The sequence below is a fragment of the Cohnella baijiui genome (assembly GCF_020731285.1).
In the GTDB taxonomy this organism is placed as follows: Bacteria; Bacillota; Bacilli; order Paenibacillales; family Paenibacillaceae; genus Cohnella.
The window spans coordinates 55465-102665 of record NZ_JAJFOW010000026.1 but is presented as its reverse complement, the minus strand read 5'-3'; the positions used below and the strand labels follow the sequence as shown (position 1 = coordinate 102665).

The window sequence follows — 47201 nt, the reverse complement described above, 5'->3', positions numbered from 1 at the left end:
TATTACCAGCAGCGGGTTGCGTAAAAGTTGTGTCCACTTTCTTGACTTAGGTACAACACTCGGTGGGGGGCTCGAATAAGGAACAATTTGTTACCTATTTGGCGGGACCCTCGGCGGGGGGCGCATATAAGGAACAATTTGTTACCTATCGGCGGGACACTCGGTGCGATGGGCGAATAAGAAACCATTTGTTACCTATTCGGCGGGATGCCAGTCTGCGGATCGCAGTAGGAGCATTTTGCTCCAACTGGCGGCCCAACGCCGAGGCGCGCTGAGCCCCTCCGATGAGCCCGCGCCCACGAAAAAACGCCGCGGACCGCTCCAGCGAGTGGAGAGGCGCGGCGCTTATGGACGCAACGCGGATTAGGCGTTGATTTTTTCCTTGGCGGTGCCGGCCAGCGTGTTGAACGCGTTGATGTCGTTCACGGCCAGATCGGCGAGGATTTTGCGGTTCACTTCGATGCCGGCCAGCTTCAGGCCATGCATCAGCTTGCTGTAGGACAAGCCGTTTTGACGAGCGGCCGCGTTGATGCGCACGATCCACAGCTTGCGGAAATTGCGCTTCGTTTGGCGACGGTCGCGGTATGCGTACGTCAGGGACTTCAGGACTTGCTCGTTCGCTTTTTTGAAGAGGCGGTGTTTGGCGCCCCAGTAACCTTTAGCCAGCTTCAGGACTCTATTGCGACGGCGGCGCGTTACGAACCCGCCTTTGACTCTTGCCATTTGCGATTACCTCCCGGAATATGTGTACGCTCGCTGCTGCGAGATCGATCGATTACTTCAGGTTAGCCAGTTGCTGTTGCAGACGACGAACGTCGCCTTGCGCCATCAGCGGCTGGGTAGCGAGCACGCGCTTTTGGCGGCCCGATTTGTGGGACAGCAAGTGGTTGCGGTATGCTTTATGACGCTTCACTTTGCCGGTGCCGGTAATCTTGAAGCGGTCCTTCAGGCTGCTATGGGTTTTCATCTTAGGCATCTGTTGTTCCTCCTGTCATCAATGGGTGGCTTTGGGGGCCAGAATCATAATCATGCTGCGGCCCTCCAACTTCGGAATGCGCTCGATGACGCACAGCTCGGCTGCGGTCGCTTCGTTCGCGACGCGCTCCAGGATCTTCTGGCCGATGTTGGAATGGGCGATTTCACGACCGCGGAAACGCACGGAGCATTTCACCTTGTCGCCTTCCTTCAAGAACTTCAGCACGTTGCGCATCTTCGTCTGATAGTCGTGCTCGTCGATGTTCGCGCGGAACCAAACTTCCTTCAGGTCGACGATCTTCTGATTCTTCCGGGCTTCTTTTTCTTTCTTCTGCTGCTCGTAACGGAATTTGCCGTAGTCCATGATGCGACATACCGGCGGCTTCGCCTGCGGCGCTACGTTGACCAGGTCAAGGTTAGCGTCGATGGCCATCTGCATCGCTTCCCGAAACGGCTTGATGCCGATTTGTTCGCCTTCCGGTCCGACAAGCCGAACTTCTTTCGCCCGGATTTCCTCGTTGATTTGATGATCCTTGCTAATAGCGTTCCACCTCCAAAATGGAATAAAGGTCGTTTTTGAAGCCACTTTCCGACAAACAAAAAAATACGGGTCGCAAGAACCCGCATTCCGCTCGCAAACGTTGTATCGGCTACTGGCAAGCGATGCTCACCGACAACCAGTTGACGTAGGCTACGCATGACCAGCCAGCAAGATGCCGAACAGGTGAGAAGCGGGTGCTTCTGCTTACGCGTGCTGATTAAACAGTCACTCAAGCACTATACCACGTCCGCCCAGCGCTGTCAACCGAGCCTTCGCCGAAGTCTTGAAGGCTTCAAGCGCTGTCCGCTCGCAGCATCCAGCCCGCGCCAAGCTTTCGGCTTCGCGCCCCGCCGCCCCCAAGCCCTCAACTTTTCAGCTTCCGCCCCTCCGACAGCCGCACGACCGACGCGTCGATGCGCGAGCGCCGGGTCTCTGCGCGCTTGGCCGACTCGATCCAGGCGACATACTCCTTGCGGCCGGAGTAGGCCAGCCCCTCGTAGAACGCCAGCGCCTCCGGCCGCTCCGCCAGTGCGGCGAGCAGGTCCGCCGGCGTCTCTACCGTACGTTCCTCTGTATCCTTCTCGAGCGCCACCTGCACGGCGTCCCCCGCCCCGGTTACTCCGGCCATTTCGCGAAGCTCGCCGCCCACGACCAGATAATGCGTGCCGTCTCCGTGCGGCCGGAGCGAGCTGCGGAATTCGGCGCCGTTCACGGTTCCCCGCACGCGCACCTGCCCCTTCGCGCCGAACGCCTCCTCGACGTCAAAGGGCACGTTCACGTACGTCCACGTACCGACGCCCGTCGGCCGCACCAGCTTTCCTTCGAATTCGCGCACGCCCGCTCCCCCTTCCCGTTCGCCATCTGTTCTTCGATCATTGTACCCCTCTCGTTCAACAAGTACAAGCCGAATCCCCAAACCGGCCCGGCACGTCAAAACGGCGGCCCCTAAGGACCGCCGCAGCGCGTTTACATTTGCTTGCCTTGCACCTCTTCGAGCCGCAGCACGCGGGTGTGCTCCGTATGGCTCCAGGTTTTGTTGTTCTGCGTGAAGAACGCCCAGAACGTGACCGGCCACCAGGAGAAGAAGAAGATCGGGAACGTGATCAAGCGGAAGTACAGCTTCCAGTTGACCTTCTCGAGCAGCATGGATAGCGGCAGCTGCGCGTAGATGTACAGCGAGATCGGAACGGCGATCCAGGCCGGCGCGACCGAGTAGATCGAGTCGAAGTGCGGCGAGCCCGGCAGCAGCAAGTCGAACCACAGCGTCGCCGTCAGCAGGAAGCCGATCAGGAAGTTATACGCGTTGAAAATATAAATGGCGGCGTCGATCTTCACCCAGCTGCGTTCCTTGATGCCCTGCCACAGCGTGGAGAGCATGTAGCGGCGGGTGATGTCGAAGTGTCCTTGCATCCACCGGAGACGCTGGCGAGCGGAAGCGCGGAACGAGACCGGCTTTTCGTCGTAGACGCGGGCTTCGAAGTTGAACTTCGGCTTGATCCCGCGCTGAATGCAGCGAATCGTGAACTCGAGGTCTTCGACCAGGCTGGTTGCGCCCCAGCCCATTTCCTTCAGCAGCTTCGTCTCGAAGCACATGCCGGTGCCGCCCAGGAAGTTGGACAGACCGAGGTTGTAGCGCGGCAGCTGCCAGAGGCGGTTGCAAAACCAATAGTTGATGCCGTTCGCGGCGCTGACCCACGAATCGTGCGGGTTTTTCGTATCCAGGTAGCCCTGGATGACGCGATGGCCGTTGCACAGATCTTCGTTCATGTACTGCAGGAAGTTCGTCGCGACGAGGTTGTCGGCGTCGAACATGACGATGGCGTCGTACTGCTTCGGACGTTTCCACAGCTCCTTGAGCATCCACTCGATCGCAAAGCCCTTGCCGCGCTGGTGCGGGTTGTTGCGCTCGCAGGCGTATACGCCGGGATAGCGGCGCACGATGTCGGCGGTGCCGTCGGTGCAGTTGTCGCAAATGACGAAGATGTCGAACAATTCGCGCGGATAATCCATCTTGAGCAAGTTTTCCATCAGCGCGCCGACGACGGTCTCTTCGTTGTGAGCGGCCACGAGAAGAGCGAACGATTTGGTCGGCTTGTGCTCAATGCGTTCTTTTTTGCGGTACCACCCGAAAAAGGACAAAATGACCTGGTAGGCACCGATCAGGAAAAAGAACACCTGAACGGCGAGCAAAAAGTTGTTCAACATATGCGGTTTTACCCCCTAGACCCCTATTTTTCATCCAAGCTTTTTTTCTCTCTGTTTGCGGTCATGCGTCCGTCTTCCAGGCGCAGCCATTTTTTCTTAAAAAGTCATATCGCTCATTTTCTTTCGTTTCCAGCGCTTTGTCAAAACGCGATAAAGCGCATTTCCGGCCTTTTCCGCGCAAGAAGCGGATGTCTCGGGAGCAGGGTCTCCCCTCCGGAACGGATATCGCCCGTTGAAAGCGGTATCCCGCCCGTTTGCTCCTTTTCTAAGGCCATGGTCCCGGCAATCGGATTCGTCCGACATTTCTCGCCGATGAAATGTTTTTCATTTCCTTCCACAGGATTCTCATGATACGGCGGAAACGTCCTCGCTCGCTTCGGCGATATCGTCCAAGAGGCGGCCGAACACGCCGTCCCAAGAGCGGGCTTGCGCCTCCTGAAGCGCCCGTTCCGCGATCGCGGCGCGCAGCTCCGGCTTGCGGTATAGCCGGGTCAGCGCATCAGCGAAGGCGGCGGCGTCCGCAGGCGGACAGAGGAGGCCGTTCGCGCCGTCCTGCACGACGTCCGGCAGCGCCCCCGCGTCCGCCGCGATCACAGGCAAGCCGCAAGCCATCGCCTCCAGCGCCACGTTGCCGAACGTCTCCGTCGGCGACGGGAACAGGAGCGCGTCGGACGCGGCCATCCAGCGCTGCAGCTCCCTCTGCGGCACGGAGCCGAGAAAGACGGCGCTCACGCCGAGCTTGGCCGCGAGCGCGCGGATGCCCGCCGTCTGCGGACCGTCCCCCGCGAAGACCAAACGCACGTCCGCGCCGGTTTCCCGGGCGAAGCGGGCGGCGGCTTGGACGGCGACCTCCGTCTGCTTCTCCGGCGCTAGCCGGCCTGCGTAGAGCGCCAAATAGGCGCCCTGCGGAAGGCCGTTCGCGGCGAGCAAGCCCGGTCGGTCCGCCCGCGGGTGGAAGACGGACGTGTCGATGCCGCGGCTCCAGACTTCAAGCCCGCGCCAGCCGTCCCGCCGGCATTCTTCCAGCACCGATCGGGACGGAACGTAGATCCTCCGGCATGGGCGATGAAACCAATGCAAATATCTCCATAAGAGTTTACCCATCCACTGTAGATTGTAAAACGGCAAGTACCGCACGAAATGCGTGTGGTGCGACGCGACGAGCGGTATGCCGTGCTTCAGCGCGAGCCGTCTGCCCGTCATCCCCGTCCCGAACGGCGTCGCCACGTGGATGGCGGTCGGGCGAAAAGCAAGCAGTTTGCGCTCCGCGCCGGGGGATACCGGCATGGCGATCCGGCATTCCGGGTACAGGAAGAACGGCACGCTCGCGAGCCGCTCGGCCACCCCGGGCGCGTCGGCTTCGCCGCGAGGGCGGGCCGGTGCGAACACTTGGCAGGCGATCCCCCGCTGCCGCAGGTAGCCTACCCACCTTTCGAGCGTCTTGGCCACGCCGTTGATCTCGGGCGCATACGTATCGGTGAACAAAGCCAATCGGACTTCTCCCATTTGCGCTTCGCCTCCTCTTACGATCCTCTAAAAGCATCGTAAGGGCCGGAGATTATCGCGGTATCAATGGGGTGTCAAATCCGCCGCTTTACAGAGGGCGGGTACTCCCTTCATACGGCGCTGACAATTGGATCGTACAATGGAAGCAACGATCCGCTGCGGCGGCGAATAAAGGAGAGCGAATGACATGAGCCGATTCTATCGCCTTCTTCATCAAGTAGAGGGCCCTTTGTTCCTGCACGTCAACATCCGTTGGAATCGCGAAGCTTTGAATTGGCTTTTCTATATGCTGTCCCTCTTGGGCGGAGCGACGTTCAGCCTCGCCTTCTCGCTTGCGGCCGGCCTGATCGCGCCGGCGCCGTGGAGCACGGCCGGCTGGCAGGCGCTTGCGGCCGTGGCCGTCAGCCACTTGCCGGTCGCCATGGCCAAGCGCGGCGCGCCGCGCCTGCGCCCGTACCAAGTCTTCGAGCGGGTGAACACGGGACGGCGTCCGCTGAAGGACCCCTCCTTCCCCAGCGGCCATACGACGGCCGCCTTCGCCATGCTGACGCCGTGGATGGCGGCGGAGCCGCTCCTGATTCCGCTGCTCCTGCCGATCGGGATCGGCGTCGCGCTCTCTCGCGTTTATTTCGGCCTCCACTATCCGAGCGACACGGTCGCCGGGGCCATGCTGGGCAGCGGCGCCGCCCTGCTCGTGGCCGTGTGGATTCACTAAAATAACGAGGCGAAGGACGAGTTGGTTGCCGAATGAAGGCAATCTTAAGATATTTTTAAACAACTCCCCCGCACGCAAGTAAACACGGCTTAGCCGTCTTCCGAACGGCGACACGTTTTTATCGGAGGTCATACAGAAATGAATAGAGTAAAACTTTTACATGCTGTATGACCCAAAAAGCCGCGCTCCAAGGGATCGTCCCTGGAAGCGCGGCTTTTGGCGTCTGCCGTCGGTTTAAGCGTCGTCGTCCTCGTCCTGCTCGTCCGAGGAGCCGGGCGGCCGTTCCTTGGCCCCGCCCTTGCGCTCGCTTGCGGCGAACGCCTCGGCGATTTGCCGGCGATGCTCCTGCAGCGCCTTCTCGCCGAGGACCGCCTCGAGACGGTAGATCGGCTGGCCCATGCCGACGAACTTGGTTTCGTACTCGGTCATGACCAGGTCCTCCCGCAGCTCGTCCCGATGCAGATCGAGCGAGATGTTGCGCATCTGCAGCCCGGTGTCCGAGAAGCTGTTCAAGGAAAACTCGAACAAACTGCGCGAATCGGTCTTGAAATGGATCTCGCCGATGTCGCTGAGCAGCTGCTTGTACTTCAGGAGGAAGCGGGGATGGGTGAGCCGGCGCTTGCCGTGCTTGCTCTTCGGCCACGGATCGCTGAAATTCAAATAAATGCGCTCCAGCTCCCCGGGCTCGAACATCTGCTCCAAATACTCGACGTTGCCGCGGACGAGGGCCAGGTTCGGCACGCGATCGTGTCCCTTTTCCGCCCAAGCGGCCCGCGCCTTTTCGCTGCCCCGGCGAAGGAGCTCGTCGAAGATATCCATGCCGATATAATTGATATGCGGCCGGAGCACGCTGTTCTGGCTGATGAACCGGCCCTTGCCCATCCCGAGCTCGATGTGGATCGGATGGTCGTTGCCGAAGAACTCGTGCCACCGCCCCTTCCACTTCTGAGGCTCCAGGATGACCAGCTCCGGCTGCGCCTCCAAACTTTCCCTTATATTTTTTCTCCCGCGCAATCGCATGAGGGGCCTCCCATAATCGATAAAATAGACCTGTGCCGCCATTTATTGTGCCCAATCTCCTTGGGAATGTAAAGAGCGCCGCGCGAAACGTCCGCAAAAAAACCTAATCTGCCGTCAAATAGCTCCGACATAAGAAAAGACCGCGCTCCCGGCGTCGGCCGGCAAAGGCGGTCTGTGAGGGCTGCAAGCGAAATCCGTCAGTTGACGGGCTTCTCTTCGAGCTGATAATGCGAATCGAGCGCTTCGTGCAGCTTTTTCTTCGCCGACACTTCGACGCCGTGGTTGTTGTTGAACTTGATGCCCGCGAGCGCCATCATTTCCTTGACGGTTAGCTCGACCTTCATCGTATCGTCACCTTGCGGAATGCGTACGATCGAACTCATCCTTCTCAACTCGCTTTCTCCCGAAAACGGGCGGTCTTAGGTATATCGATTCCCCAGAGACGGAGCGACTATGAATGCTGCAACAAAATTGGATCCATGTCAGCTATGTTTGCTGTTATGACGCACTTTTAATATAACATATCATGTGAGGTCGCGCAATATGAAACCGCTTTATTTAAAGCCCGTTTTCAACAAAACTTCTTTATCGGTACGGGCCCGGGCGCAAAAACAAATGGATGAATACGCGAATCCGGCGAGCGGCGTTTCTCGCCATGCCGGACATTTTCCGGTACAATGGAAGCATGAATCTGCAAGCAAGGAGCGGCTGATCCCATGCCGATAACCGATACCACCTCGGACCTGCAGCCCCGCCTGTGGAACGACAAGCGGTTCCACACCTGGAACTACGAGATGCGGGAGCAGTTCGGGACCAAAGTGTTCAAAGTCATGCTCGATGCGGGCTTCACCTGCCCGAACCGGGACAATACGATCGCGGCGGGCGGCTGCACGTTCTGCAGCGCGCGGGGCTCCGGCGATTTCGCCGGCAGCCGGCGGAACGATCTCGTCACGCAGTTCAATCAGATCCGCGACCGCCAACATTTGAAATGGCCGGAAGCCAAGTACATCGGCTACTTCCAAGCCTACACCAACACCTACGCCCCGCTGGCGACGCTTCGCGAGTATTATGAAGTGATTCTCCAGCAGCCGGGCGTCGTCGGCTTGTCGATCGCGACGCGGCCCGACTGTTTGCCGGACGACGTCGTCGACTATTTGGCGGAGCTGAATGAGCGCACCTATCTGTGGCTTGAAATGGGCCTGCAGACCGTGCACGAATCCACCTCGAACCTCATCAACCGCGCCCACGATACCGCCTGCTACCTCGATGCGGTCGAACGATTGCGCAAGCGCGGCATCCGCGTTTGCACGCACATCATCCACGGCCTCCCCGGCGAGACGCACGAGATGATGATGGAGACGGTCCGCCAAGTTTCGCGGATGGACGTCCAGGGCATCAAGATCCACCTGCTCCATCTGATGCGCAAGACGCCGATGGTCCGTCAATGGAAGGAAGGGCTCTTGCGCTTCCTCGAGCAGGACGAATATGTCCAGCTCATCGCCGACTCGCTGGAGATGCTGCCGCCGGACATGATCGTGCACCGGCTGACCGGCGACGCGCCGCGCGACCTGCTGATCGGCCCGATGTGGAGTCTGAAGAAGTGGGAAGTGCTGAACGCCATCGACGCCGAACTGGTGCGGCGAAATACGTGGCAGGGCAAACGGTGGGAGGGACGCTGAACCGATGGGCTTCCCTTCCGTTCTGACTATGGCCCAGCGGTGGGTGGCCGAACGGGCCGAGCCCGGCTCGGCCGCGATCGACGCGACCGCCGGGGGCGGGGTGGACACGCTGTTTCTGGCCCGGACCGTCGGGCCGCGCGGCAGCGTGTTCGCCTTCGACGTGCAGCCGGCCGCGCTGGCCCGCACCCGGGAGCGGCTGGACGCCGCCGAAGCGGCCGGACGGGAAGCTGCGTCTAGCGAGCGTGTCCCGCGGCGGACGCTGGCGACCGTCACGCTCCTCCGCGCGGGGCACGAGCGGATGGCCGCGGAACTGCCAGAGGAGCTGCGCGGGCGCGTACGCGCCGTCATGTTCAACCTGGGCTACCTCCCCGGCGGCGAAGAGGCGGACGACTCGAATGGCCGACCCCCGGTCATCACCCGGCCGGATACGACGCTGCCGGCGCTGGATGCCGCTCTCTCGCTGCTCGCGCCGGGCGGGGCATTGACGATTGTCGTCTATCCCGGGCACGCGGGCGGCTCCGACGAAGCGTCCGCAGTGGACCGCTGGGCGGCCGGCTTACCCGCGGACGCGGCCCAAGCAGTGCTGTACCGCATGCCGCAAAAGCCGGCCGCCCCGTATTTGTATGCCATCGAAAAAAAGAGATAGGAGTGGATCGCGTTGACCGTACGCAAGATTGAACATGTTGGCGTTATGGTAAGCAGCATCGAAGCCTCCGTCGCGTTTTACGAGCGCGTCGCCGGGCTGAAGCATCTGGAGACGGCGCCGCACACGAACGGCGTCATCCGGCTCGCCTTTCTGACGTTTCCGGGCTCGTCCGAGACGGAGCTGGAGCTGATCGAAGGATATACCGGCGCGCTGGCGCCTGAAGGCCGGGTGCACCACGTCGCCTTCAACGTCGACGACATCGAGGCGGAATACGCCCGCGTCGGCTCGCTCGGCGTTGCGGGCCTGGACGCCGAGATCACAACGCTGCCGAACGGCAGCCGCTATTTCTTTTTCCATGGCCCCGACGGAGAGTCGCTTGAATTTTTTCAATCCACCCGAGGAGGAACTGCCCAATGAGCCAAGCTGTCAAACCTTATCCCCTTCACTTCAAACCGGAATTCAAAGAACGCGTATGGGGCGGCCGCGCCCTCGAGCAGTTCGGCTACGACGTGCCGCCCGGCCATATCGGCGAAGGCTGGATGATCGCCGACCATCCGAACGGCGTCTCCCACGTCCTGAACGGCGAGCTGGCCGGCCAAGGACTGGACGCGATCCGCGAACGGTTCGGCGCCTCCTGGCTTGGCGAGAAGGCCCAATCCGGCAACGGCCGCTTCCCGCTGCTCATCAAGCTGCTGGACTGCAACGATGACCTCTCCGTGCAGGTGCACCCGAACGACCACTACGCCGGCCTGCCGAAAGGCGAGCTGGGCAAGACCGAAATGTGGTACGTCATGGACGCGAAGCCGGACGCCAAAATCATCTACGGCCTTCAGCCGGGCGTTGACCGGGCGTCCATGGCCCAGGCGATCGAGGAAGGCCGTATCATGGATACGCTCCAGGTGGTGTCCGTCAAAGCGGGCGATACGTTCTACATACCGGCCGGCACCGTGCACGCGCTCTGCGCGGGCGTCCTGGTCGCCGAGATCCAGCAGAACTCGGACACGACCTACCGGCTTTACGACTACGACCGGCCGGGCCTGGACGGCAAGCCGCGCGAGCTGCACATCGAAGACTCGCTCAACGTGACCGACTACACGGGCGCGGGCGCGAGCCGCATGTCCACCGCGGGCACGCCTGCCGGGACTTGGCTAACGCTCGCGGAGTCTCCGTACTTCGTGACGGACAAAGGCGTCGTCCGAGGCGCATGGCCGCAGGAGACGCCGGCCGACAGCTTCGTCGTGCTCATCGTCGCCGAAGGCGCCGGCTCGATCGGCTGGGCAGACGGACGGCTTGACGCCAAGGCGGGCGATTGCTTCCTGCTGCCGGCGCCGCTCGGCGCCTACACGCTCGACGGCGAAATGACCGTCCTGCGCAGCCGTCTGCCCTGAGACGGCCTCGCTTTCGAGCCTATGCGGCTCTGCAAGGCCCATCATTCGCACCTGCGCGAAAGGGAGTTTGCCGGCTATGCTTAGACAAATGCTGATCCTGTCCGGTCTTGGAATCGCCATGTGGGCGATCGCAATGTTATTCTTCATGCTGTTCGGCGACTGGGTGCTCGTGTCGGTCGGCGAGCCGCAATTCGGGGCTTCCCTCTTCCTGCTCGAGGCGCTCACCGTCCTCGTGCTGATCGGGGCCGCGCTCGTCGTGCGCCTGAAGCTCTTCCCCGCCGCCGGTTCCGCGACGCGCTTCGGCTATGTGGGCACGCTGCTCGGCCTCGCGCTCGATACGTTCGTCGTCTGGTACCGGGAACGGGTGTTCCCCGACTTCGACGAAGGCCAGCACCATGCCTTCACGATCTGGATGACGCTCGCCTACGTTTTCGTCTTGCTCGTCCCTTTGATCGTGGACCGCCTGGTACGGACCAAACGCGAGCCCGCGCCGCCCGAACACGAAGCGGAGGAAGCCGAATCCGTCGACCCCCTCGTCTGATCGGGACGACGGCGGCCGACTCCCGCCCCCACCGACGAATCCAAGCGAGGAGCGCGATCCCATGCCGATGAGCCCGTCCACCGAACAACACCGCCGCGAGGCGCCGTCCTCGGTCGCCTGTCTTGTCGTCACCGTCTCCGATACGCGCACGGCCGAGACGGACAAGAGCGGGCAGCTGGCCCGCGAGCTGCTCGAGGGCGGCGGACATACCGTCGTCGGGAACGTCATCGTGCCCGACGAATACGAACGCATCCGCGCCCTGCTGCGGGAAGCGGCGGCCGACCCGGCCGTCGAGGCCGTGCTGCTGAACGGCGGAACGGGCATCGCGGGTCGCGATACGACCTGCGAAGCGGTCCAAAGCCTGCTGACGAAGGAAATGCCGGGTTTCGGCGAGATTTTTCGCATGCTGAGCTATACGGAGGACATCGGCTCCGCCGCCATACTCTCCCGCGCGGTCGCGGGTGCAATCGGGGGGACCGCAGTGTTTTCCATGCCCGGCTCGACGGGCGCCGTGCGGCTCGCGATGACGCGGCTCGTCGTGCCCGAGCTGGGACACGTCATGAGAGAACTCCGCAAGGATGCGCCGCGAAACGGAGCTGGAAGCTAGACTAGACTGACGGCCGGCTCATCCGGCCCCGATCCGAAGACGGAAGGGAGACGAAGAAGGTGAATGAACGCCGGCTGGACATCTGCCCCCGCTTCGAGCAGGCGCTGGAGCTGCTGGGCAAGCGCTGGATTGCGCTGATCCTCTTTTGCCTGCTGAACGGGCCGCGGCGCTTCGGCGAGATCGAAGCGCTCGTGACCAATCTAAGCGGCAAAGTGCTGGCGGATCGGCTGAAGGAGCTCGAAGCCGAAGGCCTCGTCGCCCGCGACGTCTATCCCGAGACACCGGTCCGTATCGAATATTCGCTAACGGACAAGGGCAAAGCCCTGGCGCCGATCTTCGAAGAGATCGCCAAATGGTCGTCGGCCTGGATCGAGCCGAAGACCGACACGGAGTGCTGACCGCCTTCCTGTCTTCCCGATCCCAAAGCCCCCTGCCGCGCGTTTCCGTAGGGGGCTTTGTTGGCGATTAGCCTGACCTAGGCGCGAAAAAAAACACCGTCCCGGGTCAAGATGACCGAAGGGGACGGTGCTTTTCGGTTTGTACAAGCGGGGACTCGCGCCCAGCTGCCTTAAGCGGCTTGCTTGGCTTGGTCTTCCGGCGCCTTGGTGCGGCGGATGAACAGCCCGATGACAAGCGCTACGATCGCGATCACAAGACCGATCCAGAACGAGTTATGCAGGCCGGCAACCATGCCTTGCACCGACTCCGCCGGCGATGGTGCTGCCGGATTGGCGGCATTGTTCTTCAGGTAGTCCTTTGTACCGGACGACATGATGCTGATGAACAGCGCCGCGCCGATCGCGCCGGACACCTGGGTCAGCGTATTCAGGATCGCCGTGCCATGCGGGTACAGCTGGGGCGGCAGCTGGTTCAAGCCCGTCGTCTGCGCCGGCATCATCACCATGGAGATACCGACGAGCATCACGATATGGACGAAGATCACGTAGCCGCCCGAGCTGTCCGACTGGAGCTGCGTGAACAGCCAGAGGGCGGCAACGACGATGACCAGACCCGGGATGACGAGAACGCGCGGCCCGAACTTGTCGAACAGCTTGCCGGAGATTGGCGCCATGATGCCGTTCACGATGCCGCCGGGCAGCATGGTGAGGCCCGATTTGAAGGCCGTCATGAGCAGCGCGCCCTGCAGGAACAGCGGAAGCAGCGTCAGCGTGGAGAACAGCGTCATCATGAGCACGAACAGCAGCACGACGACGAGCGAGAACATCGGGTACTTGAAGGCGCGCAGGTCCATGATCGGATCCTTCAGCACCAGTTGGCGCCAGATGAACAGCAGCAGCGCGACGGCGCCGACGGCGATCATGCCGTATACTTCCGGCTCGCCCCAGCCGAGCTCGCCGGCTTTACTGAAGCCGTAAACGACGCCGCCGAAGCCGATCGTCGACAGCAGGATGGACAGGATGTCCACCTTTGGCTTGGTCGGGACGGTGACGTTGCGCAGGTAGATGGCGCAAATTACAATGGCGATCGCCGCGAACGGAATGACGAGCAGGAACAGCCAGCGCCAGGACAGCGAGTCCATGATGAGGCCCGACACCGTCGGCCCGATCGCGGGCGCGAACATGATGACGAGGCCGATCAGACCCATCGCGCCGCCCCGCTTCTCCGGCGGGAAGATGACGAGGATCGTGTTCATCATGACGGGCAGCATGAGGCCCGTGCCCATTGCTTGAACGATCCGGCCGGTCAGCAGCACGCCGAACTCGGGCGCGGCGGCCGAAATGACGGTCCCCGCGAAGAACAGCCCCATGGCCGCCAGGAACATCTGCCGCGTGGTGAACCATTGCTGCAGCATGGCGGTGACCGGGACGAGCACCCCGATGACGAGCATATAGGCCGTCGTGAGCCATTGGATCGTGGAATACGGAACCTCGAACGCCTTGACGAGATCCGGCAGCGCGTTGCCGAGCAGCGTCTCGTTCAGGATCGCGACGAAAGCCCCGATTATGAGCGCGAAGACGATCGGTCCGCGCTTGATCTTGCTCAGATCGATCGACGGCGCGCCTGCATTCGAACTTGCAGCATTCATGTTTTTCTCTCCTACCCTTCTCTCTCTTTGTCTACACTTGTATGGTTATTTCAACAAATGTATAGTTTACACTATACACGATTCCCCCGCGTGAGCGTCAAGAATCAAATTGAATCGGACTGTAAGTTAATCTACATCGGAGGTTCAAATGTATACGAAAGAAACGGCGTCAAAAGCGGACCTGCGCGTGAAGCGCACGCGCAAGCTGCTGTCGGAATCGCTGATGGACTTGCTGGCGGAACGGCCGTTCAACTCGATCACCGTGAACGAGATCTGCGCGCGCGCGATGGTCCATCGCACGACGTTCTACAAGCATTTCGAAGACAAAATCCAATTGCTGGCATACGGCTGCCTGGAAATGAGCAAACAGTACGCCGAACTAAGCGTCGAGGATCGCATCCGCCGCCCGCACCAGATGATCCAGAAGCTCGGGCATCTCCAGCAATATCGCGGTCTGATCCAAGCCGTTAACGACAATGCCGCCCTCAAGTCCGTCCTCCAGCACCAGGGGGCCGAGATGCTCAAAACCGACCTGCTGGAACTGCAGAAAGAGGGACGCCCGTTCGCCGTTCCGATCGAAATCATCGCGGAGTTTTACTCCGCCTCGGTCACCGGACTCGGCGGCTGGTGGATTTTGAACGATATGCCCGTTTCCGCCGAGCAGATGGATGAATACTTGGCCCGATTGATCCATCCGGAAATCTTCTTTCCCGGAAAGGCGGCCGACTGCCGGTCCGGGGAATAACCGCCAACCGTCCTCATCCGCCATGCGACTCCCCGTCTACGACAAGAAGCTTCCCGGCCGCGGCGATGGCGGACCGGGAAGCTTCTTCGTTTGACGGGCTGGCAAGAAGGCCACTCCCGTCCATCAGCTCCGCAGAATATCCTCGATGCGCTGCAGCTCCGATTCCGAAAAGTCGAGACGGTTCACGGTCGCCACGTTGTCGTCGATCTGGCTGACCTTGCTCGCCCCGATCAGAACGGACGTCACGCGGCCGCCGCGAAGCACCCAGGCCAGCGCCATTTGCGCAAGCGATTGGCCGCGCTCCTGCGCGAGCTCGTTCAGTTGGCGGACCTTGGCGATCCGCTCGGGCGTGATGCTGCTCTCGCTCAGGAAGACCGAAGCGCCCGCCGCGCGGGAGTCCTGCGGGATGCCGCCGAGATACTTGTTCGTCAGCAGGCCTTGCTCCAGCGGGGAGAAGGCGATGGAGCCGACGCCGTGCTCCTCGAGCACGTCCAGCAGGCCGTCTTCGACCCAGCGATCGAACATGCTGTAGCGCGGCTGATGGATGAGGAGCGGCGTGCCCAACTCCTTCAAAATCCGGATCGCCTGCTCGGCCTGCTCAGCCCGGTAGTTCGAAATGCCGACGTACAGCGCCTTGCCGGAGCGGACGATATGGTCGAGCGCCATCATCGTCTCTTCAAGCGGCGTGTCCGGGTCGGGACGGTGATGGTAGAAAATATCCACGTAGTCGAGCCCCATGCGCTTCAGACTCTGGTCGAGGCTGGAGACGAGGTATTTGCGGGAGCCCCATTCGCCGTACGGTCCTTCCCACATGTAGTAGCCGGCCTTGGTGGAGACGACGAGCTCGTCGCGGTACGCCTTGAAGTCGTCCGCGAGTAGGCGCCCGAAGTTCAGCTCCGCCGAACCCGGCGTCGGTCCGTAGTTGTTCGCGAGGTCGAAGTGCGTGATGCCGAGGTCGAAGGCGCGGCGCGCGATGGCGCGGCCGTTTTCGTACGGGTCGACGCTGCCGAAGTTGTGCCAGAGGCCGAGCGAGATGGCCGGCAGCTTCAAGCCGCTGCGGCCGGTACGGTTGTACTTCATCGTCTGATAGCGTTGATCGTTCGCCAGATAGGTCAAAGCATTCAGTCTCCTTTGTCCGGTATTCTCCATCCCTGGTTCGATAAAGCGAAGTCCTCGTTGTTCTGCTCTGCGTGTTAGCGGATCATCAGGCTTTTCCCGCCGCCAGCCCGTCCGGCTGCGGCAGGGCGATGAGCCGCGGCGCGCTTTCCTCGCCCGCGTACGCCACGACGATCGTCGTCCCGCGCGAGCGGTCCACGCGACCCTCGGCGGCCCAGACGGCATAGTCGAAAGGCAGGCGCTCCAGCACCGCCCTTTTGGCGAGCTCGCGCTCGTCCATGCCGAGACGCGCGGCCGCTCCCTTCCTTTCCGCGACCCAGGTGTCCTTATCCAGCCGCTCCTCCCACCAGACCTTGCGGGGCTTGTACTTGTGCTGAAGGAAATAGTCGATCTTCAGCAGCCCGAGTGTCACGTCCGGATCGAGCTTCGGGTGTCCGTCGTCCCGGAGAAACGCCCACAGCCGCGCGAACAAGTCCTCGAGCTGATGGCCGATGCGCTGCCAACCCCGCTCCTCCCAGTAGTCGCCGAACTGCTGGAAAAAATCGAAGGGAGACGGATAAGCGTGCTCCACCAGGTATTCGATCGTCCGGTCCATGCGATGCGCGTTCCAGTACTTTTCGAGCACGTCCTCGACCCGCTTGATCCGCACGATGTCGGAGAACGGCATCAGGTCGTTGCCCAGCATTTCGTAAGGCGCGCGGTCCATGTAGACGTAGCCGAACTTGTCCGCGTCCAAGCGCAGGCCGGTGCCCCGCAGCATCTTCAGGAAGCCGAGCTGCAGCTCCTCCGGGCGCAGCGCGAACACATCGTTGAACGTTTTGCGGAACGTGTCATAATCCTCGTGGGGCAGCCCGGCGATCAGGTCGAGGTGCTGATCGATCTTGCCGCTCTCCTTGACCTTCGTCACCGTGCGCACGAGCTTGGTCCAGTTTTGCCGCCGCTGAACGGCCAGATTCGTCGCGTCGTTGGTCGACTGCACCCCGATCTCGAAGCGGAAGATGCCGGGCGGCGCATGCTCCGCCAAATCATCGAGCACCTCGGGGCGCATGATGTCCGCGGTGATCTCGAACTGGAAGACGCAGCCCCGGTGGTTTTCGATCAGAAAGCGAAACATCTCGAGCGCGTAGTCCCGCTTGATGTTGAAGGTGCGGTCGACGAACTTGATCAGCTTGGCGCCGCTGTCGATCAGGTAGAGGATATCGGCCTTCACCCGGTCCATGTCGAAATAGCGGACGCCGACCTCGATGCTCGACAGGCAGAACTGGCAGCTGAACGGGCAGCCTCGGCTCGTCTCGAAGTAGACGACGCGATTCGCGAGCGACGGGACGTCTTCGGCGAAGCGGTACGGCGACGGCAGCGTGGCCAGATCCAGCTTCGGGCGGCCCGGGTTCGCGACGATCCGTCCGTCCTTGCGGTAAGCGAGCCCGAAGACAAAATGATACTTGCGGGCGCCTGTCAGCTCGCGGAGCAGGTCGCGGAACGTCTCTTCCCCCTCGCCGATCACGATGAAGTCGACGGCGGAGAGCCGCTCCATCCACATTTCGGTGTCGTAGGACACTTCGGGACCGCCCAGCACGATCTTGACGTCCGGCAGCACCTTGCGCAGCATGTCGATCACGACGATCGTCTCTTCGATATTCCAGATGTAGCAGGAAAAGCCGACGACGTCCGGCCGGCGCCGGAACAGATCCGACGCGATCGTCATCGGCGGGTCCTTGATCGTATATTCGGCAATGTCTGGGTCGAACTCGTCCGCGCAGTAAGCCTTCAGGCAGCGCAGGGCGAGCGACGTATGGATGTATTTGGCGTTCAGCGTCGCGAGCACGACGTTCATTTCGGTTCCCTCACTTGGCGTTCAGTCGTCCCTTCTATTGTAGCGTATCGGGACCGCGCCTGACAAAGCGCAAAGCCGCTAAAGAGACGCGAAGGCGCGCCGGGAACAACCCGTTCCTCAAGTAAAAACGGCCCCCACCGTCTTCACGGAAGATGGCGGCACGTTTTTATCGGAGGTCATACGGAAATGGATATAGGCAAATCTTATACATTCTGTATGACTTAAAAAGGCCTTGAGCCTCGCGCCGTCTTCCCGGATATCGGAGACCCTTTTAAAAGAGAGAGTCTCAAATGCAAGTCTGTTCACGCGACAGACAGCTCTCCTCCATCCCAAAACGTGTGAAAATGAAGGAATGGCGGTGTTTGGGGAGATGATCCCTGCACCGCCATTTCTCGATTTCGATCCACTGCTTCTTTCTTCAACAAATGATGGGCAAGCGAAAGCCATCCGACCTCCGAGCTTACCCTCGGCAAGACGCAAAGCAGAAAACGCCGGAATCCGATTTCCGTGTTACCTCTCCCGCATCCGACGATTTAGATGCAAATGTACATCTAATTTTGCTATATTCCTGCTTAACGGTCATTTAGTTGCAATCGTACAACTAATTAATCCATTTTCTGCTAATAGGACGGATTTCCGCTAAATTAGATGTACTTTTACAAGTAAACCGCTCCACCCTCCCGAAATAGCCCCAAATAGATGTACGAATGCAACTCATTTACGGAGCGACCCCGAACCGAGCGCAAACAAAGCCAATTGGCATACACCAGTGGCGAACCATCGGCCGGAGTCCGACGAATTTGCACCAAGACCCAACTGATTCATTCGAAACCAGCTTCGCGGATAGCCATGCGTCCGAGGCAGCCGTCATGCGTGGAAAGATCGTCAATTGATGTCAATGAAGCCGCATTTAAAACCGCGTTGCCGACTCTCGGGTCCCCATACAACCTGATGAGATAGCCTCTCGAAACGGCAAAGGCGCCGGACTCGCGGACCGACGGAGCTGTTTACGCCTCGAACCCGTTGTCCTTGATCACTTGTTGAATGAAGAAGTAGCTGTCCTTCGGATGGCGCTCCAAAGTTTCGTAGTTTGTGTACACGATGCCGAAGCGCTTGCGGTAGCCTTCCGCCCATTCGAAGTTGTCCAGCAGCGACCAGGCGAAATAGCCTTTGAGCGGCACGCCGGATTCGATCAGCCGGTGGCACTGGATGAAATGTTTCTTGTAGTAGTCGGTCCGATGCGCGTCATGCACCCGGTTGTCGGCCGTCAGCTCGTCGTCGTAGCAGGCGCCGTTCTCCGTGATGTAGATCGGAATGTCGCCGTATTCCTCTTTGACCCAGGAGAGCACCTTGTAGAGGCCGTCGGGATAGACGTTCCAGTCCATGAACGTCTTGTCGAAGCCGACCTGCACTTCCTCGCAGTCGAACAGGCCCTCGTCCTTCTTGTAGCGGCCGAAGCCGCCGCTGTAGAAGTTGACGCCGATGAAGTCGATCGGCTGGGAAATCGTCTCCATGTCGCCCGGCTGGATCGGCACTTCGGCGCCTTTGGCGCGGAACCAGTCGACCATGAATGGCGGATACGTCCCCTTGAAGGTCGGATCCATGAACCATTCGTTGTTGAACGCGCGGTTGCGATGCGCGGCCGCGACGTCTTCCGGCTTCGTGCTGTACGGCTCGAACCAGTAGAGATTGTGCGTCGTGCCGATCTCGCCCGCAATGCCGAGCTGGCGGAACTTCTTCACGGCTTCGCCATGGGCGACCATGCAATTGTGCGCGACGGTCACGGCGAGCTGCAGATCGCGGTTCCCCGGCGCATGGGCGCCGATGTAGTTCGAGAGGAACGAAACGCACCACGTCTCGTTAAACGTGATCCACTGCTTGATCTTGCCGTCGAACGCCTTGAACACCGTCTCCGCATAGTTCGTAAACGCCGCGATCGTCTCGCGGTTCGCCCAGCCGCCCTTGTCCTGCAGCGCTTGCGGGAGATCCCAGTGATACAGCGTCACGCAAGGCTCGATGCCGGCTGCGAGGAGCGCGTCTACGACGCGGCGGTAGTAGTCGAGCCCCTTCTCATTCAGCTCGCCCGTCCCTTGCGGGAAAAGGCGCGGCCAAGCGATCGAAAAGCGGTAGGCTTTGACCCCGAGCCGACGGAGCAGCGCGATGTCCTCCTCATAGCGGTGATAGCTGTCGCAAGCGACATCCCCGTTGTCGTCGTTGAACACTTTTCCAGATGTATGGGAGAATGTGTCCCAAATGGACAAGCCCCGCCCGTCTTCCTGAAAGGCGCCTTCGATCTGATAAGAGGCGGTCGCCGTGCCCCATACGAAGTCTTGCGGAAATTGAATATTGTCCAAATCGAATCCCTCCGCGCCCGAATGATCTCGTGTCGGTCATGTAAAACGTTTTCTACGACCTATTTTAAACGAAAAATCATGACCGCGGAGCGGATAATTGTGTGCGATGTTGGCCTTTACTTATCCGGATTAGCTTGATCCAGAGCATCCAGCGCTTTTTTCTCCAAGCCGTCGCGGAACGCCTTAACCTCCGGAATATCCGTTTGGGCCCCGTTCTTGCCCTTCTTGAAGACCGCTCCGTCCGTTTTGGCGAGGATGTCGAGCAGCCCCTGGGTCATCTTGGCCGTAACCGTGTCCGGATGCTCGGCTACCGTCTTCGCGTAGACTTCCTTCACCTTGGGATCGAGCTTCAGCGTGTCGAAGTCGAAGATCGGCGTGTTGTTCAGCCCCACGAGCAAATCGGTCAAATACATCATATAGCGCTGCTCCGCCTTTTCCCGCTCGGCCGAGGTCGGATACTTCTGAATGTAGCGTTCGACTTCGATCGCGCGGTTAGCCAACTCCGTCCACTCGATTACGAGGCCCGCATCCGCGGCCGTCTTGCGATCCGACTCCATCGCGTAGAGCGCCACGAAGTCCTTCATCGCGGGCGTGACCTTGGCGTCGGTCCGCTTCAGCTTGGCATAGTCCACGACGGGGAAAATAAAGCCTTCCGCCTGGTCGAGCTTGTAGCCGCCGGCGAGCGTCTGCCCGACCAGCGATTTGACCTTCTCGTCCTTGATCCCGGCCGCCGCTTCCGCGGTAATCGGCCACTGGAGCTGCTGCAGCGCCTTCTGTATCGTTTCGTCTTCGAACTTTTTCTCCGCGTTCGGCAGATCCCGCTCGTAAAAGGCGAACATCGCCCGCAGCAGGGCGTCCCCCGTCTCCGGCTGCCGGGCTTGGTCCAGAGCCGCGTCCAGCTTTTGGTTCAAGGCGTCCGCGCCTTCGCTTGCTTTGGCCTGCTCCTGGAACGCCATGATCAGAGCGGCGTCCTGCTCCGCGTCGGGCGTCGGGCTGGCCGTTTCCGATGGGCTGGCCGACGACGTCGCGGCCGGAGGCGAAGCCGACGGGGGCGCCCCCGCCTGTCCATCCGAACCGGATTTGCCGCAGCCGGCCAAGACGGCGGACAGCGCCAGCATGGCGGCCATGCCTGCGACGATTTTGCGTTTTTTGGCAAGCGCGTGCATCGTCATCGATGATTCCTCCCTCGCGGGGCACTCGTCCGAACGGTCTGCCGCCAATGACTCGGCGCGCTCGACGCTTCCCCTCTTTATATATACGGAGACGAATCCGGCGACTGGAAGGTTGCGGAAAGGAAGCGCGAAGCCGCCCAAATCGCAAAAGAGCGGCCCCGCTCCGGCATGCCGCCGGGGGAACCGCTCCTTTTCGAAAGGGCGAGGCTTAGTTGAACACTTTGACGCGATCCGACAGCGGTTGGAACTCCTTGTCGCCGGCAGGCGCCGCAGGCGTGCCGAACACGAGTTGGGACTGCAGCTTCCAGGTGGTCGGAACGTTCCACTCCCGTTGGACGAAGCCGTCCACCAGCGGGTTGTAGTGCTGTAGAGAAGCGCCGAGGCCTTCCGTTTCGAGCGCCGTCCAGACGACATATTGCAGCATGCCGGAGGAATGGCCGGACCAAACCGGGAAGTTATCCTTGTAGGACGGGAAGGCGTTTTGCAATCCTTCGACGACCGCCGTGTCTTCGAAGAAGAGCACCGTGCCGTAGCCGGCTTGGAAGCCGCCGAGCCGCTGCTCGGTGGATACCCATTGATCTTCGGAGACAAGCGCCTTCAGCGTGCTTTTCGTCAGCTCCCAGAACTTGTCGTGCTGCTCGCCCAGCAGGACAACGGCACGGCCGCTTTGGGAATTGAACGAAGACGGGGAATGCTTGACCGCAAACTCCACGATTTCCTGGATGCGGGCATCGGAGATCGGGGACGATTTGCTAAGGGCGTAGACGGTGCGGCGGTCTTCAACGGCTGTCAGAAAGGATTTGGACATTCGGTTTCCCTCCGGTAGGAATCTATTTTTTATTACCTGATGTATTGTAACATACTATAAATAATAAAGTAAACTATTGTGATGTATTTTCTCACAGTTCTCATCCGGCCGTTGGTTTCGGGCTGCGCGGGTCGGCTTGTTGCCTTTGCCGGTTGTCCCTCGGGCGGGCCATACGGTAAAATCGAAGGACAAGACCTCGCATATCTAGAGAAACGAAATGGGGAGAGAAACCGATGACCAAATACCGTTTGATCGCCATCGACATGGACGATACGCTGCTGAACGACGATCTCGTCGTGACCGAAGGGACACGTCGTGCGCTCGAAGCCGCGATTGCGCAGGGCGTCCACATCACGATCGCCACGGGACGCATGTTCGCGTCCGCCCGGCAAACCGCCAGTCAGATCGGCTTGAACGTCCCGATCATCACCTACCAAGGCTCGCTCATCCGCAACCTGCTCGACGGCGAGGTGCTCTACGAGCGCTCCGTGCCGCTCGACGCCGTGCGCAAGCTGCACGCGTACACCCGGGAGCGCGGTATGCATCTGCAGACGTACGTCGACGACAAGCTGTACAGCTTCGACGACGGCGACAAGCTGGCCGCGTACGCCAAGCAATCGAACATTCCTTATATTGTCGAGCCGGACCTGGACCGGCTGCCGGAGGGCAACCATACGAAGCTCGTCATCATTGATGAGCCCGCCAAGCTGGACGAGATCGCGCCGGAGCTGCACGCGCTGCTCGGGGAAGGCGTCCACATCACCAAGTCCAAGCCGCACTATCTGGAATTCATGCACCGTGAAGGCACGAAGGGCCACGCGCTGCGCTTCCTCGCCGGCTACTTCGGCTTCCCGCTCGAGGATACGATCGCCATCGGCGACGCCTGGAACGACCGCGAGATGATCGAAGCCGCCGGCCTCGGCGTCGCGATGGCCAACGCGGTGCCCGCCCTGCGCGAGATCGCCGACTACGTGACGCTCGGCAACAACGAAGAAGGCGTCAAGCATGTCATCGAGAAGTTCGTCTTGAAAGCCTAAGGGTGGAAGGGCATGCCAGGTGCGTGACAAAAAAATAGGGCGCCTATGGCTCCCTATTTCGCTGACCTGGCCCGTCGCTATCCGGTGGCCCGCCGCCTGCGCAAGCAAATAAAGAACATTTTGCTCCTTATTCCGCCGACCCGCCGCCTGCGCATGCAAATAAGGAACATTTTGTTCCCTATTCCAGTGACCCGCCGCCTGCGCACGCAAATAAGGAACATTTTGCACCTTATTCCGCCGACCTGCCGCCTGCGCAAGCAAATAAGGAACATTTCGTTCCTTATTCCGCCGACCCGCCGCCAGCGCACGCAAATAAGGAACAATTCGTTCCTTATTCCGGCTCGAAAAAAGGACCTCGCACCTGCCGCGCGTCGCGGCGGCTATGCGAGGTCCTTTCGTTTGTTGCGCATTCGCTCCCTATCCCCTTCTCGGAGGAAAACGCCGCGCTGCGGCGGTGTCCGGCGCCAGAGCCCAGCTCGCTTAATCCTCTTTCCCGGGCCGCGACTCTCTCGCGCGCTTCTCCTTCAGCAGCCGGAACATCTCCAGGTTGTCCTGCAGATACTTCGCTTCCTCCTCCGTCAGCGCCTCTTCCTCGCCGTTTATGCGAAGTCCGTTCGGCGCTTCGTCCGGCTGTTCCTTGAGCTCTCCGGTCAGCAGCCAGTCGATCGACACTTCGTACATGCCGGCCAGCTCGCGCAAGATCTCGTTGTCCGGCTGCGATTTATTGTTTTCATACTTGGATATCGTCGTAAAATCGAGACCCAAGGCGCCGGCGACTTCATTTTGCGTCAGATGCTTTTCGTGGCGCGCTTGCTTCAGGCGTTTGCCGAACGTCACCGGTCTCACCTCTTTTTTGGCTCCAGTATAAGAGATTTGACGGCCGCCCAACATCGACTTGACGATAATTCAAATATGAGGTTGATTCCTGCATTTTATTCAAGTTATAATGAGGAAAATTGAACTTTCTTCAAGGGAGTTGGCCGTCATGCTGGTGCCCGATTGGATCCCGGCCGGCTATTGGGTCGTCTCGCTCCTCGTCATGACGTGCATCCTCATCTGGGCCCAAAAGCGCGGCGCCGAAGATCGCGCCCGAGAGACAAAGAAGGACGAAGAGCTGCGCGAATGACGCGGGCACGCGAAAAAAGCGGGCGAGTCGGGGATTCCCCCGACCGCCCGCTTCCCGTTTCAGGGTGCCGCAGCCCCTTCGACGATCCGCGCTTTATTTTCCCGCCAGCACTTGATACCAAATGCCCCGCTTCGAATAAAGCGTATTTTTGACTTCCTTCCATCCGCCGAGATAATCGATGCCGAACAACCCCGCCGGCTCCGGAAATCGATCCTTCCACCGCGCGGCGACCGTCATCTCCACCGGGCGGAAGCCGTGCTTCGCGAAAACCTCCTGCGCCGCCGCGCTGTGCAAATACGCGACGAACGCTTGCGCGACTTCGGTCACTCCGTGCTCCTTCGCGTTTCGTTCCACGACGGCCGCCGGATTCTCGATCAGGATCGTCCGCTCCGGCCGGACGATCTCGTAGTCGACGCCTTGCGCCTGTCTCGCCAAAATCTCGTTCTCGTAAGTCACGATCACGTCGCCGACGCCGTATTCGAAGGCCGCCATGGAGGCGCGCCCGCTTTTGTCCATCGACTCGATGTTGCGGTGGACGGCGGCCAGGAAGCGCTTGGCCGCTTCGGGATCCTTGGTCCCGGTCTCCGCTTCCGATTTCTTGAGACCGGCTCCGTAGATGGCGTTGATGTCCCACTGCGCGCCGCCCGACACCTGCGGGTTCGGATACAGCACCTTCACCCCGCGCCGCGTCAAATCCTCGAAGTCCCGGATCCCCAGCGGATTGCCCTTGCGCGTCCCCATGACGACGATCGAGCGGGTGACCATCCCGCCGTCCGTTCCCTTTTTCCAGCTCGCGTCCATCAGTCCGGCCTTGGCGATCTTGTCCATGTCGCCTTCGAGCGACAGAACCGCCACGTCCGCCTTAAAGCCGCCGACGATCGAACGCGCCTGCGTGCCGGATGCCTCGTACGACTCCTGGAAGCGGACGTCCTGTCCGGTCTTGGCCAGCCATTCCTGCCGGAACAGCGGCATCAGCTCCTGCAGCGCGTCCTTGGCAACCGAATAGGCGCCTACGACGAGGGTCGCGCTTTTGCCGTCCGCCGACGCGGCCGCAGGCACCGTTCCGGACGGGCTCTCCGCGCCTCCTCCGCAGCCGGCGCAACCGGCCAGCAGCGCCGCCAGCGACGCGAGGAGGGCCAACGCGCGCCAATGCGCGCGAAAGCCCGCTCCCGCTCCTGAACTGCTGTACGTCATGATTCGGTCCTCCTATCGGTGCCTTCGTAGGCTCCCGTCCGCCGGAAAAGCGGCAGTCCGGCCCGGACCGCCGCCCTCCGTTAAATATGAACCGGCATCGGATCTTCCTTCAGCTTGTTCTCCATGACCCAGCTGTCGTTGTCGTTAAACAGATAGGCCCGGTGCACCAGGACGTGCACGGCGTCGCCCGGATGGAGCACTTCCTTCTCGAGCGAACGGTACGTGACGAGCTTGATCGCCCCGATCTCCACTTCGACGAGCCACTCGCTGCCGCGGAAATGAATATGCTTGACCCGGCCCGTCTCGGTCGCGGACAGCAGCGGGAACTCGTGCTCCTTGCCGACCTCGATATATTCGGGGCGGATGAGCCCTTTGGTCCCCGGCCACGTCAACGTATCGGCGAAGCCGCGCAGCGACGCGATGTCCTCCACGATCGTCGACTCCCCGATGAAGCCGGCGACGAACGGCGTCTGCGGATCCTTGTAGATCTCCCACGGGGAGCCTTTTTGCTCCAGTCGTCCTTGATTGATGATCATGATTTCGTCGGCCACTTCGATCGCTTCGTCCTGGTCATGCGTGACGAAGATCGACGTGATGCCCAGCCGGTCGATCATCTCGCGCAGCCAGGAGCGGAGCTCGTGACGGATCTTGGCGTCGATGGCCGCGAACGGCTCGTCAAGCAGCAGCAGCTGCGGCTCCGGCGCCAGCGCGCGGGCGAAGGCGACCCGTTGACGCTGGCCCCCCGACAGCTGGTGGGGATAGCGGCTCTCGAATCCCTTCAGCCCGGTCAGCTCCACCAGCTCGGCGACGCGCGCTTTGATCTTGGCCTTCGGCCATTTTTTCACTTCAAGCCCGAAGGCGATATTTTCCGCGACCGTCATGTGCTTGAATAGCGCGTAGTTCTGGAAGACGAAGCCGATTCCGCGCTCCTGCGGCGGCAGATCGTTCACCCGCTGGCCGTGGAATACGATATCTCCTTCATCCGGCGTTTCCAGCCCCGCCAGCATGCGCAGGATCGACGTCTTGCCGCCGCCGCTCGGCCCGAGAAGGCCGATGAGCTGTCCCTTGGCGATGTGGAAGGATACGTCCTTTACCGCTTGAAAGGTCCCGAACTTCTTGTTTAAGCCCCGTACTTCTACATGCATATCAATGCACTTCCTTTCGGGATTTGGCCCATTCCATAAAAAGCAGCAGCAGGACGGAACCGGCCGCCAGCGCGAGCGCGACCGCGTTCGCCGCCGTCAGGTTGAAGTTCTCCACGTCTTGATACACCAAGGTGGTGGCCGTCTGGGTCTTGAACAGAATGTTGCCTGAGACGACGAGCACCGCACCGAATTCGCCGAGACAGCGCGCGACCGTCAGGACGACGCCGTAGACGACGCTCCACCGGATCGACGGCCAGGTGACCCGCCAAAAGGTCGTCCAGGCATAGGCGCCCATCATATGGGCCGCCTCTTCTTGCTGGCTGCCGATCTCTTGCAGGACCGGCATCACTTCGCGCACGACGAGCGGGAACGTGACGAAGAGCGTCGCGATGACCATGCCCGGAAGCGCGTAGACGATATCGATGCCCGCGCGTCCGAGCAGTCCGCCCAGCGCCGTATCGGGTCCCAGCAGGAGGACGATCATGAGCCCACCGATGACAGGCGACACTGCGAACGGCAAATCCACCAGGCTGTTCATCAGGCGCTTCAGCCTGCGGCCTAGCCAGGTGGCGCGGACGAGATACAGCGAAAGCATGACGCCGAAAAAGGCGTTCACGACCGTCGCGACGACGGCAATAATGCCGGTCATGAGCAGCGCATGCAGCGCTTCCGGCCGCGTCAATCCCCGCCAGAAGCCCGACCAGCCGGCGTCGAATGCGCCCTGGGCGATCCGGATCACGGGGATGACGAGCAGCAGTCCGAATACGAGTACCGTTAGTCCGATCCATAATCTCCTCATCATCGTCCGGTCCTCCTCGTCTGAACGAAATGGACGATCCAGAGGATGGCGAAGGAGAGCGTGAGCAGGAGGACGGAGACGGCGGCGGCGCCGGCCGGATTGTCGGACTCGATCTCGCCGAAAATGTAGACCGAGGCGATCAGCGTCTTGCCGGGAATGTTGCCGGCGACGAGGACGACCGCGCCAAACTCGGCTAGCGCGCGGGAAAAGGCCAGCATCGCGCCGCTCGCGATGCCCGGCGTCATGCAGGGGAGGATCACGCGGAAGAACGTCCGCGCGGGGGAAGCGCCCATCGTGTAGGCGGCCTCCTCCTCCGAGGCGTCGAGCTCCTCCAGCAGCGGCTGCACGGCGCGGATGACGAACGGAAAGGTCACGAACACCATCGCGATCACGATCGCCGGTTCATGGAACAGGATCGTGAAGCCGAGCGCCTCCGCGCCCTGGCCGACCGGGCTCCGCGGACCGAGCAGGAGCAGGATCATCAGCCCGACGACGGCGGTCGGGAGGGCGAAGGGCAGGTCGACAAGGCTGTTCAGCAACCGCCTGCCGGGAAACCGGTAGCGAATGAGCACCCAGGCCGCCATCGTGCCGATCGCAGCGTTGATCGCGGTCGAGATGAGCGCCAGCTTGACGGTGAGCAGCACCGCTTTCCACGCCAGCGCTTCCGTGACGTTGTCCGTGAAGGCGTGCCATCCGCCGGACAACGATTGACCGTAAATGCCTAGAATCGGGAATACGATAAGCAAGACGAAATAGATCAAGACGGCGCTGCGAAATCCCCAGCTCCACCATCGGCTCTGCAGCATGTTGGTCACGTATGCGAACCTCCAGGATGGATAATACCCAATTCCTATTAATTTAGTTGGTATTGCCTACTTTATCAGATGGAATTGGAATTCGTCAATGTGTAATCGCCAATTTCGGGTAAAATATCAAGAAAAGTAATGGGCCATATATATTACGCTTATGGGCGCAGAACGTTATAATAATCCCAATTGGATTCCAGGGAGGTTTGCCATGCTCTTCCATGAAAAGCTCCGAACGTCGAAACGCGACGAGATGATCGACATTACGCGGCAGGCTGCCGCCCTGATCGCCCGGTCCGGCATTCGGGACGGGATCGCGATCGTCTACTGCCCGCATACGACCGCCGGCATCGCCATCAACGAAAATGCCGACCCCGACGTCAAGCACGACGTCCTCCTGCGGCTCGACGAGGTCTATCCATGGACACACCCCGAGTACCGCCACGCCGAAGGCAACACCGCCTCCCACCTGAAGGCGATCACGACCGGGACTTCGCAAACGGTCGTCGTTGCGGATGGCAGACCGCTGCTCGGACGCTGGCAGGGCATCTACTTCTGCGAGTTTGACGGGCCGCGGGAGCGCGAATATTACGTGAAAGTAATGGCCGACTAGGCAGAAAGACCGAATGCCTGCCGGGATGCGGCCCGGTTCGCGCTCCATGCCAAAGAACCTCCATTCCCGTTTGCGGGATGGAGGTTCTTTTTCCTTGCGCTACGCCTCGTTTTCGATGAAATACCGCTCTTCGCCCGCTTCCAGGACGGCTTGTCCCTGCGTGAGATCCGTGATCCACGCCTGAAAACGTTCGGCCTCTCCCGCCTCGGGCAGGCACAGCGCTCGCACGCGGTCGGTGAACGCCACGTCTCCGACGCGGACGCTCCGCCCCCGCAGCTCGTTCTCCAGCTTGCCGTACCACGTATAGTCCACGTCGACGAAGATTTCGCGGTGCAGCACCTTCACGATGGGATCGGCGGCATCGATGCCGGCGACCGCGCCGTCCGTATAGGCGCGGACCAATCCGCCCGCGCCGAGCATGATCCCGCCGAAGTAGCGGGTTACCACGACGGCGACGTTTTTCAGGCCGCGATGCTTGATGACCTCGAGGATCGGCTTGCCCGCGGTCCCGCTCGGCTCTCCGTCGTCCAGCGCCTTCTGGTGCTCGTCCCGCTCTCCGACGACGTATGCCGAGCAGTTGTGGGTGGCGTCCCAGTGGCGCTTTTTGATCTCTTCGACGAAAGCGACCGCTTCCTCCTCCGAGACGACCGGACGCGCGTGACCGATGAACCGCGACTTCTTAATGACGATCTCCGATTGTCCGTATTCCCTGACCGTTGCATACTTCGCTAGCAATGACGCCTGTCCTCCCCGTGCGCCGACGGCGGCGCGCCTTCAGTTGATCTTATCTTATCACCGCGCGTCCGTCGGAGGCCAGCTTCCTTCCATAATAGTAGAAACGAACAAGGCCGTGCGAACGGCTTGCCGCCCGCCCGCAAGAGGAGATACGATCTGGCGAAGCGAAAAATCGAATCACCTTCACCCTTACGCCACCTTTTCCCCTCGTTCTATTCGAAATATCATATAGAACCGTCGAACCGGCAGACCTTTTGCACGCAGAAAAAAGAAGGGGACGCCAGGCGCCCCCTTCTCGCTTCATTTAAGAATGGTGTGCAGCAACTGCCGTCCGAATTCGAGCTCCTCTTGGTAACGCTTATTAAAGTCGTCCAAGATGTCCGTGTTGAAGCCCTTCGCCCTGAGCTTGTCTGACGTATCGTTAACGATAATATCGAATTCCGCTTGCTTTATCGCTAGCGTAGCCAGACCTTGCCGTTTGAGCTCCACTTTCTCCTTATTGGACTTGGCGTTCTTGTACTGCGTCGCGAGGCTCATCAGTTCTTGCTTGCTGCTGTTCTCCAGATCGCGCAGCTGCTTCGTGGCAGCCTGTATAATCTCCTGATACGCTTTGTTGTTGCCATTGCCATTGCCGTTGTTGCCGTTGCCGTTGCCGTTGCCATTGCCATTGCCGTTGTTGCCATTGCCGTTGCCATTGCCATTGCCGTTGTTGCCATTGCCGTTGCCGTTACCATTGCCGTTGTTGCCATTGCCGTTACCGTTGTTGCCGTTGCCGTTGCCATTGCCGTTGTTGCCGTTACCATTGCCGTTGTTGCCATTGTTGCCGTTGCCATTTCCATTACCGTTGTTGCCTTTGCCGTTGCCGTTGTTGCCTTTGCCGTTGTTGTCGTTGTCCTTGCCCGACTTGCTTCCGAGGCCGAGAGCCGGGAGCAAGTTTACGAGCCAATCCATGACGCCGCCCAGCGATGCCTTGGTGCTGGCCACCGTCGGTGCAACAGACTTCGCGGAGGCCGCCGCCGGCTGCACGGCAGCTACCAGAAACGCTGCGACGACGAGCGCGGACAGCCAACCGATCCATTTTTTCTTCAAGCTTGATCATCCTTCCTCTTTCTTGAGGTATCCCTTCGCTTACGACCGAATCCCCAACTGATCCAAAGTCCGATGACTGCGCCGATCAAATCGACGCCTACGTCGAGCAGCGTCGGCGTGCGCAGGGCAGCCCTGGACTGCAGGCCCTCGTCGGTCAGCGCCACGATTAACGTCAAGACGAGCACGACGGCGGTCGCGATAGCCCGCTTGGCACGCATACCCGGCAAGCTTCGCAGAGCGAACGTCGCGATGGCCGCCAGTATGGCGTAGATCGTCAGGTGCCCGCCTTTGCGGACGAAGAATTCGATGAAGCGGTAAGGATCCTGACGGGCGACAATAACCGCACCGTCGTAGTAGACCGTTACTTCCGGTAAGCGCTCGGATATCACCTCCTTTGGTGCGAGCTTGCGCAACCAAGGACGAATGCTCTGCTGAGCGTATGACTGCCGGGAGAGACGGAAGATCAAGCCGCACCAGGCCAATGCGGCCAGACCGAGAAAGAACTTAGAAGTTCGCCGTATGCTGCCCACTGCCCACCACGTCCACCGGCCGGCGGCCGATCGAATGATAGGCGATGCCGTGCTGCTGCATCGTCTCTTGGGCGAAGCAGTTCCGTCCGTCGACAACGAGGGCCGCGCGCATCAGCTTCGGCACCTTGGCCAGATCCATGCCGGTGATCTCCGACCATTCCGTCAGGATGACGCATGCGTCGCAATCCTCGATCGTCTCCTCGACCGAGCCGCAGTAGACGACCTCCCCGGGGAGAAGCGGCTTCGCCGTCTCCGCCGCGATCGGATCGTAAGCCCGGATCTCGGCGCCCATCCGCACCAGCTCGGGCACGATCGTGAGCGACGGCGCGTAGCGCATATCGTCCGTGTTCGGCTTGAATGCAAGGCCGAGAACGCCGATCCGCTTGCCCGCGAGGCTCCCGAGGGCATGCCCGAGCTTGTCCAGCACAAGCAGCCGCTGGCGATCGTTCGTCCGGATGACGGCCTTCAGCAGCTCGAAGTCGTATCCCGACTGATCGGCGATATGCGCGAGCGCATAGGTATCCTTCGGGAAGCAGGAGCCGCCGTAGCCGATGCCCGCCTGGAGGAACTTGCCGCCGATCCGGCTGTCGAGCCCCATCCCCTCCGAGACATGGGTGACGTCCGCTCCGACCCGCTCGCAGATGTTGGCGATCGCATTGATGAACGAGATCTTCGTGGCGAGAAACGCGTTCGCCGCGTACTTGATCATCTCCGCGCTCTCGAGGTCGGTGATGAAGATGCGCGTCCCGAATGGGGCGTGGAGATCGGCGATGACTTTGGCCGCTTTGTCGCTCGTTGAGCCGATGATCGCGCGGTCCATGTTCATGCAGTCGGAGATCGCGGACCCTTCGCGGAGAAATTCCGGGTTGGACACGACGTCGAAGTGGACGCTGGGGTACTTGCGGTGGTTGAAGATGATTTGCCGTACCAGCTCGCCCGTCCCGACCGGAACGGTGCTCTTGTTGACGACGATCTTGTAGCTGTTCAGGTGCTCGCCGATTTGCTTGGCGACCGCCTTGACGTACTTCATGTCGGCTTCGCCCGACTCCGACATCGGCGTGCCGACGGCGATGTAGACGATGTCGGCGGCTTCGATCGCTTCGCCCACGTTCGAGGTGAAGAGCAGCCGCTGCGCGGCCACGTTTTTGTCGATCAGCTCCTTGAGCCCCGGCTCATAGATGGGCACGACGCCCCGTTTCAGCATCTCGATCTTGCGCTCGTCGATGTCGCAGCAGACGATCCGGTTGCCGACCTCCGCGAAGCAAGTGCCCGAGACTAGACCTACGTATCCCGTACCGATCACCGCGATTTTCTGCATGCTACTTCGCCACCTTGTTCAAGAATGCGAGCTGCTGCTCGTAAGTCGATTGAATGTAGCCGAGGACGTCGCCGCGCAGATCGTCGCGCTGAAGCGCGAAGTCCAGCGTCGCCTTGATAAAGCCGAACTTGTCGCCCACGTCGTAGCGCACGCCTTCGAAGTTGTACGCGACGACGGTCTTCAGCTCGTTGAGCTGCTTGATCGCGTCGGTCAGCTGGATCTCGCCGCCGGCGCCGGGCTCCTGATGTTCAAGAATGTCGAAGATTTCCGGCATCAGGACGTAGCGGCCCATGATCGCGTAGTTGGAAGGCGCCGCCTTGCGGGAGGGTTTTTCCACGAGAGAGTCGAGGAAAAAGACCGACGGTTCGATCGACGAGCCGCGAGGCGCGATGATTCCGTATTTGGACACGTCCTCGTCGGCGACTCGCTGCACTCCGACGACCGAGGAGGAGTAGCGCGAGAAGACGCGGATGAGCTGCTTCAGGCAAGGCTCCTCCGACTGCACGATATCGTCGCCGAGCAGCACCGCGAACGGCTCATCCCCGACGAAGCTGCGTGCGCACCAGATGGCGTGGCCGAGCCCCTTGGGCTCCTTTTGCCGGATATAGTGAATGTTCGCCATGTCGGAGATGGAGCGGATTTGCGCAAGCTCGTTTTTCTTGCCCTTCTTGTCCAGCGTCTCCTCAAGCTCGAACGACTTGTCGAAATGGTCCTCGATCGCACGCTTGCCGCGTCCGCTTACGATCAGGATGTCCTCGATGCCCGAAGCGATCGCTTCCTCAACGATGTACTGAATGGTCGGCTTGTCCACGATCGGCAGCATTTCCTTCGGCTGCGCCTTGGTGGCGGGCAGGAACCGGGTGCCGAGACCGGCCGCGGGGATAATCGCTTTACGCACTTTCATGTCGGTACCTCCATCCTTGGATTGTCGCCAGCAAGCAGGCGATGACGCGGTCTTGATCGTGCTCGGACAGGCTGGAGCCGGACGGCAGGCACATCCCCTGCTCGAACAGCCGGTCGGAGACGCTGTCCCCCTTGTCGTGCGGGTAATAACGGTACACTTCGAGCAGCGGCTGGCGGTGCATGGGCTTCCACACCGGACGGGACTCGATATTGGCTTCGGCGAGCGCCGCGATCAGCTGGGCGGACGTAACGCCGGCTTCCGCCGGGTTGACCGTCAGCGCCGTCAGCCAGCGAGTCGACCGCCCGTAGGACGCTTCCGGCATGAATCGAATACCCGGAATCCCTCCGAGCGCCTGCTCGTATCTGGCGAATACGGCGCGCCGTGCGGCGACCCGCTCCTCCAGCACCTGCAGTTGGCCCCGGCCGACGCCGGCCAGCACGTTGCTGAGCCGGTAGTTGTAGCCGATCTGCGTATGCTCGTAGTGCGCGGCCGGCTCTCTCGCCTGCGTCGCCCAATGGCGGGCGCGCTCCAGCGCGACGGCGTCGTTGGATACCAGCATGCCGCCGCCGGACGTCGTGATGATTTTGTTGCCGTTGAACGAATAGATGCCGTATGCGCCGAGCGTTCCGCTTTGTCTTCCTTTATAAGTAGCGCCGAGCGACTCGGCCGCGTCCTCGATGACGGGCACCCCATAGGCGTCGCACAGCTCGAGAATCGGGTCCATATCCGCGCTCTGGCCGTAAAGGTTGACGACGACGACCGCCTTGGGCAACCGTCCGGCCTGTTCGGCGTCTGCGAAGGCGCGCTTCAGAGCGGGAACGGACAGATTCCAGCTCTCCTCGTCCGAATCGATCAGGACGGGATTGGCGCCCTGGTACAGAATCGGATTAACGCTCGCGACGAAGGTGAGCGAGGAGACGAACACGTCGTCTCCGGGGCCGACCCCGGCGAGCCGCAGCGCCAAATGGATGGCAGCCGTGCCGGAGCTGAGGGCGGCCGCGCCGGCGCAACCCGCGTAGGCGGCAAGCTCCTGCTCGAACGCTTCGACGTGCGGCCCGAGCGGGGCGATCCAGTTCGTGTCGAACGCCTCGCGCACGTAAATCTGCTCCCGCTCCCCGATGTGGGGTGGGGACAGGAAAATGCGGGGCGGACGATCTTGCGGGTCCATGGGGGACGGGGCTGGCGTTATGCTTTGCGGCGCCGTTTTCGGCATGGTCGTTCCTCTCCTCTCTGTCTTTTCACTCCGCATGGAGCAGCTGCTCCGCTTGGGCGTTGCGGTATCGGATATGCGATGCCGGGACGCCTACCGCCGTGCAGCGGGCGGGGACGTCGCGGATCGCCGCCGCGCCCGCGCCGAGCGTGCTCCAGGCGCCGATCGTAAGTCCCGGCAGCACGTTGGCGCCGATGCCGACGTGCGCCCCCGTCTCCACGGTGACGCCGCCGGCGAGCGCAGCTGCCGGCGACACGTGGACGTAGTCGCCGACGTCGCAGTCGTGCTCGACGACCGCCCGGCTGTTGACGATGGCATGCCTGCCGACTTTGGCGTCGGCATTCAGGACGGCGCCGGCCAGCAGAACGGTGCCCCGGCCAAGCCGCGCGCTCGGGCTGACCACAGCCGCCGGATGGACAATCGTCGCGTACCATTCTGCGGACAGGCCCAGCCGGGCCTCCAGCCGCTCGCGTACGGCGTTCGCGCCGACGGCGAGGAACAGCTGCACGTCGTCCAACCGCCCGATGAGCCGGGGCACTTCGGAAACCGGGACGCGCAGGACGCCGCCTTCCACTCGCTCCGAGTCGTACTTGTCGTCCGCGATCGCGGCGATCCGGTATTTGCCGGAGGCGGCGGCCGCCTCGGCGACGACTTTGCCATGACCGCCGGCTCCAATGAGGATGAGCGCTTGTCTCGTCATGAGGTCATCTCCATCTCCCGGTTGCCCGTGAATTTGCTGACGGTGGCCTGCCCTTCCTGTGCGATGCCTTCCCTTCGGACGACCTTCAGCACCGTCAGGGAGAGAATCTTGAAGTCCAGCCGCCAGGACTGCTTGTCGACGTAATCGACGTCGAGCCGGAACTTCTCTTCCCACGAAACGGCGTTGCGCCCGTTCACCTGCGCCCAGCCGGTAATGCCGGGACGCAGATGGTGTCGCCGCGCCTGCTCGGACGTATAAAGCGACAAGTATTCCATGAGCAGCGGCCGCGGACCGACGAGGCTCATTTCGCCTTTGACCACGTTCAGCAGCTGCGGCAGCTCGTCGAGGCTGAGCTTGCGCAGCAGCTTGCCGAACGAAGTGAGCCGCTCCGCGTCGGGCAGCAGCGCTCCGTTTTCGTCCCGGCGGTCCGTCATCGTGCGGAACTTGAGCACCTTGAACGGCCTGCCGTACAACCCCGGCCGCTCCTGCCGGAACAGAACCGGTCCGCCCAGCTTCCATCGCACGAGGGCGGCGACAAGCAGCATCGTCGGCGACAGGAGCAGCAGCGCAGGCGCGGCGATCGCGAGGTCCGTCAGGCGCTTGGCGATCGCGCGGCGTCGGGATCCCGGCCGCCGAAGCGAGGCCGGATCGCGCGGATCGAGCTCGGCGTAAAGTCGGCTCAGCCGTTCCACGACGATTCGCTCGGTGAACTGCGTTTCGACGACGCGTCGGGCTTCCGCGCCCATCCGCACCCTAAGATCCTCGTCGCCCATAAGCCGCTCGAGCGCTTCGGCCAGCAGATCGGGCCTGCCCAGCGGCGCGAGCAGTCCCGTGCGGCCGTGCGAGACCAGCTCCCGGGTGCCGAGCGCGTCCGTCGCGACGACGGGCTTGCCGAACGCCATCGCTTCCATGACGATGCGCGGGATGCCCTCCTTGTCCGACGTGAGCGCCACGGCGTCCGCCAGGACGAGATGATCGTGCAGCGGAGACTGATGTCCGATGAGCAGCACCCAGTCCGTTAGGCCGAGCGAAGTGATGCGCGACTGGATCTCCTGTTCGAGCGGCCCCGTGCCCGCTAGCAGCGTCGTAAAGTCGAGCTTGCCGAGCCGGTTCAGCCGATCGAGCGCGTCCAGCAGCAGGGCGTGGTTTTTGACCGGCTCGAATCGCGCGCCCACGAGCAGCACGCGGCGATCTGCGGGCAGCCCGTACGCGGTCCGCAGCAGCGACAGCGTCTGTGCGCTGACGCGATCCCTTTCCTCGGTCAGCTTGTCCAGATCGACTCCGTTGCCCTCCCAGTAGACCGGCTTGCCCGGCGCGAGCTCCTGCAGCTTGGCGACGTCTTCCCGGTTCTGCGAGGAGAGCGCGTGGCAGAAGCGGGCTCCGATCCGCTCCAGCGTCCGGTACAGCCGGTACGCCCGCGGGGACTGGCCTTCGTAAAACGGCAGGCCGTGGCTCGTATGCACGATCGTCGGCACGCGCGCCGTCCAAGCCGCGATCCGACCGATCACGCCGGCTTTGGCCGTGTGTGTATGGACGACGTCATACCGCTGTTCGCGAAACAGTCGCCTCAGCCGCAGCACCGATTTCAGATCCGCCAGGGGGCGAATCTGCCGCTCCATCGGCACGAAGTGCAGCGCGAGTCCCGTCGCCTCCGTCATTCGCGGATCGTAGCCGTCCTTGGAGGACACCAGATGCACGTCGTATCCGGCGCGCCGCAGCAGCTCCAGCTTGTCGGCCAATATTTTGTGGCTGATCGCGGACGTACAGACGTGAGCGATCTTCGTCATCATTTCCCTCCTCCACTCTCGTAGCTCTCTCGCGGGACGGCCTCAGGTAGCCGGGACGACCATCTCCCTCTCCTCGTAATAAGCATTGTGCCAGGCGACGAACCGGCGCAGCCCTTCTTCGATCGGCGTCGACGGGGCGAAGCCCGTCGCCCGCTGCAGGTCGGCGATATCCGCGTACGTCGCCGTGACGTCCCCGGGCTGCATCGGCTTGTAGTCGATGACGGCTTCGCGGCCCACGGCTTCCTCGATCGTGCGGATCATCGTCATCAGCTCGACCGGCTGATGGTTGCCGATGTTGTACACCCGGTAAGGCGCGCTGCTCGTGCCCGGATCGGCCGCGCGGCGGTCCCAGTCCGGATTCGGAGCGGGCACGACCGGGATCAGCCTGAAGATGCCCTCGACGATGTCGTCGACATAGGTGAAATCCCGCTGCATGCGTCCCTCGTTGAACACTTCGATCGGACGGCCTTCCCGAATCTTTTGCGTAAACGAGAAGTACGCCATGTCCGGTCGTCCCCAGGGACCGTAGACGGTGAAAAAGCGCAAGCCGCTCGTCGGGATGCCGTAGAGATGGCTGTAGGAATGCGCCATCAGCTCGTTCGCTTTTTTGGTCGCCGCGTACAGGCTGACCGGATGATCGACGTTGTCGTGCACGGAGAACGGCATCGTCTCGTTCATGCCGTAGACCGAGCTCGACGAAGCGTAGATGAGGTGCGCCGGCCGATGGTGACGGCACCATTCGAGCACGTTGCCGAAGCCGACCAGGTTGGCGTCGATGTAGGCCCGCGGATTTTGCAAGCTGTAGCGGACGCCCGCCTGGGCGGCCAGATGGATGAAAGCCTCCGCTTCCACGCCGGCGAGAGCGTCTTCCAGCGCCGCGGCGTCCGCCACGTCGAGCCGGTGAAAGGTGAAGTTCGGATGATCGGCGATCCGCGCGAGGCGGTCCTCCTTCAGCCGGACGTCGTAATAGTCGTTCATGTTGTCGATGCCGACGACTTGCTTGCCTTCGAGCAGCAGCCGCGCGGCCAGATGGTAGCCGATGAAGCCGGCGGCACCCGTCACGACGATCGTCATGCCATCTCTCTCCTCTCTCTGTCGATTGCTTCCAGCGGCGCGAGGTTTTCGCCGGTCTGCTCCGCATACGTCCGGAACGATTGCCAGAACCGTTGGCGCCGGTCGTCGAGCTTCGTCTTGACGTAATCGGCGGAGCGGGCGAAGTTGCGCTTGGCCTGCTCGGCCAGCGCGTCCGTCCGACCCGCAAATGCGAGGATCCGCTCCGCGAGTTGACGGTCGTGCCCCGGCTTGTGCAGGCATTCCTCCCCGATCAGCTCGGGGATGCCGCCGGCCGTCGAGCCGATGACGGGACAACCCCGGCTCATCGCCTCGATCGCCGCCCGCGGCAGCCCTTCCTGAAAGCTCGGCTGCAGGTACAGATCGATTTCGTCCAGCCATTCCCATACCGCCTGGCCGCTTGGGAGCACGCCGCAAAATTTCACGGCGTCGCCGAGCGACAGCCGGTCCGCAAGCGCCTTCCAGCGATCCTGCGACCCGTCGCCGAGGATGCGGAATTCGAACGGCGGGAGCTGATCCCGGATGCGGGACAGGGCCCGGAGCGCGACATCGATCCCTTTGGTACGGCCGTTCAACGAGCCGATCAGCCCGAAGACGATCGGCTTCTCCTCTTGCCGGCCTCGGATTCCCGCGAGACGGCGCTCGAGCACTTCGGCGGGCGACTCGGCAATCTCGACGTTCGAGCAAACGCCGACGCGTCCGGCCTTGTTCGGATAACGGCGCTGCAGGAAGGAATCCGTCACGTACATGGCGTACGGAGCTTGGCTGACGAGAGACCGCGTCTTCTGATAGGAAAACGGAGCGTACAGCTTGCCCTGGACGCTGCCGTAATTCCATAGTCCGTCCCAGGCGCACGCGACGACTTCGACGGCGAACGGCTTGCCGAACTTGCGGGCGAGGCGGACGGCCTCGGCGCCAAGTTCGCTCGGCAGCCGCGCGATGACCGCGTCAGCCTGCAGGATGGCTTCGCTGAGCATACGCTCGACGTATCCCTTCTTGATCAGCTTGTTGACCGGGTTGCTGAGCGAGGGCAGGACGAGAAACTCGACGTTCGGCCCGCTCGACAGCGTCTTGCCGGCCGAGTCGGCGTCGGCGGGGAGCTTGCGGCCCCGGCCGACGACCGTCAGCCGATCGAAGACGTTCAGGTATCGCTGCCAAACTTTGTAAGGCAGCTTGCCGCCGGAGTAGAATCGGCCCGATTCGTTATAGTAGAACATGTGGTCATGAGCCCAAAGAACGTTCATAAGCGCCCTCCTCTCGTATTTTTTTGATCGGCTTCGCCGGCACGCCGCCGACGACCGTGCCCGCCGGCACCGTCCGGGTGACCACCGAGCCCGCCGCGACGACGGACCGTCCCTGCACTTCGACGCCGGACAGGATGCGGCAGCCGCAGCCGATCCAGACGTCGGCATGGATGCGGATCGTGCCGGTGACGAGCGGATTGTCCCGGATCGGCAGCGATTCGTCGTTCCACGTATGCTCGAACGAGATGAGCGACGACTGGTGCGCGATCGATACGTCGTCTGCGATCTCGATGCCGCCGTATGCGTCGATATAGCACTGGCGGTGAATGCTGACGTTGTCCCCGACGACCAGCCGTTCGGGATACCGGATCTCGACGCCGGGACCGATCATGATATTGTCCCCGCAGCGCCGGGCGAGCCGCTTCAGCAAACAATAGCGCAGCGTCGCGCCGGCCAGGCCGGGCAGCGCGTCGCTCCAGCTCCAGAACCAACGGAGCACGGGGCGCGGCAGCAGCCGCAGGGCCGCTGTCGCCGCCCGGATTAGCGGCTTGAAACGGCTGAATTTGTCCCTTCCCCGCATCCTCTCACCTCCTTGACCGCCCGGAACGGACGCGTGAGCTTTCCGAGCCAGATCATCGTATAGGCGCTGAACACGTAAAGCACCGGAAGCACCGGAAGTTTTTTGCGCACCATGTTGTCGCCGATCGTGCCGACGCCGTAATCGAGATCGCGCGACACGACCGTGACGTAGCCGACCAGGATCAACGTGCAGGCGTACGTCAATAGAACGATCATCGCGAGCCGGTAGAATCGCCTGGTCTCCGGCGCTTTCACGTAGACGGCCGCAGCCGCGACAAGCGTGAACGACATCCAGATCGCCTCGAGCGTCCGGTACAGCACGGCCGCATCCCAGTTGGCGACGTTCGTCGGGTTCGGGCTGAAAAACAGGAAGACGGCAAGCAGCCCGGCGTTCAGTACCCCGGAAGGACCCGCGAACAGGAAGACGGCCCCCAGCGAGCCCACGAGCATGGCGAGCGCGGTCTTTGTCCGGCCTCGAAACAGCAAGTAGAACCCGAGCGTATAGACGATGGCATAGTCCCGCAGGCCGGTCGCGTAAAGCATCACCACCACGAACAGCACATACCGCCGGCGAAGCAGGAGCAGCGCGCCAAGCAGGCCGAGCAGCACGCTCGTCACGTCCTTCGCGAAGATCGAGCTCATGAACATGAAGGAAGGGCTGACGAACAGGGCGAACGCCGTCCAGCCGTGAAACTTCGTCTCCGTCAGCGCCGGCAGCGGGAAACGGAAGTGGTCCCGGCACAGGATGTACGTCTGGTGCACGACCAGCAGCAGCAGGAGCGAGTTGAACACGATGATGGCGAGCGGGTCTTCGAGCTGGACGCCTTTGTAGAACGGCATGTACAGCAGACCGAAGATCGGGTACGCCGAAACGTTGAAGCCGTTCTGCGTGATCTGCTCCCAAGCGTAGTTGAAAAAGGAGCCGAGATCCTGGAACGCGGCGACCTGCGCGAAGTAGTTGCGCTCGTCCGGTCCCTTGAGCGGGTCCTGCGTCAGCGCGTAGACGAATTTGCCGCCGACCATGACGGCAAAGCCCAGGAACAGCAGGCGCGGCGAGTTCGGCCAGCGCAGGAGGCCGAGCAGCGGCAGCAGCAGAGCGAAAAAGAGCGCGATCCCGGCATCGGTATCCCAGCGGAGCAGCCAGCAGGCGGCCAGCAGCGCGAGCGCCGCGTAAATGACGGCGAGGATCGGCCGGTGAAGCGCGCGATTAGCCTCCATACATGCGCTCCAGCCGCTGGACGCTTTGTCCGATGTCGTAGCCGTGCGTCATCAGCGCCTGGTGCCGCGACGGCCAGTCGACGGAATCGGACCCGCCGGTCAGGCGCAGCATGAGATCGGTCCAACGCTCGGCGCCGTCCGTCAGGGAAAGGCGCTTCATGAGGCCGATGCCGAGATCCGCGGCGGGCGGCACGCGGTCCGAGACGAGGCAGGGAACGCCCGCCGCCTGCGCCTCGATCAGCACGATGCCGAGCCCCTCATACAGCGACGGGAGAACAAAAAGGTCCAACGCGCCGAGCAGCTGTGGCACGTCCTTGCGGACGCCGAGGAAGCGGACGCTGTCGCCAAGCCCCAAGGCGGCCGCTTGGGCCTCGATCTGGGCGCGCAGCGGACCGTCGCCGATCAGGATCAAGTACGCCTCGGGACGCACGCGTCGGAAATCGGCGAACCGCTCCAGCAAAAAGGCGTGATTCTTCTGCGGGCTGAAGCGGCCGATATGACCGATCGCGACGGCATCGTCCGGCAGATCGAGCCGCGACTTCAGCGCGGAGCGCTTGGTCTGCAGCGCCGCATAGGGCGCCGGGTCGATCGCGTTGGGGAATACTTTCACCCGCTCGTCCCGCCAACAGTCTCCGCCGAACAGCGACTCGCAGGCTTCGTTCGAGCAGCCGAGCATCCCCGTTGCATGCGAGCGGATCAGTCGGCGCATATGCGCCCGGTAGAGCGAGCGGAGCCAGTTCGTGCGGCGGCTGTCCTGCGTATTGTGGCTGTGGCTGATGCGCACGGGTACGCCCAACTCCTTGGCCACCTTGAGCACGTACCCGCTGAAGCCGAAAATATGGCTGTGGATCGCGTCGTAAGGACCGTGCTCCCGAATGTTGGCGACTAGCGCCCGGCGATACGCCCACAGGCCTTCCTTCGGGTGCGGCTGGCGTACGATTTTGCCGCCCAGCTCGGCGATCTCGTCGTCGTAAAACGCCTTTTCCTCCGTCTGGACGCCAAAGTGGAATTCGTACTTCGACCGGTCGATATGCCGGTAGATGTTCATCAGCAGCGTCTCGATGCCGCCCGGATGCATCTTGCCGACGATGTGTAGCACCTTGATTCTGCGGTTCATTCCCCTTCCCCCCGGTTCCGTTTCAGGATGGCCTGAAGCAGGCTCGTTTGGATGCCCAGCTTGCGGCGGACGACGAATACCATCGCGAAAGGCCAGAACGAGCCGCCCGCAAACGTGGCGATCGCCGCCCCCGTCATCCCGTAGGACGGGATCAGGATGAGATTCAACGCCGCGTTCAGGATCGCCGAGACGATCAGCGCCTTGGTCAGCGTGCTTTGATGACCCGTCATCGTCATGACCATGCCCGTCTGCCCGCAGAGGGCGCTGACGAATTGGCCGGCGGCCATGATGAGGAGCGGGACGTAGCCTTCTCGGAATTCAGGCCCGAAGATGCCAAGAATCGGCCGGCCGAAAAACGCGAGCACGAGCAGAACGACGAGCGCGAACGCCAGCGCCGCCGCGCCGGAAGCGGTGCATACGCTCTGCAGCCGCTTCATGTCCTTCTGCGCGTAGGCGGCCGACATGAGCGGCGCAGCGGTCATATTGATCGCGGTCATCGCGAACGTGACGAGCGCGGCGATCCGCACGGCGGCGGAAAGGATGCCGGACTCGTACGTGCCGTGCATCATCCCCGTCATCAGCACGTTGAGCTGTCCGAGGATGAGATAGATGCCCGCGTTGATCATGAGCGAGACGGACGTGCCCATCCACTCGCGGGGATGGACGACCGGCTCGACGCCCCGGATGTGGGCGACGGTCTTGCGGCGCAGCACCATCGCGCCCAGCGCGTAGGTGAGGAGCAGCGAGAGCCCGAACAGCGCCATCGCGAGCGGCGCGTTGCCGGCCCGACCCGAGATCCATACGACGGCGTACAGACAGGCGACGAGCAGCACGGGCCGGATGATCTTCTCCGGCATCTGCGCGAACAGCACCTCGTTCAGCGCCTGAAGCGCGCTCTGCCGAAGCAGCGCGAGCGCCAGGAACGGGACGCAGCCGAGTCCGACGAGGAAGGTCGCGTACAGGTCCGGCTCCATCGTCTTCGCGTATAGCTGCAAAACCCCGAATCCGACGGCGACGACGGCGAGCGAGAGGGAGAAGGACCAGCGGTTCGCGAACCGGAGCATCCCCTTGATCTCGCCCCAGCGCTCGTCCGCCCGATAGGCGGAAACGTAGCGCACGATCGTCATATCGAAGCCGAGCTTCGCCGGAAACACCAGAAACGTGATCACGGTCATCACGTAGGCGTAATGGCCGTATCCGATCGCGCCCAGCTCGCGAGCCAGGCAGACTTGCATCAGAAACGCGAGACCCATGCCCGAGGCGTTCAGCAGGAAGGCGGTGCCTCCCTTGCGCGCCAGCACGCGGGCTACGGCGTTGCCGGGTTTGACGGCCGCGCTTGCTGCCGACGGGCTTGCGCCGGCAGCCGTGCTCGCGTCGGCAGTCGCGCTTGCGTGGACTGCCGCGCTCCTGCCGTCCGCAACGTTTTCGGTGGCTGTTGCGCTTGAGCCTGCGTTATCGTTTGCGATTGTGTTTGCATTTGTGGCGGACCTAGCGGCGGCCGCTCCATTCACGGCTTGCATGACATCAACAATTCCCCTCTTTCGCTTCGGCGCAGGTTAAGAGACGTTCCGGTAGGTCGGCACCAGCTGCTGCAGCACGCTGCGGATCTCTTCGGGATCCTTGGCGAGCACCCGCTCCAGTCTCCGGAATTCGAATTCCAGTTCGGAGCGGTTAATGAGCGACGGCTTGCCGACGTAAATCCGGTCGTGCTTGGTCGAGGTGAGCCCCTCCTCCTTCGTGAGCAATTCTTCGTAAAGTTTTTCCCCTTCGCGGATGCCGCTGAACGTAATCTCGATGTCGACGCCGGGCTCGAAGCCGGACAGGCGGATAAGATCGACGGCCAGATCGTAGATGCGCACCGGGCTGCCCATGTCGAGGATGAAGATCTCCCCGCCCTGTGCGAAAGCGCCGGCCTGGATGACGAGCTGCACCGCTTCGGGGATCGTCATGAAGTAGCGAACCATCTCCGGGTGCGTGACCGTAACCGGACCGCCGCCGACGATCTGCTGTTTGAAGCGAGGGATGACGCTGCCCCGGCTGCCGAGCACGTTGCCGAACCGGACGGCGACGAATTTCGTTTCGCTATGCTTGTCGAGCCCTTGGATGTACATTTCCGCGATGCGCTTGGTCGTCCCCATGACGCTCGTCGGATTAACGGCTTTGTCGGAGGAAATGAGGACGAATCGCTCCGCTCCGAACGCGTCTGCGCAGTCCGCTACGTTTTTCGTGCCGAATACGTTGTTTTTGATCGCCTCCGACGGGTTGCGCTCCATGAGCGGCACGTGCTTGTGCGCGGCGGCGTGGAAGACGACCTGGGGCTTCATGCAGCGGAACACTTCTTCGAGCCGCGTCCGGTCCTGCACGTCCGCGATGACCGTTTCGATCGGCAGCTTCGGAAACGCGGCCCGCATCTCCATCTCGATCGTGTAGATGCTGTTCTCTCCATGCCCGAGCAGCAGCAGCTTGTCGGGCTGGAACGGCGCGATCTGCCGGCACAGCTCCGAGCCGATGGAACCGCCCGCCCCCGTTACGAGGACAACCTTGCCCGCGACGTAGTCCGCGATGCCCTTCAGGTCGGTGCGGATCGGCTCTCGGCCGAGCAGGTCTTCGACGGAGACGTCCCGGATCTGATGCGCCGCCGTCTTGCCGTGGATCAGATCCTGCAGGTTCGGCACGATTTTGAGGCGCGCCTTCGTATGCTTGCAGATCTTCACGATCTCGGAGATCTGCGTCTTCGAGGCGGACGGCATCGCGATGATGATTTCCTCGATGTTCTTGTCCGCGACGATCGCCGGAATGTCCTGCCGTCCGCCGAGTACTGGGATGCCGAGCACTTCGAGCTTGATCTTGTAAGGATCGTCGTCGACGAAGGCGACCGGCTTCGCCTGGTACGAATCGTTCATCTGCAGCTCCTTCGCGAAGAGCGTCCCGCAGTTGCCTGCGCCGACGATCAGCGTCCGCTTGCGGTTTACGCTCCGTCCGCCGCGTTCGCCGCCGAACCGGTCGCAGACGAGGCGCCACAGGAACCGGCTGCCGCCGAGCAGCAGAAGCGCCGACATGAAGCTCTGCACCGGCGCGAACAACGGAATTACCTGGCCCATCGCAGCCGTTGCGGCCAGGTAGCCGGCGGCGCCGCTCACGAGGGCGGCTTGGCCGAGCGCGGCCAACTCGCCTACGCTGGCGTACTGCCAGATGCGGCGGTAGAGCCCGAAGAAGTACATGATCCCGACGCCGGCCAGCGCCTGTACGAGACCGTAAATGACGGCCAGGTAGGCGGTCTCCCCGTTTAGCCATCCGCCGTCATGAACGACGAACGCCAGGTACACGCTTAACCACAAAAATACGAGATCGAGGCCGATCCAGATCGGCACTCGTTTGGATACGCGCATGCAGTTTCCCTCCTATGGAGCCCGTTTCGGGCGTTTCTTTTTCTTTTTCTCTTTTTGCTTCGTTGCTCTCTCCCTTGGTCTTCAACCTTCGCGTGCAGTTAAGCGTTGTAGTCGTAGTACGTTCCGGCTTCCGGGCCCTTCGCCTGATTGAGAACGACGCCCAGCAGCCTGGCGTTCACGAAGCTCAGCTGCTCCTTCGCCCGCAGCGCGGGTCCGCGCTTCAGCTCTCCGGCTTTGACGACGAGCAGCACGCCCTCGCACTTCGTCGACACGATCTGAGCGTCGCTCACGGCGAGCACGGGCGGCGTATCGATCAGAATCAGATCGTAGCGCTCGCGCAGATCCGCGATGAGCTTGTCCATTTTCCGCGATGCGAGCATCTCCGCCGGATTCGGCGGCGTGGCGCCCGAGGTGATCACCGAGAGATTGTGCACATGCGTCTGCTGAACCGCGTCGAGCAGTTCGCACTGTCCGGACAGCAAGCTGCTCAGGCCGTGCCGGTTGGAAAGGCCGAAGGCGAAGTGCGCCGTCGATTTGCGCATGTCCGCATCGATCAGCAATACCTTGCTGTCTCCCTGCGCGTACGCCACGGCGAGGTTGTTGATCGTCGTCGACTTGCCTTCCTCCGGCGTGGCCGACGTCACCATGAGCGTGCGGATCGGTTCATCCAACCCCGAATACTGCAAGTTCGTGCGAAGCGTCCGGTAAGCTTCGGCGATCGGCGATTTGGGCTGCCGATCGGTGATGATGCGTTTGCGGCTTTCCACGAGCCTTGACATCCCCTCACCCCGCTTTCTTGTTGTCTTTCGCGACTTTGGAAGCGTCCGGCGGCGGATTTGGCGACTGCTCGTGCATCCCCTTCATTTTCGGGATGACGATCAAGGTCGGCAGTCCGAGCACAGCCGTCACGTCCGCTTCGGTTTTCAGCGAATCGTCGAAGAAATCCAGAAGCAGAACCGTACCGATGCCGATCAGGAGGAAAAGGACGAAGCCAGCCGCCGTGTGCAGCTTTTTGTTGGGCTTGAAGGGCGCCGGCTGCTTGTCCTCGTCCGCCTTGTTCAGCAGATACACGTTGTCGACTTTCATGATGTTCGGGATTTCCTCCTGAAAGACGACCGACACTTCGTTCACGATTCGCGCCGCTTTCTTGTAGTCGTGATCCGGGTAGGTGAGCGTAACGACCTGCGTACCGTTCACGGAGCTGAAGCCGATGTTGCGGATCAGCTCGTCCGAGGTGACGCCGAGTTCCGGGTGCTCGGAGACGAGATCCATGATCGCCGGCGTGCGGATGATCTCTTTGTACGTGCTGATCAGGCTAATATTCGAGTTGATCAGATTCAGATCGAGCTTGAAACCGCTGAGATCCGATGCCGAATTGACAATCAGCTTGGTCGACGCCTGATAAACCGGCTTCAAGAAAAAGGCGCTATAAACGCCGACGGCCGAGGTCCCGAGCAAGGTGATGACCGCGATCAGCCACCAGCGCTTGCGCATCAGAGACAGCACCTGTTTCAAATCCAGATCTACATTCACCATTCGGCCTCCCGTCTCTTGGTGTGAGGTTGATGTGTTTTGCGTTCGGTTCCATCCGCAAGAACGGCGGAACATCGCCCCCTTCTTTCTGTTTTATAATTCCGAATTTTCCGAATCATTAGCGGCCTTTCACCCAACGCCTGACGACGCTCGACACC

The 47201-nt window shown here is 61.7% G+C and carries 50 protein-coding genes and 1 pseudogene (1 of these 51 running past the window's edge); 13 read left to right on the top strand and 38 right to left on the bottom strand.

The features are described 5' to 3' along the window. Positions 1-363: 363 nt before the first annotated feature. The 6 genes from rplT to LKX83_RS21190 form a co-directional block, all read right to left on the bottom strand. Positions 364-723 (bottom strand): 50S ribosomal protein L20, encoded by a 360-nt coding sequence (gene rplT, locus LKX83_RS21215; protein WP_227884613.1) that lies wholly within the window; start codon positions 721-723, stop codon positions 364-366. Between the two features lie 52 nt (positions 724-775). Beyond that, on the bottom strand, positions 776-976 hold the full coding sequence (gene rpmI, locus LKX83_RS21210; RefSeq protein ID WP_185141254.1) for a 50S ribosomal protein L35: 201 nt from the start codon (positions 974-976) through the stop codon (positions 776-778). A gap of 18 nt (positions 977-994) precedes the next feature. Beyond that, positions 995-1498 (bottom strand): translation initiation factor IF-3, encoded by a 504-nt coding sequence (gene infC, locus LKX83_RS21205; RefSeq protein ID WP_227884633.1) that lies wholly within the window; start codon positions 1496-1498, stop codon positions 995-997. Positions 1499-1880: 382 nt separating this feature from the next. Next, positions 1881-2351 carry a YdeI/OmpD-associated family protein gene (locus LKX83_RS21200; protein ID WP_227884611.1) on the bottom strand — a complete coding sequence of 157 codons (471 nt, stop codon included), beginning with the start codon at positions 2349-2351 and terminating at the stop codon, positions 1881-1883. 131 nt (positions 2352-2482) lie between these two features. Next, positions 2483-3721 carry a glycosyltransferase family 2 protein gene (locus LKX83_RS21195; protein WP_227884610.1) on the bottom strand — a complete coding sequence of 413 codons (1239 nt, stop codon included), beginning with the start codon at positions 3719-3721 and terminating at the stop codon, positions 2483-2485. 345 nt (positions 3722-4066) lie between these two features. After that, positions 4067-5227, bottom strand: a complete 1161-nt coding sequence (locus LKX83_RS21190) for a glycosyltransferase family 4 protein (protein ID WP_227884607.1) — start codon at positions 5225-5227, stop codon at positions 4067-4069. A 187-nt stretch (positions 5228-5414) separates the two neighbouring features. Here LKX83_RS21190 and LKX83_RS21185 point away from each other — a divergent pair, with 187 nt between their 5' ends. Next, on the top strand, positions 5415-5942 hold the full coding sequence (locus tag LKX83_RS21185; protein WP_227884606.1) for a phosphatase PAP2 family protein: 528 nt from the start codon (positions 5415-5417) through the stop codon (positions 5940-5942). A gap of 234 nt (positions 5943-6176) precedes the next feature. Here LKX83_RS21185 and trmB read toward each other — a convergent pair whose 3' ends face one another. Both trmB and LKX83_RS21175 read right to left on the bottom strand, forming a co-directional pair. After that, positions 6177-6962, bottom strand: a complete 786-nt coding sequence (trmB, locus tag LKX83_RS21180) for a tRNA (guanosine(46)-N7)-methyltransferase TrmB (protein ID WP_227884605.1) — start codon at positions 6960-6962, stop codon at positions 6177-6179. A 197-nt stretch (positions 6963-7159) separates the two neighbouring features. Further along, positions 7160-7345 carry a hypothetical protein gene (locus LKX83_RS21175; protein ID WP_227884631.1) on the bottom strand — a complete coding sequence of 62 codons (186 nt, stop codon included), beginning with the start codon at positions 7343-7345 and terminating at the stop codon, positions 7160-7162. A gap of 160 nt (positions 7346-7505) precedes the next feature. Here LKX83_RS21175 and LKX83_RS21170 point away from each other — a divergent pair, with 160 nt between their 5' ends. The 8 genes from LKX83_RS21170 to LKX83_RS21135 all read left to right on the top strand — a co-directional run bounded on the left by LKX83_RS21170 (position 7506) and on the right by LKX83_RS21135 (position 12221). Then, positions 7506-7688, top strand: coding sequence for a hypothetical protein (locus LKX83_RS21170; protein WP_227884601.1), 183 nt, complete (start codon positions 7506-7508; stop codon positions 7686-7688). Beyond that, entirely contained in the window at positions 7679-8641 is a 963-nt protein-coding gene (gene mnmL, locus LKX83_RS21165) for a tRNA modification radical SAM protein MnmL/YtqA (protein WP_227884600.1), read from the top strand. The genes LKX83_RS21170 and mnmL overlap by 10 nt, the downstream gene beginning before the upstream one ends. 4 nt (positions 8642-8645) lie before the next feature. Then, positions 8646-9287, top strand: a complete 642-nt coding sequence (mnmM, locus tag LKX83_RS21160; protein WP_227884599.1) for a tRNA 5-(aminomethyl)-2-thiouridylate-methyltransferase MnmM — start codon at positions 8646-8648, stop codon at positions 9285-9287. Between the two features lie 12 nt (positions 9288-9299). Further along, positions 9300-9704 carry a VOC family protein gene (locus LKX83_RS21155; RefSeq protein ID WP_227884597.1) on the top strand — a complete coding sequence of 135 codons (405 nt, stop codon included), beginning with the start codon at positions 9300-9302 and terminating at the stop codon, positions 9702-9704. Continuing rightward, positions 9701-10675 carry a type I phosphomannose isomerase catalytic subunit gene (locus tag LKX83_RS21150; RefSeq protein WP_227884595.1) on the top strand — a complete coding sequence of 325 codons (975 nt, stop codon included), beginning with the start codon at positions 9701-9703 and terminating at the stop codon, positions 10673-10675. The genes LKX83_RS21155 and LKX83_RS21150 overlap by 4 nt, the downstream gene beginning before the upstream one ends. Positions 10676-10751: 76 nt before the next feature. Further along, positions 10752-11216 carry a DUF5367 family protein gene (locus LKX83_RS21145; RefSeq protein ID WP_227884593.1) on the top strand — a complete coding sequence of 155 codons (465 nt, stop codon included), beginning with the start codon at positions 10752-10754 and terminating at the stop codon, positions 11214-11216. Between the two features lie 67 nt (positions 11217-11283). Next, positions 11284-11823 (top strand): MogA/MoaB family molybdenum cofactor biosynthesis protein, encoded by a 540-nt coding sequence (locus LKX83_RS21140; protein WP_227884629.1) that lies wholly within the window; start codon positions 11284-11286, stop codon positions 11821-11823. A 59-nt stretch (positions 11824-11882) separates the two neighbouring features. Next, positions 11883-12221, top strand: coding sequence for a winged helix-turn-helix transcriptional regulator (locus LKX83_RS21135; protein ID WP_227884591.1), 339 nt, complete (start codon positions 11883-11885; stop codon positions 12219-12221). Positions 12222-12391: 170 nt separating this feature from the next. On the opposite strand, the gene LKX83_RS21130 is transcribed toward LKX83_RS21135, so the two are convergent. Further along, the gene (locus LKX83_RS21130) at positions 12392-13870 is read right to left on the bottom strand and encodes a DHA2 family efflux MFS transporter permease subunit (protein WP_227884589.1); all 1479 of its coding nucleotides are present in this window, start codon (positions 13868-13870) and stop codon (positions 12392-12394) included. A 148-nt stretch (positions 13871-14018) separates the two neighbouring features. On the opposite strand from LKX83_RS21130, the gene LKX83_RS21125 reads away from it, so the two are divergent. Further along, on the top strand, positions 14019-14615 hold the full coding sequence (locus LKX83_RS21125; RefSeq protein ID WP_227884588.1) for a TetR/AcrR family transcriptional regulator: 597 nt from the start codon (positions 14019-14021) through the stop codon (positions 14613-14615). 123 nt (positions 14616-14738) lie between these two features. Here LKX83_RS21125 and mgrA read toward each other — a convergent pair whose 3' ends face one another. The 6 genes and pseudogenes from mgrA to LKX83_RS21100 form a co-directional block, all read right to left on the bottom strand. Further along, positions 14739-15731: an L-glyceraldehyde 3-phosphate reductase gene (gene mgrA, locus LKX83_RS21120; protein ID WP_227884586.1), complete on the bottom strand. Its 993-nt coding sequence runs from the start codon at positions 15729-15731 to the stop codon at positions 14739-14741. Positions 15732-15819: 88 nt separating this feature from the next. Continuing rightward, entirely contained in the window at positions 15820-17565 is a 1746-nt protein-coding gene (locus LKX83_RS21115; protein WP_227884585.1) for a B12-binding domain-containing radical SAM protein, read from the bottom strand. Between the two features lie 407 nt (positions 17566-17972). Next, positions 17973-18065: pseudogene (locus tag LKX83_RS34725) on the bottom strand (transposase); the annotation flags it as partial. A gap of 507 nt (positions 18066-18572) precedes the next feature. After that, a complete protein-coding gene (locus LKX83_RS21110; protein ID WP_227884581.1) occupies positions 18573-19919 on the bottom strand; it encodes a GH1 family beta-glucosidase in 1347 nt (448 codons plus the stop codon). A gap of 116 nt (positions 19920-20035) precedes the next feature. Beyond that, positions 20036-21091 (bottom strand): hypothetical protein, encoded by a 1056-nt coding sequence (locus tag LKX83_RS21105; protein ID WP_227884578.1) that lies wholly within the window; start codon positions 21089-21091, stop codon positions 20036-20038. Positions 21092-21299: 208 nt separating this feature from the next. Beyond that, the gene (locus tag LKX83_RS21100) at positions 21300-21899 is read right to left on the bottom strand and encodes a nitroreductase family protein (protein WP_227884577.1); all 600 of its coding nucleotides are present in this window, start codon (positions 21897-21899) and stop codon (positions 21300-21302) included. A gap of 233 nt (positions 21900-22132) precedes the next feature. Between LKX83_RS21100 and LKX83_RS21095 the strand changes: the two genes are divergently transcribed. Next, complete coding sequence (locus tag LKX83_RS21095; protein ID WP_227884576.1) at positions 22133-22936, top strand: Cof-type HAD-IIB family hydrolase; 804 nt, start codon at positions 22133-22135, stop codon at positions 22934-22936. Positions 22937-23416: 480 nt separating this feature from the next. On the opposite strand, the gene LKX83_RS21090 is transcribed toward LKX83_RS21095, so the two are convergent. Continuing rightward, a complete protein-coding gene (locus LKX83_RS21090; RefSeq protein ID WP_227884573.1) occupies positions 23417-23773 on the bottom strand; it encodes a helix-turn-helix domain-containing protein in 357 nt (118 codons plus the stop codon). 148 nt (positions 23774-23921) lie between these two features. On the opposite strand from LKX83_RS21090, the gene LKX83_RS21085 reads away from it, so the two are divergent. Continuing rightward, positions 23922-24062, top strand: a complete 141-nt coding sequence (locus LKX83_RS21085) for a hypothetical protein (RefSeq protein ID WP_227884571.1) — start codon at positions 23922-23924, stop codon at positions 24060-24062. Between the two features lie 93 nt (positions 24063-24155). On the opposite strand, the gene LKX83_RS21080 is transcribed toward LKX83_RS21085, so the two are convergent. The 4 genes from LKX83_RS21080 to cysT all read right to left on the bottom strand — a co-directional run bounded on the left by LKX83_RS21080 (position 24156) and on the right by cysT (position 28006). Next, positions 24156-25256, bottom strand: a complete 1101-nt coding sequence (locus tag LKX83_RS21080; protein WP_227884569.1) for a sulfate ABC transporter substrate-binding protein — start codon at positions 25254-25256, stop codon at positions 24156-24158. Between the two features lie 80 nt (positions 25257-25336). Beyond that, positions 25337-26401, bottom strand: a complete 1065-nt coding sequence (locus LKX83_RS21075) for a sulfate/molybdate ABC transporter ATP-binding protein (protein ID WP_227884568.1) — start codon at positions 26399-26401, stop codon at positions 25337-25339. A gap of 1 nt (position 26402) precedes the next feature. Beyond that, complete coding sequence (locus LKX83_RS21070; protein WP_227884627.1) at positions 26403-27200, bottom strand: sulfate ABC transporter permease subunit; 798 nt, start codon at positions 27198-27200, stop codon at positions 26403-26405. After that, the gene (cysT, locus tag LKX83_RS21065) at positions 27200-28006 is read right to left on the bottom strand and encodes a sulfate ABC transporter permease subunit CysT (RefSeq protein WP_255654744.1); all 807 of its coding nucleotides are present in this window, start codon (positions 28004-28006) and stop codon (positions 27200-27202) included. Before cysT ends, LKX83_RS21070 begins: the two co-directional genes overlap by 1 nt. Before the next feature lie 211 nt (positions 28007-28217). On the opposite strand from cysT, the gene LKX83_RS21060 reads away from it, so the two are divergent. Next, on the top strand, positions 28218-28619 hold the full coding sequence (locus LKX83_RS21060; RefSeq protein ID WP_227884565.1) for a secondary thiamine-phosphate synthase enzyme YjbQ: 402 nt from the start codon (positions 28218-28220) through the stop codon (positions 28617-28619). Positions 28620-28718: 99 nt separating this feature from the next. Here the strand turns inward: LKX83_RS21060 and LKX83_RS21055 are convergent, their stop codons facing one another. The 18 genes from LKX83_RS21055 to LKX83_RS20965 all read right to left on the bottom strand — a co-directional run. Continuing rightward, positions 28719-29354, bottom strand: coding sequence for a YigZ family protein (locus LKX83_RS21055; RefSeq protein ID WP_227884564.1), 636 nt, complete (start codon positions 29352-29354; stop codon positions 28719-28721). A 300-nt stretch (positions 29355-29654) separates the two neighbouring features. Further along, positions 29655-30443 (bottom strand): hypothetical protein, encoded by a 789-nt coding sequence (locus LKX83_RS21050; RefSeq protein WP_227884562.1) that lies wholly within the window; start codon positions 30441-30443, stop codon positions 29655-29657. After that, positions 30440-30973 (bottom strand): VanZ family protein, encoded by a 534-nt coding sequence (locus LKX83_RS21045; RefSeq protein ID WP_227884561.1) that lies wholly within the window; start codon positions 30971-30973, stop codon positions 30440-30442. Before LKX83_RS21045 ends, LKX83_RS21050 begins: the two co-directional genes overlap by 4 nt. After that, positions 30948-32291 carry a UDP-glucose 6-dehydrogenase TuaD gene (gene tuaD, locus LKX83_RS21040; RefSeq protein WP_227884559.1) on the bottom strand — a complete coding sequence of 448 codons (1344 nt, stop codon included), beginning with the start codon at positions 32289-32291 and terminating at the stop codon, positions 30948-30950. Before tuaD ends, LKX83_RS21045 begins: the two co-directional genes overlap by 26 nt. A gap of 1 nt (position 32292) precedes the next feature. Then, a complete protein-coding gene (gene galU / locus LKX83_RS21035; protein ID WP_227884558.1) occupies positions 32293-33195 on the bottom strand; it encodes a UTP--glucose-1-phosphate uridylyltransferase GalU in 903 nt (300 codons plus the stop codon). Then, positions 33182-34363 carry a DegT/DnrJ/EryC1/StrS family aminotransferase gene (locus LKX83_RS21030; protein ID WP_227884625.1) on the bottom strand — a complete coding sequence of 394 codons (1182 nt, stop codon included), beginning with the start codon at positions 34361-34363 and terminating at the stop codon, positions 33182-33184. Before LKX83_RS21030 ends, galU begins: the two co-directional genes overlap by 14 nt. A gap of 70 nt (positions 34364-34433) precedes the next feature. Beyond that, complete coding sequence (locus tag LKX83_RS21025; RefSeq protein ID WP_227884555.1) at positions 34434-35105, bottom strand: acetyltransferase; 672 nt, start codon at positions 35103-35105, stop codon at positions 34434-34436. Then, positions 35102-36892: a sugar transferase gene (locus LKX83_RS34460; RefSeq protein ID WP_370639107.1), complete on the bottom strand. Its 1791-nt coding sequence runs from the start codon at positions 36890-36892 to the stop codon at positions 35102-35104. The genes LKX83_RS21025 and LKX83_RS34460 overlap by 4 nt, the downstream gene beginning before the upstream one ends. A gap of 42 nt (positions 36893-36934) precedes the next feature. Next, a complete protein-coding gene (locus LKX83_RS21010; RefSeq protein ID WP_227884553.1) occupies positions 36935-37966 on the bottom strand; it encodes an NAD-dependent epimerase in 1032 nt (343 codons plus the stop codon). Continuing rightward, positions 37963-39207 carry a glycosyltransferase gene (locus tag LKX83_RS21005; protein WP_227884551.1) on the bottom strand — a complete coding sequence of 415 codons (1245 nt, stop codon included), beginning with the start codon at positions 39205-39207 and terminating at the stop codon, positions 37963-37965. The genes LKX83_RS21010 and LKX83_RS21005 overlap by 4 nt, the downstream gene beginning before the upstream one ends. Then, positions 39185-39787, bottom strand: coding sequence for an acyltransferase (locus tag LKX83_RS21000; RefSeq protein WP_227884550.1), 603 nt, complete (start codon positions 39785-39787; stop codon positions 39185-39187). The genes LKX83_RS21005 and LKX83_RS21000 overlap by 23 nt, the downstream gene beginning before the upstream one ends. After that, on the bottom strand, positions 39748-41004 hold the full coding sequence (locus LKX83_RS20995) for a hypothetical protein (protein ID WP_227884548.1): 1257 nt from the start codon (positions 41002-41004) through the stop codon (positions 39748-39750). Before LKX83_RS20995 ends, LKX83_RS21000 begins: the two co-directional genes overlap by 40 nt. Further along, positions 40994-42121 carry a glycosyltransferase family 1 protein gene (locus LKX83_RS20990; protein WP_227884546.1) on the bottom strand — a complete coding sequence of 376 codons (1128 nt, stop codon included), beginning with the start codon at positions 42119-42121 and terminating at the stop codon, positions 40994-40996. Before LKX83_RS20990 ends, LKX83_RS20995 begins: the two co-directional genes overlap by 11 nt. After that, positions 42118-43641: a flippase gene (locus LKX83_RS20985; RefSeq protein ID WP_227884545.1), complete on the bottom strand. Its 1524-nt coding sequence runs from the start codon at positions 43639-43641 to the stop codon at positions 42118-42120. The genes LKX83_RS20990 and LKX83_RS20985 overlap by 4 nt, the downstream gene beginning before the upstream one ends. Positions 43642-43677: 36 nt before the next feature. Beyond that, entirely contained in the window at positions 43678-45510 is a 1833-nt protein-coding gene (locus tag LKX83_RS20980; protein WP_227884543.1) for a polysaccharide biosynthesis protein, read from the bottom strand. A 98-nt stretch (positions 45511-45608) separates the two neighbouring features. Further along, positions 45609-46277 carry a CpsD/CapB family tyrosine-protein kinase gene (locus LKX83_RS20975; RefSeq protein WP_370639106.1) on the bottom strand — a complete coding sequence of 223 codons (669 nt, stop codon included), beginning with the start codon at positions 46275-46277 and terminating at the stop codon, positions 45609-45611. 16 nt (positions 46278-46293) lie between these two features. Beyond that, positions 46294-47043 (bottom strand): YveK family protein, encoded by a 750-nt coding sequence (locus LKX83_RS20970; RefSeq protein WP_227884540.1) that lies wholly within the window; start codon positions 47041-47043, stop codon positions 46294-46296. Positions 47044-47161: 118 nt separating this feature from the next. Continuing rightward, a protein-coding gene (locus LKX83_RS20965) for a tyrosine-protein phosphatase (RefSeq protein WP_227884536.1) crosses the window boundary here: on the bottom strand, positions 47162-47201 show its final stretch. Its footprint extends 740 nt past the window's final position; only the last 40 of its 780 coding nucleotides appear in the window; the start codon falls outside the window, past its right edge; its stop codon occupies positions 47162-47164.

Coding starts and splice junctions, on each gene's coding strand:
- rplT (WP_227884613.1), bottom strand. CDS start 723: ATGGCAAGAGTCAAAGGCGGGTTCGTAACGCGCCGCCGTCGCAATAGA.
- rpmI (WP_185141254.1), bottom strand. CDS start 976: ATGCCTAAGATGAAAACCCATAGCAGCCTGAAGGACCGCTTCAAGATT.
- LKX83_RS21195 (WP_227884610.1), bottom strand. CDS start 3,721: ATGTTGAACAACTTTTTGCTCGCCGTTCAGGTGTTCTTTTTCCTGATC.
- LKX83_RS21190 (WP_227884607.1), bottom strand. CDS start 5,227: ATGGGAGAAGTCCGATTGGCTTTGTTCACCGATACGTATGCGCCCGAG.
- LKX83_RS21185 (WP_227884606.1), top strand. CDS start 5,415: ATGAGCCGATTCTATCGCCTTCTTCATCAAGTAGAGGGCCCTTTGTTC.
- trmB (WP_227884605.1), bottom strand. CDS start 6,962: ATGCGATTGCGCGGGAGAAAAAATATAAGGGAAAGTTTGGAGGCGCAG.
- LKX83_RS21175 (WP_227884631.1), bottom strand. CDS start 7,345: ATGAGTTCGATCGTACGCATTCCGCAAGGTGACGATACGATGAAGGTC.
- LKX83_RS21170 (WP_227884601.1), top strand. CDS start 7,506: ATGAAACCGCTTTATTTAAAGCCCGTTTTCAACAAAACTTCTTTATCG.
- mnmL (WP_227884600.1), top strand. CDS start 7,679: ATGCCGATAACCGATACCACCTCGGACCTGCAGCCCCGCCTGTGGAAC.
- mnmM (WP_227884599.1), top strand. CDS start 8,646: ATGGGCTTCCCTTCCGTTCTGACTATGGCCCAGCGGTGGGTGGCCGAA.
- LKX83_RS21150 (WP_227884595.1), top strand. CDS start 9,701: ATGAGCCAAGCTGTCAAACCTTATCCCCTTCACTTCAAACCGGAATTC.
- LKX83_RS21145 (WP_227884593.1), top strand. CDS start 10,752: ATGCTTAGACAAATGCTGATCCTGTCCGGTCTTGGAATCGCCATGTGG.
- LKX83_RS21140 (WP_227884629.1), top strand. CDS start 11,284: ATGAGCCCGTCCACCGAACAACACCGCCGCGAGGCGCCGTCCTCGGTC.
- LKX83_RS21130 (WP_227884589.1), bottom strand. CDS start 13,870: ATGAATGCTGCAAGTTCGAATGCAGGCGCGCCGTCGATCGATCTGAGC.
- LKX83_RS21125 (WP_227884588.1), top strand. CDS start 14,019: ATGTATACGAAAGAAACGGCGTCAAAAGCGGACCTGCGCGTGAAGCGC.
- LKX83_RS21115 (WP_227884585.1), bottom strand. CDS start 17,565: ATGAACGTCGTGCTCGCGACGCTGAACGCCAAATACATCCATACGTCG.
- LKX83_RS21105 (WP_227884578.1), bottom strand. CDS start 21,091: ATGACGATGCACGCGCTTGCCAAAAAACGCAAAATCGTCGCAGGCATG.
- LKX83_RS21100 (WP_227884577.1), bottom strand. CDS start 21,899: ATGTCCAAATCCTTTCTGACAGCCGTTGAAGACCGCCGCACCGTCTAC.
- LKX83_RS21095 (WP_227884576.1), top strand. CDS start 22,133: ATGACCAAATACCGTTTGATCGCCATCGACATGGACGATACGCTGCTG.
- LKX83_RS21085 (WP_227884571.1), top strand. CDS start 23,922: ATGCTGGTGCCCGATTGGATCCCGGCCGGCTATTGGGTCGTCTCGCTC.
- LKX83_RS21080 (WP_227884569.1), bottom strand. CDS start 25,256: ATGACGTACAGCAGTTCAGGAGCGGGAGCGGGCTTTCGCGCGCATTGG.
- LKX83_RS21075 (WP_227884568.1), bottom strand. CDS start 26,401: ATGCATGTAGAAGTACGGGGCTTAAACAAGAAGTTCGGGACCTTTCAA.
- LKX83_RS21070 (WP_227884627.1), bottom strand. CDS start 27,200: ATGAGGAGATTATGGATCGGACTAACGGTACTCGTATTCGGACTGCTG.
- cysT (WP_255654744.1), bottom strand. CDS start 28,006: ATGCTGCAGAGCCGATGGTGGAGCTGGGGATTTCGCAGCGCCGTCTTG.
- LKX83_RS21060 (WP_227884565.1), top strand. CDS start 28,218: ATGCTCTTCCATGAAAAGCTCCGAACGTCGAAACGCGACGAGATGATC.
- tuaD (WP_227884559.1), bottom strand. CDS start 32,291: ATGCAGAAAATCGCGGTGATCGGTACGGGATACGTAGGTCTAGTCTCG.
- galU (WP_227884558.1), bottom strand. CDS start 33,195: ATGAAAGTGCGTAAAGCGATTATCCCCGCGGCCGGTCTCGGCACCCGG.
- LKX83_RS21030 (WP_227884625.1), bottom strand. CDS start 34,363: ATGGACCCGCAAGATCGTCCGCCCCGCATTTTCCTGTCCCCACCCCAC.
- LKX83_RS21025 (WP_227884555.1), bottom strand. CDS start 35,105: ATGACGAGACAAGCGCTCATCCTCATTGGAGCCGGCGGTCATGGCAAA.
- LKX83_RS34460 (WP_370639107.1), bottom strand. CDS start 36,892: ATGACGAAGATCGCTCACGTCTGTACGTCCGCGATCAGCCACAAAATA.
- LKX83_RS21010 (WP_227884553.1), bottom strand. CDS start 37,966: ATGACGATCGTCGTGACGGGTGCCGCCGGCTTCATCGGCTACCATCTG.
- LKX83_RS21005 (WP_227884551.1), bottom strand. CDS start 39,207: ATGAACGTTCTTTGGGCTCATGACCACATGTTCTACTATAACGAATCG.
- LKX83_RS21000 (WP_227884550.1), bottom strand. CDS start 39,787: ATGCGGGGAAGGGACAAATTCAGCCGTTTCAAGCCGCTAATCCGGGCG.
- LKX83_RS20995 (WP_227884548.1), bottom strand. CDS start 41,004: ATGGAGGCTAATCGCGCGCTTCACCGGCCGATCCTCGCCGTCATTTAC.
- LKX83_RS20990 (WP_227884546.1), bottom strand. CDS start 42,121: ATGAACCGCAGAATCAAGGTGCTACACATCGTCGGCAAGATGCATCCG.
- LKX83_RS20985 (WP_227884545.1), bottom strand. CDS start 43,641: ATGCAAGCCGTGAATGGAGCGGCCGCCGCTAGGTCCGCCACAAATGCA.
- LKX83_RS20980 (WP_227884543.1), bottom strand. CDS start 45,510: ATGCGCGTATCCAAACGAGTGCCGATCTGGATCGGCCTCGATCTCGTA.